This window comes from Nocardia sp. NPDC058480 (assembly GCF_042720495.1).
Taxonomy (GTDB): domain Bacteria; phylum Actinomycetota; class Actinomycetes; order Mycobacteriales; family Mycobacteriaceae; genus Nocardia.
The window spans coordinates 169,176-226,846 of sequence record NZ_JBHXMN010000007.1 but is presented as its reverse complement, the minus strand read 5'-3'; the positions used below and the strand labels follow the sequence as shown (position 1 = coordinate 226,846).

At 64.5% G+C, this 57,671-nt stretch carries 43 protein-coding genes and 1 pseudogene (2 of these 44 cut by a window edge); 24 read left to right on the top strand and 20 right to left on the bottom strand.

Translation table 11 applies throughout. The annotated features are described in order from the left end of the window. A protein-coding gene (locus ACFWO8_RS19275) for a TPM domain-containing protein (protein WP_378952672.1) crosses the window boundary here: on the bottom strand, window positions 1-929 show its beginning. It extends 1,087 nt beyond the left edge of the window; only the first 929 of its 2,016 coding nucleotides appear in the window; it begins with the start codon at window positions 927-929; the stop codon falls past the left edge of the window. A gap of 69 nt (window positions 930-998) precedes the next feature. On the opposite strand from ACFWO8_RS19275, the gene ACFWO8_RS19270 reads away from it, so the two are divergent. The 4 genes from ACFWO8_RS19270 to dnaG all read left to right on the top strand — a co-directional run bounded on the left by ACFWO8_RS19270 (window position 999) and on the right by dnaG (window position 5,660). Beyond that, window positions 999-1,676: an MBL fold metallo-hydrolase gene (locus ACFWO8_RS19270; protein WP_378952669.1), complete on the top strand. Its 678-nt coding sequence runs from the start codon at window positions 999-1,001 to the stop codon at window positions 1,674-1,676. 199 nt (window positions 1,677-1,875) lie between these two features. After that, the gene (locus ACFWO8_RS19265; RefSeq protein WP_378952958.1) at window positions 1,876-2,454 is read left to right on the top strand and encodes a YdcF family protein; all 579 of its coding nucleotides are present in this window, start codon (window positions 1,876-1,878) and stop codon (window positions 2,452-2,454) included. A 1-nt stretch (window position 2,455) separates the two neighbouring features. Next, window positions 2,456-3,709, top strand: coding sequence for a deoxyguanosinetriphosphate triphosphohydrolase (locus tag ACFWO8_RS19260; RefSeq protein WP_378952665.1), 1,254 nt, complete (start codon window positions 2,456-2,458; stop codon window positions 3,707-3,709). 25 nt (window positions 3,710-3,734) lie between these two features. Next, a complete protein-coding gene (gene dnaG, locus ACFWO8_RS19255) occupies window positions 3,735-5,660 on the top strand; it encodes a DNA primase (RefSeq protein ID WP_378952662.1) in 1,926 nt (641 codons plus the stop codon). A gap of 152 nt (window positions 5,661-5,812) precedes the next feature. Here dnaG and ACFWO8_RS19250 read toward each other — a convergent pair whose 3' ends face one another. The 3 genes from ACFWO8_RS19250 to ACFWO8_RS19240 all read right to left on the bottom strand — a co-directional run bounded on the left by ACFWO8_RS19250 (window position 5,813) and on the right by ACFWO8_RS19240 (window position 9,598). Continuing rightward, complete coding sequence (locus ACFWO8_RS19250) at window positions 5,813-7,054, bottom strand: cytochrome P450 (RefSeq protein WP_378952659.1); 1,242 nt, start codon at window positions 7,052-7,054, stop codon at window positions 5,813-5,815. Continuing rightward, on the bottom strand, window positions 7,051-8,373 hold the full coding sequence (locus tag ACFWO8_RS19245; protein ID WP_378952656.1) for a pyridoxal phosphate-dependent decarboxylase family protein: 1,323 nt from the start codon (window positions 8,371-8,373) through the stop codon (window positions 7,051-7,053). Before ACFWO8_RS19245 ends, ACFWO8_RS19250 begins: the two co-directional genes overlap by 4 nt. A gap of 193 nt (window positions 8,374-8,566) precedes the next feature. After that, window positions 8,567-9,598 (bottom strand): cytochrome P450, encoded by a 1,032-nt coding sequence (locus ACFWO8_RS19240; RefSeq protein WP_378952653.1) that lies wholly within the window; start codon window positions 9,596-9,598, stop codon window positions 8,567-8,569. An 824-nt stretch (window positions 9,599-10,422) separates the two neighbouring features. Between ACFWO8_RS19240 and ACFWO8_RS19235 the strand changes: the two genes are divergently transcribed. Together ACFWO8_RS19235 and ACFWO8_RS19230 are read left to right on the top strand one after the other, a co-directional pair. Next, on the top strand, window positions 10,423-11,298 hold the full coding sequence (locus ACFWO8_RS19235) for a dienelactone hydrolase family protein (RefSeq protein ID WP_378952650.1): 876 nt from the start codon (window positions 10,423-10,425) through the stop codon (window positions 11,296-11,298). A gap of 179 nt (window positions 11,299-11,477) precedes the next feature. Next, window positions 11,478-12,041 (top strand): PadR family transcriptional regulator, encoded by a 564-nt coding sequence (locus ACFWO8_RS19230; protein WP_378952647.1) that lies wholly within the window; start codon window positions 11,478-11,480, stop codon window positions 12,039-12,041. Window positions 12,042-12,056: 15 nt separating this feature from the next. Here ACFWO8_RS19230 and ACFWO8_RS19225 read toward each other — a convergent pair whose 3' ends face one another. Next, the gene (locus ACFWO8_RS19225) at window positions 12,057-12,653 is read right to left on the bottom strand and encodes a QsdR family transcriptional regulator (RefSeq protein ID WP_378952645.1); all 597 of its coding nucleotides are present in this window, start codon (window positions 12,651-12,653) and stop codon (window positions 12,057-12,059) included. A gap of 107 nt (window positions 12,654-12,760) precedes the next feature. On the opposite strand from ACFWO8_RS19225, the gene ACFWO8_RS19220 reads away from it, so the two are divergent. Both ACFWO8_RS19220 and ACFWO8_RS19215 read left to right on the top strand, forming a co-directional pair. After that, entirely contained in the window at window positions 12,761-13,909 is a 1,149-nt protein-coding gene (locus ACFWO8_RS19220) for a zinc-binding dehydrogenase (protein WP_378952955.1), read from the top strand. After that, on the top strand, window positions 13,906-15,363 hold the full coding sequence (locus ACFWO8_RS19215; RefSeq protein WP_378952643.1) for an NAD-dependent succinate-semialdehyde dehydrogenase: 1,458 nt from the start codon (window positions 13,906-13,908) through the stop codon (window positions 15,361-15,363). The genes ACFWO8_RS19220 and ACFWO8_RS19215 overlap by 4 nt, the downstream gene beginning before the upstream one ends. Window positions 15,364-15,430: 67 nt before the next feature. Here ACFWO8_RS19215 and ACFWO8_RS19210 read toward each other — a convergent pair whose 3' ends face one another. Beyond that, window positions 15,431-17,410 carry an FAD-dependent oxidoreductase gene (locus ACFWO8_RS19210; protein ID WP_378952639.1) on the bottom strand — a complete coding sequence of 660 codons (1,980 nt, stop codon included), beginning with the start codon at window positions 17,408-17,410 and terminating at the stop codon, window positions 15,431-15,433. 231 nt (window positions 17,411-17,641) lie between these two features. Between ACFWO8_RS19210 and ACFWO8_RS19205 the strand changes: the two genes are divergently transcribed. Both ACFWO8_RS19205 and ACFWO8_RS19200 read left to right on the top strand, forming a co-directional pair. Next, window positions 17,642-18,073, top strand: a complete 432-nt coding sequence (locus tag ACFWO8_RS19205) for a nuclear transport factor 2 family protein (protein WP_378952635.1) — start codon at window positions 17,642-17,644, stop codon at window positions 18,071-18,073. Further along, window positions 18,070-19,902 (top strand): acyl-CoA dehydrogenase, encoded by a 1,833-nt coding sequence (locus ACFWO8_RS19200; protein WP_378952632.1) that lies wholly within the window; start codon window positions 18,070-18,072, stop codon window positions 19,900-19,902. Before ACFWO8_RS19205 ends, ACFWO8_RS19200 begins: the two co-directional genes overlap by 4 nt. 88 nt (window positions 19,903-19,990) lie before the next feature. Here the strand turns inward: ACFWO8_RS19200 and ACFWO8_RS19195 are convergent, their stop codons facing one another. From ACFWO8_RS19195 to ACFWO8_RS19185, 3 genes are all read right to left on the bottom strand, one after another. Continuing rightward, entirely contained in the window at window positions 19,991-21,544 is a 1,554-nt protein-coding gene (locus ACFWO8_RS19195; RefSeq protein WP_378952629.1) for a long-chain fatty acid--CoA ligase, read from the bottom strand. Between the two features lie 232 nt (window positions 21,545-21,776). Continuing rightward, window positions 21,777-22,976 (bottom strand): PucR family transcriptional regulator, encoded by a 1,200-nt coding sequence (locus ACFWO8_RS19190; RefSeq protein WP_378952626.1) that lies wholly within the window; start codon window positions 22,974-22,976, stop codon window positions 21,777-21,779. A gap of 162 nt (window positions 22,977-23,138) precedes the next feature. Further along, a complete protein-coding gene (locus ACFWO8_RS19185; protein WP_378952623.1) occupies window positions 23,139-24,362 on the bottom strand; it encodes a PucR family transcriptional regulator in 1,224 nt (407 codons plus the stop codon). Between the two features lie 184 nt (window positions 24,363-24,546). Between ACFWO8_RS19185 and ACFWO8_RS19180 the strand changes: the two genes are divergently transcribed. Then, a complete protein-coding gene (locus ACFWO8_RS19180; protein WP_378952620.1) occupies window positions 24,547-25,722 on the top strand; it encodes a PucR family transcriptional regulator in 1,176 nt (391 codons plus the stop codon). Window positions 25,723-25,955: 233 nt separating this feature from the next. On the opposite strand, the gene fadD8 is transcribed toward ACFWO8_RS19180, so the two are convergent. The 4 genes and pseudogenes from fadD8 to ACFWO8_RS19160 all read right to left on the bottom strand — a co-directional run bounded on the left by fadD8 (window position 25,956) and on the right by ACFWO8_RS19160 (window position 31,058). Then, window positions 25,956-27,563, bottom strand: coding sequence for a fatty-acid--CoA ligase FadD8 (gene fadD8 / locus ACFWO8_RS19175; protein ID WP_378952617.1), 1,608 nt, complete (start codon window positions 27,561-27,563; stop codon window positions 25,956-25,958). A 143-nt stretch (window positions 27,564-27,706) separates the two neighbouring features. Further along, window positions 27,707-27,784 (bottom strand): annotated as a pseudogene (locus ACFWO8_RS19170) (hypothetical protein); the annotation flags it as partial. Between the two features lie 60 nt (window positions 27,785-27,844). Further along, window positions 27,845-29,344, bottom strand: coding sequence for a phytoene desaturase family protein (locus tag ACFWO8_RS19165; protein ID WP_378952614.1), 1,500 nt, complete (start codon window positions 29,342-29,344; stop codon window positions 27,845-27,847). Between the two features lies 1 nt (window position 29,345). After that, on the bottom strand, window positions 29,346-31,058 hold the full coding sequence (locus ACFWO8_RS19160) for a DUF3556 domain-containing protein (protein WP_378952611.1): 1,713 nt from the start codon (window positions 31,056-31,058) through the stop codon (window positions 29,346-29,348). Between the two features lie 166 nt (window positions 31,059-31,224). Here ACFWO8_RS19160 and ACFWO8_RS19155 point away from each other — a divergent pair, with 166 nt between their 5' ends. The 4 genes from ACFWO8_RS19155 (at window position 31,225) to ACFWO8_RS19140 (ending at window position 34,931) form a co-directional block, all read left to right on the top strand. Further along, on the top strand, window positions 31,225-31,815 hold the full coding sequence (locus ACFWO8_RS19155) for a TetR/AcrR family transcriptional regulator (RefSeq protein ID WP_378952608.1): 591 nt from the start codon (window positions 31,225-31,227) through the stop codon (window positions 31,813-31,815). Window positions 31,816-32,984: 1,169 nt separating this feature from the next. Continuing rightward, a complete protein-coding gene (locus ACFWO8_RS19150) occupies window positions 32,985-33,368 on the top strand; it encodes a type II toxin-antitoxin system RelE/ParE family toxin (protein ID WP_378952605.1) in 384 nt (127 codons plus the stop codon). Further along, window positions 33,365-33,706 carry a helix-turn-helix domain-containing protein gene (locus ACFWO8_RS19145; protein WP_378952602.1) on the top strand — a complete coding sequence of 114 codons (342 nt, stop codon included), beginning with the start codon at window positions 33,365-33,367 and terminating at the stop codon, window positions 33,704-33,706. The genes ACFWO8_RS19150 and ACFWO8_RS19145 overlap by 4 nt, the downstream gene beginning before the upstream one ends. Window positions 33,707-34,400: 694 nt before the next feature. Next, a complete protein-coding gene (locus ACFWO8_RS19140; protein WP_378952599.1) occupies window positions 34,401-34,931 on the top strand; it encodes a hypothetical protein in 531 nt (176 codons plus the stop codon). A 193-nt stretch (window positions 34,932-35,124) separates the two neighbouring features. On the opposite strand, the gene ACFWO8_RS19135 is transcribed toward ACFWO8_RS19140, so the two are convergent. Continuing rightward, the gene (locus ACFWO8_RS19135) at window positions 35,125-35,523 is read right to left on the bottom strand and encodes a DUF4870 domain-containing protein (RefSeq protein ID WP_378952596.1); all 399 of its coding nucleotides are present in this window, start codon (window positions 35,521-35,523) and stop codon (window positions 35,125-35,127) included. A 152-nt stretch (window positions 35,524-35,675) separates the two neighbouring features. On the opposite strand from ACFWO8_RS19135, the gene ACFWO8_RS19130 reads away from it, so the two are divergent. Then, window positions 35,676-35,909: a DUF433 domain-containing protein gene (locus tag ACFWO8_RS19130; protein ID WP_378952593.1), complete on the top strand. Its 234-nt coding sequence runs from the start codon at window positions 35,676-35,678 to the stop codon at window positions 35,907-35,909. Window positions 35,910-36,724: 815 nt separating this feature from the next. Here ACFWO8_RS19130 and ACFWO8_RS19125 read toward each other — a convergent pair. Next, on the bottom strand, window positions 36,725-37,567 hold the full coding sequence (locus tag ACFWO8_RS19125; RefSeq protein WP_378952590.1) for a restriction endonuclease: 843 nt from the start codon (window positions 37,565-37,567) through the stop codon (window positions 36,725-36,727). Window positions 37,568-38,269: 702 nt separating this feature from the next. Between ACFWO8_RS19125 and ACFWO8_RS19120 the strand changes: the two genes are divergently transcribed. Beyond that, a complete protein-coding gene (locus tag ACFWO8_RS19120; RefSeq protein WP_378952587.1) occupies window positions 38,270-40,702 on the top strand; it encodes a cytochrome P450 in 2,433 nt (810 codons plus the stop codon). A gap of 318 nt (window positions 40,703-41,020) precedes the next feature. Here ACFWO8_RS19120 and ACFWO8_RS19115 read toward each other — a convergent pair whose 3' ends face one another. After that, entirely contained in the window at window positions 41,021-41,197 is a 177-nt protein-coding gene (locus ACFWO8_RS19115; RefSeq protein WP_378952584.1) for a hypothetical protein, read from the bottom strand. A 268-nt stretch (window positions 41,198-41,465) separates the two neighbouring features. Here ACFWO8_RS19115 and ACFWO8_RS19110 point away from each other — a divergent pair, with 268 nt between their 5' ends. Beyond that, the gene (locus ACFWO8_RS19110; RefSeq protein WP_378952581.1) at window positions 41,466-42,218 is read left to right on the top strand and encodes a hypothetical protein; all 753 of its coding nucleotides are present in this window, start codon (window positions 41,466-41,468) and stop codon (window positions 42,216-42,218) included. A 378-nt stretch (window positions 42,219-42,596) separates the two neighbouring features. Further along, window positions 42,597-42,791 carry a hypothetical protein gene (locus ACFWO8_RS19105; RefSeq protein WP_378952578.1) on the top strand — a complete coding sequence of 65 codons (195 nt, stop codon included), beginning with the start codon at window positions 42,597-42,599 and terminating at the stop codon, window positions 42,789-42,791. A gap of 127 nt (window positions 42,792-42,918) precedes the next feature. On the opposite strand, the gene ACFWO8_RS19100 is transcribed toward ACFWO8_RS19105, so the two are convergent. Genes ACFWO8_RS19100 through ACFWO8_RS19090 form a run of 3 tightly spaced genes read right to left on the bottom strand, consistent with a single transcriptional unit; the run spans window position 42,919 to window position 46,573 of the window. After that, complete coding sequence (locus tag ACFWO8_RS19100) at window positions 42,919-44,880, bottom strand: DUF3732 domain-containing protein (RefSeq protein WP_378952575.1); 1,962 nt, start codon at window positions 44,878-44,880, stop codon at window positions 42,919-42,921. Continuing rightward, window positions 44,877-45,359: a three component ABC system middle component gene (locus tag ACFWO8_RS19095; RefSeq protein ID WP_378952572.1), complete on the bottom strand. Its 483-nt coding sequence runs from the start codon at window positions 45,357-45,359 to the stop codon at window positions 44,877-44,879. Before ACFWO8_RS19095 ends, ACFWO8_RS19100 begins: the two co-directional genes overlap by 4 nt. Next, window positions 45,359-46,573, bottom strand: a complete 1,215-nt coding sequence (locus tag ACFWO8_RS19090) for an ABC-three component system protein (RefSeq protein WP_266298752.1) — start codon at window positions 46,571-46,573, stop codon at window positions 45,359-45,361. Before ACFWO8_RS19090 ends, ACFWO8_RS19095 begins: the two co-directional genes overlap by 1 nt. Before the next feature lie 686 nt (window positions 46,574-47,259). Here ACFWO8_RS19090 and ACFWO8_RS19085 point away from each other — a divergent pair. From ACFWO8_RS19085 to ACFWO8_RS19065, 5 genes are all read left to right on the top strand, one after another. Further along, window positions 47,260-48,741 (top strand): DUF2130 domain-containing protein, encoded by a 1,482-nt coding sequence (locus ACFWO8_RS19085; protein ID WP_378952568.1) that lies wholly within the window; start codon window positions 47,260-47,262, stop codon window positions 48,739-48,741. 330 nt (window positions 48,742-49,071) lie between these two features. Continuing rightward, window positions 49,072-51,429 (top strand): ATP-binding protein, encoded by a 2,358-nt coding sequence (locus tag ACFWO8_RS19080; protein WP_378952565.1) that lies wholly within the window; start codon window positions 49,072-49,074, stop codon window positions 51,427-51,429. Then, window positions 51,426-52,550 carry an aminotransferase class V-fold PLP-dependent enzyme gene (locus tag ACFWO8_RS19075; protein ID WP_378952562.1) on the top strand — a complete coding sequence of 375 codons (1,125 nt, stop codon included), beginning with the start codon at window positions 51,426-51,428 and terminating at the stop codon, window positions 52,548-52,550. Before ACFWO8_RS19080 ends, ACFWO8_RS19075 begins: the two co-directional genes overlap by 4 nt. Then, window positions 52,547-53,470 carry an aminoglycoside phosphotransferase family protein gene (locus tag ACFWO8_RS19070; RefSeq protein WP_378952559.1) on the top strand — a complete coding sequence of 308 codons (924 nt, stop codon included), beginning with the start codon at window positions 52,547-52,549 and terminating at the stop codon, window positions 53,468-53,470. Before ACFWO8_RS19075 ends, ACFWO8_RS19070 begins: the two co-directional genes overlap by 4 nt. 59 nt (window positions 53,471-53,529) lie before the next feature. Next, entirely contained in the window at window positions 53,530-54,714 is a 1,185-nt protein-coding gene (locus tag ACFWO8_RS19065) for a hypothetical protein (protein ID WP_378952556.1), read from the top strand. A gap of 454 nt (window positions 54,715-55,168) precedes the next feature. Here the strand turns inward: ACFWO8_RS19065 and ACFWO8_RS19060 are convergent, their stop codons facing one another. Next, window positions 55,169-57,671: the 3' portion of a DEAD/DEAH box helicase gene (locus tag ACFWO8_RS19060; protein WP_378952553.1), read on the bottom strand. 149 nt of this gene lie beyond the right edge of the window; only the last 2,503 of its 2,652 coding nucleotides appear in the window; the start codon falls outside the window, past its right edge; its stop codon occupies window positions 55,169-55,171.

Sequence of the window (57,671 nt, the reverse complement as noted above, 5' to 3'; positions counted from 1 at the left end):
TCGAGTTCGCGATCGGCCTTGCCCGCGGTCGCGATCAGCTCGATGAGCATGGCGCGCTGCTGATCCGGTGTCTCCGGGACAGCGTCGTCGAGTTGCTGACGAATCGTGAACGCCTTCGCGGTGGCGGCGCGGGCGGCATCGAGTGCGGAGCGGAACGGGGTCACCGCGGTCTCACCGAATTCGCTGGTCGCCAAGGTCAGTTCCTCGCCGCTGGTTCGCACGGCATCGTCGATCTCGACCAACCGCTCGCGGGAGAGCGCGTGCAGGGTCGGCAGCGACAATTTCGCCAGGGCCGCCGAATCGGTCGGGTCGAGTTCTCGCGCGTTCGTCAGTTCGGCCCGGTCCCTGTTGCCACGGCGCTTGCGCGAGAACAACATCAGACCGCCTGCCACCACGACCACGCCCAGGCCGATGAGGGCCAGGACGCCCCATGGCACGCTCGTGCCCTGCAGCGCCGAACCGATCCCCTCAGCCGTGTCGACCGCGGCCTGCGCCCACTTCTGGTCCCGCAGATCGGGTTCCACCGAACTCGCGAGCAGCGAATCCAGTTCGGCGTCGGTCACACCATCGGGAAGGGTGCCGTCGAGCCAGTAGCCGCGATCGTCGACGGCCACCGCCAGCAGTAGATCGCGATCGCTGAAACCGGAGAGGTCGACGGTGCGGGCGGCCCAGTCCCGCGCCGCCAACGACCCGAACGTGCGCACATAGATCACCCACAGCTTGACCTGGTGATCGCGGTAGAGGGCGTCGACCGCGTCGAGCACACGCCCTTCGTCGCCCGCGCTGAGCACGTTCGCGGTATCGACCACCTGCGGACCCATCCGCTCGGGCGGTTCGGCGACAACGCTGGGCGCGCACAACAGACTCAGCACGGCGAACACCGCGCAGAGCACGGAAACCGATCGTGGGGCCGAACTCGACAGCGGCATGTGTCGAATCTAACCGCCGCGACCGACACGAGCACGACATCGCAGCGCGTGGCTTCTACGATCGGACCCATGGTCACAGTCGCTCGCCAGTACACCGGTCACGTCACCGCGGGCGATCACGCCCAGCAGCGCGACGTACCCGGCGCCCGCATCGTGAAGATGTCCGTCGGTCCGATGGACAACAACACCTACCTGATCCAGAGCACCGGCACGGGCGCTGCCGTGCTGATCGACGCCGCCAACGACGCCGAGCGCATCATCGAACTGACCGCGCTCGAGACACCCGGCCAGGTCGAACAGCTCGTCACCACCCACCGCCACCCCGATCACTGGCAGGCACTGACCGAGGTCACCAAGTCCCTCGCCGTCCCCACCGCCGCCCACACCCTCGACGCCGACCACCTCCCGGTCCACCCCGACCGCCTGCTGGAGGACGGCGACACCATCGAAATCGGCGACCTCGCCCTACAAGTCATCCACCTGCGCGGCCACACCCCCGGCTCGATCGCCCTCGCCCTCACCGACAACGCAGGCCACACCCACCTCTTCACCGGCGACTCCCTTTTCCCAGGTGGAGTGGGCAAAACCCACTCGCCCGCGGACTTCGACACCCTTCTCACCGACGTCACCACCAAACTCTTCGACCGCTACCCCGACGACACCGTCGTCTACCCGGGCCACGGCGACGACACCACCCTCGGCGCCGACCGCCCACACCTCACGCAATGGCGTGACCGAGGCTGGTGACGCTGACCGCTCGTTCACCGGAACGGAATCCGGTGGTGACCGCTGGCCACACGAGGCGTCGGACCGACCTGGCAGACTGACGAAGGTGAAATCGGGATACTCGCGAACGTCAGCGCCCGCCCCGGATGTCAGGCATCCGCGCGGTCTGTTGTCGACGGTCTCGGTGTGGTTCGTCCGGTTGATCGCCGGGGCGGTGCTGATGGGGTTGGTGCTGGTCGCCGGGACGGCGTTCCGGGTCTGGCAGGTCGCGCGGATCGACGACTACACCCCCGCGAACGCGATCGTGGTGCTCGGCGCGGCGCAGTATTCGGGAACGCCGTCGTCGGTTTTCGAGGCGCGGTTGTATCAGGCGTGGCGACTCTACGAAGCCGGTGTGGCGCCCACGGTGATCACCGTCGGCGGCAAGCAGGAGGGTGACCTGTATACCGAAGCCGCATCGGGCAAAGCGTATTTGGAAGACAAGGGTGTGCCCAGCGAGAGCATCCTCGCCGTGGAAACAGGTTCCGACACGTTACGCAGCATCGAGGCGGTGGCGTCGGCGATGGGGGAGCGCGACATGTCATCGGCCGTACTCGTGAGCGACCCGTGGCATTCACTGCGAACCAGGACGATGGCTCGTGACGCGGGCTTGGCAGCGTGGACCGCACCCACCCGCACCGGACCGGCCGTCTACACGAGGGAGTCGCAATTCCACGGCATCGCCCGCGAAACCGGCGCGCTGCTCTGGTATCAGCTCACTCATTTCTCGGCAGACTTCCCTTACGAGGCGGGACAGTGAGATGACAGGCACCTATACCCCGCACGACCAGGAACGCATGGTCCACGAGCCGGGCAAGACCGCGTGGCCCGGTGCCGCGGGCAAGGGGCATCGCAGTGAGTTCTCCCGCGATCGTGCCCGCGTGCTGCACTCCGCCGCGCTGCGTCGCCTCGCCGACAAGACCCAGGTCATGGGCCCGCGCGAGGGCGATACCCCGCGCACCCGCCTGACCCACTCCCTCGAAGTAGCCCAGATCGGGCGCAGCATCGCCGACGGTGTCGGTGCCGACCCCGACCTCGTCGACCTGGCGGGCCTGGCCCACGACATCGGCCACCCGCCCTACGGCCACAACGGCGAACGCGCGCTCGACGAATTCGCCGACGAATACGGCGGTTTCGAAGGCAATGCGCAGAACCTGCGCATCCTGACCCGCCTCGAGCCCAAGATCCTCGACGCCGACGGAGAAAGCTTCGGGCTCAACCTGACTCGGGCGGCCCTGGACGCGACCCTCAAATACCCATGGGGCAGAAGCGGTTCCGGCACCAAATTCGGCGCCTACGACGACGACCTCGAGCGCCTGGCCTGGGTGCGCAAAGACGCGCCCGACCGCAAACAGAGCCTCGAATGCCAGATCATGGACTGGTCCGACGACGTCGCCTACTCGGTGCACGACGTGGAGGACGGCGTGATCGTCGGCCGCATCGACCTGCGCGCCCTCGCCGATCCGGCCGAGCAGGCCGCGCTCGCCGAACAGGGACACGGCCAGCACCCCGACCAGTCGATCGAAGCGCTCGCCGCCGCCGCGCAACGGCTCTCCGAGCTCGATATCGTGGCCGACGCCGCGACCTACGACGGCAGCTTCGGCGCCTCGGTGGCCCTGAAACGACTCACCAGCGAACTGGTCGGCCGCTTCGCCACCGCCGCGATCTCGGCCACCCACGAGCGCTACGGCGAAGGCCCACTCAGCCGCTACGAGGCCGACCTGATCGTGCCGCCGATCGTGGCCGCCGAGGTCGCCGTCCTCAAGACCGTGGCGCTGCGCTACGTGCGCTCCGACCCCGGCCACCTCGCCCGCCAGCAGACCCAGCGCGACCGCGTGCAGGCCGTCGCCGACCGCCTGCTCACCACCGCGCCCGCCCACCTCGACGACCAGATGCTGCCCTGGTTCAACGCCGCGACCACCGAGGCCGCCCGGGTGCGGGTGGTGATCGACCAGATCGCCTCCTACACCGAGAGCCGCTTCGAACGCGTCGCCGCCTCGCTGGACTGCCGCTGACCAGACCCGACTAGACTCGCTCACCGTGGCCGGACGAATCCCAGATCGCGATATCGCGGCGATCCGTGAACGTGTCCGGATCGAAGATGTAGTCGGTGAGTACGTGGCGCTCAAGCGCGCGGGCGCCGACTCGATCAAAGGTCTGTGCCCGTTCCACGACGAGAAGTCGCCGTCGTTCCATGTGCGACCCAACCATGGACTGTTCCACTGCTTCGGCTGTGGTGAGGGCGGCGACGTCTACAAGTTCCTGCAGCAGATGGAACACATCGGTTTCGTCGAGGCCGTCGAGCAGATGGCCGATCGTATCGGCTACCAGATCAACTACGAGGGTGGCGGCACCTCGGTGCAGCGCGATCGCGGCACGCGCTCCCGTCTGGTCGCCGCGAATGCGGCCGCACACGAGTACTACATGGCCCTGCTGCACGAACCCGAGGCCGAGGCCGCTCGCAAGTATTTGACGGACCGCAATTTCGACAAGGCGTCCTGGCAGCAGTTCGGTTGCGGTTACGCGCCCGCTGGCTGGGACGGGCTCACGAAGCACTTGCAGCGCTTGGGTTTCGAGTTCAAGGAGCTGGAAGCGGCCGGACTGTCCAAGCAGGGCAAGCGCGGTCCGATCGACCGGTTCCATCGGCGCCTGCTGTGGCCGATCCGCAATCTCGGCGGTGAGGTGATCGGGTTCGGCGCGCGCAAGCTGTTCGACGACGACACCATGCCCGGCAAGTACGTGAACACGCCGGAAACGTTGCTGTACAAGAAGTCTCAGGTGCTGTTCGGTCTCGACCATGCCAAACGCGACATCTCCAAGGGTCACCAGGCCGTGGTCGTCGAGGGCTACACCGATGTCATGGCCATGCACCTGGCCGGGGTGAAAACCGCGGTCGCCTCCTGTGGCACCGCTTTCGGCGAAGAGCACCTGCAGGTGTTGCGCAGGCTGCTGATGGACGACAACTTCTGGCGCGGCGAGATCATCTACACCTTCGACGGTGACGCGGCCGGGCAGGCCGCGGCGTTGAAGGCGTTCAGCGGCGATCAGCGGCTGGCCGGACAGACCTACATCGCGGTCGCGCCCGACGGGCAGGATCCGTGTGAGTTGCGTCAGCACTCCGGTGACAGTGCCGTGCGTGACCTGGTGGCGCGGCGAACTCCGCTGTACGAGTTCGTGATTCGTGGTCTGCTGGCCGAACACAATCTCGACGATGTCGAGGGCCGGGTCGAGGCGTTGCGCCGGACGGTGCCCGTGGTGGCTCAGATCAAGGACAACGCCACCCGTAAGGGGTATGCGACCAAACTGGCCGGCTGGGTCGGCTGGGATGACATCCAGCTGGTCGTGCGCCGGGTCGGCGAAGAGGCGAAGAAGAACCGGATGGGCGGCAATGCCGCGCCCGCGCTGAAAACGGGCGCCGAGGCGATTCCCGCGCCTCGCGTCGAGGAGAGCTCCTCGGTGCGGCCTGCCCCGAACGATCCGGTGCTGTTCGCCCAACGTCAAAGCCTCAGTGCCGCACTGCAATACCCCGGAATCGCCGGTGTGGCCTTCGACGCGATCGACGTCGCCGCCTTCACCCACCCCGCCTACGTGGCGTTGCGCATCATGATCGCCCAAGCGGGCGGCACGGCGGCCGGGCTCAGCGGCGCCGAATGGGTCGCCGCCGTCGCCGACCACACCGACGACCTGATGATCCGCGCCCTGGTCTCCGAACTGGCCAACGAGCAACTCCCGGTCCGCACCCAGAACGACACCCCACGCTTCATCACCGGCATCCTGGCCCGCACCCAGGAAGCCTGGGTAGGCCGCCAGATCGCCGAGCTCAAATCCAAGCTGCAGCGCCTTTCCGCCAGCGAGGAGCCCGACACCTACATGGCACTGTTCGGCGACCTGGTGGCGCTGGAGCAGTATCGCAAGAGCCTCGCGGCCCAGGCGATGGGCAACGAGGGCTACGCGGCCGGGGCCTGAAATCGCTGTCTATCAGCGCCTTTCCGTCATGTCGGAGGAGGACGTGTCCCGACTACCCCCGAGGACAGGCGGCGTAACGTGCTATGCCGCAGGAGCAGCTTGCCGGGACGTTGCCTGACGCCGGTCCGCAACGCCGACGGGGGCCCTGTCACCTACGGCGGGCCGAATGTCAGGGGAAGCGTTTCGGGGCCGCAAACCCCTATGGGCGGCCGCCAGGTGATGGGTCCGGTGATTCGGGGCGGGCCGTGGTGGGTGGTGAGAGCGGTGAGGGATTCAGTCAGTTCGGAACGGGATAGGGCGGTGCCGGGGCAGAAGTGAGCGCCGCCGCCGAACGTCAGTAGTGGTGCATTACGTGCGGTTGCGATATCGAAAGTGTCCCCGTCGGGGAAGGCCATCGGGTCGCGGTGGGCGGAGTACACGACCAGGTGAACGAGAGTATGAGCGGGGATGTGCAGGCCCTGGTAATCGAGGTCCGTGGCCGCACGCCGCCAGATTGTCGCGGTGGTGGGGCAGTAGCGCAGAATCTCGTCGACTGCCTGTTCGGCGAGTTCGGGTCGCTCTCGCAGCATGAACCATTGTTCGGGGTGCTGAGCGAAAGCGACCATGGCCAGGGAGAGCTGGTGGCTTACGGTGTTGAACCCGGCCGTGAGTAGGTCGACGACGAGCCCTCCCAGCTCGCGCTCGTCCACGTTGTCGTCCTGGGTGGCGCGCAGGAGGTGGGAGAGCAGACCGTCGCTGCCGGGCTCCGCCACCCGCCCGCGGATCAAGGTCTCGACGTAATCGGTCAGGGCGACGATGCCGGCCTCGACCAGTGGCAGCAGGTCGGGGTTGTAGTCGAGGGCAAGCAGCAGCCCGGCACCCTTGGCGGGGTGGTGAATGAGGTCGCGGTCCCCGGGCGGGATCCCCAAAAGGTGGCATATCACGGTGAGCGGCAGTGGTTCAGCGAACGCGTTCACGAAGTCACATGGCCCGACGGTGGCCAGTTGCTCGGCCAGAGTGTGCGCGGTGGCACGGATGAACGGCCGCATCTTCGCGACGTGGGCCGCCGAGAAATGCCGCGCGACCAGCCCGCCTCGCCTCCGGCGGTGGTCGGTGCCTGCGCGGCTCTGCAGCGACAGCGTGGCCTGATCGTGCAGCGGTCCGCTCACGGCCCCAGCGCGCTCCACGAGGGAACCCAGGTCCTGCACGAGCCGTGGATCGTGCAGCAGTTCGGCCGCCTCGGCAAATCGCAGCACCAGCAGCCCGACAGGAGACCGGGCGGCCCAGTGCTTCTGGCGCGCCGCTGCCACCTCCGGCCCCTCCCAGGTGAAGCCGGGGGTCGTGATATCCAGGAGCGGCAGATCCTGCACGGACAGTGACGTCTCGGTCGAGGTCGGCATCTCGTGACTGGTCATAAGTTCTCCCTGATGGCAGCTAGGGCATCGTGGATATGTTCACGGTGGACTCGGTGTGAGAGGACGCAGAGGCGAAGAGCGATTCTTCCGTCTATCCGCGCGCTGGACAGCGACACGCGTCCGGTCGCTTGGACGCGTTGAAGGAAGTCTTGGTGGTCTGCGTCGTCACCGTCGGTCAATCGAAATGCCACGATCGACAGGTCCGGAGGCCATGGCAGGTCCAAGCGCGGGTCGGAGCGCAGTTCCTGGTACATCATCCGCGCAAGATCGAGTTTCTCCTCGAGGGTCCCGCGGAATGCCGCGACACCATGCAGGTGGAGGGGAAGCCACAATGGCAACCCGCGGAAGCTGCGGGTCAGTTCGGGACCTAGTTCGGCGTAGTCGGGCAGTGCGGGGATCTCGTCGATGCCCTCCCCTGCGAGGCAAGGATTGTCGCCGATTGCGTAGGCGTTACGGAGAATGTCGTAATCGCGGACCAAAAGGATCCCGATACCCGAGGGAAGGAAGAGACTTTTGTGAGGATCCAAGGAGATGGAGTCGGCTTCGTGGATACCGGCCATGATCTTTCGACCGTGGGCGGTCAAATGAAAGAAGCCACCATAGGCGGCATCGACGTGGAACCACAGGCCTTGTTCGTGCGCCAGATCGGATATGTCGCGCAGTGGGTCGACGGTTCCGGTGTCGGTCGAGCCTGCTGTGCCGACGATCAGGAAAGGTGAAAGGCCCGCCGCTCGGTCCGCTTCGATCAGGGTGCGAGCAGCCTGGATGTCCATGCGGAGCGCCGGGGTGCTTGGCACGACGCGAACGTGTGCGGGATCCAAGCCGGCGATCATGGCGGCTTTGCGGATGGATCGGTGGGTTGCGTCGGTGAGATACACCGTACCGTGTCGAAAGTCTTGTCCCAGATGGTGACTGCGGGCCGCGACGATGGCCGACAGTGCGGCCATCGAGGTCCCGGACGTGGTGACGCCGACAGCCGTATCGGGCAGCTGAAGCAGGCCGCACAGCCAACGCATCAGTCCGTGTTCCAGCGCGACCGCTGCCGGTGCATGAGCGCTTCGTGCGGTGTAGCGGTTGGTCGCCGCAGCGAGGAACTCTGCCAACGCTGCCGAGACAATCCCACCACCAGGGACGTGGGCCATCATGCGCGGTCCGGACGACTCGACGCCCGACCTGACCGCCCGTGCGTAGATGTCCAGCAAATAAGTGAACTCCGCTGGATCCTCACCTGGTGGGGCTTGGAGGCTATCGAGGACTCCCACCGGATCCGCATCATAGATAATGGGTGCGTCCTGCAACCCGTCGATGAACTCTGTCACGTAGGCGACCGACTCAGTTGCCCACCGAGTCAATCGCGTTCCCGCTGGCTCTAATTCGAACGCACCGCCAGTAGCCGGAGACTGTTTCATCGGTACCTTCCGAGAGTGATCGACGTATTTCCTGCCATTGACTGTGCCGGTCGATCAGTGTTGCGGATCATGTTCTCGCGCAAGGGCGGTGATTGTCCGATGATCAGCGAGTGGGGTGAGTAGTGCCGTCGCGCTGGTGTGGTGCGGCATGTTCGCGTAGGTGCAGGCGGGCGGCTCTGATCCGGGGTGCGCGCAGGACGGAGTGCTGGGTGTCGGTGTGGTCGTGGTCGATGAGTTCGATGTCGTAGTCGCGGGCCAGATGTGCGGCGGTGATGGTCAGTTGCAGCAGCCCGAGGCGGGAGCCAAGGCATGCGCGGGGACCGCCGCCGAAAGGCAGATAGGCGTGGCGGTGGGTGTGCGCAGCGGCGGTGTGCAGCCAGCGTTCTGGTGCGAAGTGGTGTGGTTCGGTCCACCAGCGGGGGTCGTGGTGGATCAGGTAGGGGCTGGCCAGGACCCGTTCCCCGGCGGTGATCGTCCAGCGGTCTAGGTGGGTGGTGTGTGCCGTGATGCGACCGAGCAACCAGATCGGGGGGTGCACGCGCAGGATTTCTTTGACCGCGGCGTGGGTGTAGGGCATGTGATGCGGATCGCCGGAGGCCACAACCTGTGCCAGTTGGGCCGACTCGCTACGGATGCGATCGCGTAGCAGGTGGTTGTCGGCGATCTCGGCGATGATCCAGGCCAGCGCCGCGCCCGGGATGCCCCGGGCAGCGGTGAGTATCGTCTTCAATACCCGCGCGCCGTATTCCACCGATACCGGCTGGTCCGGCCGGGTTGTCGTGAGCACATCGATCAGGTCGCGGGGTGATCCGGTGTAGCTCTGGACGCGCCGCTCGCGCAGCAGCTCAGCGAGCAGGTCCAGGCATGCCTGTTCGGCCTCGTGGAGGCGGGTGTGATGCCGGGCTGTCTTTGCCGAAAGGCTGCCAACCCCAGCCATATCGGCCAAGGTCAGCTGGCTGAACGTCGCCGTCAGCCGCGCTGCTTGCCCGGCGTCGGAGGTGGCCACACAGTAGGCGGCGGCGACCCGCCCGCAGATGTCCTGGGCGGTGTCCAGCAACGGGAACTGCCTGCCGGTCGATTCCGATAACTGCAGCGCCACAGCCTGATCGATGCGGGGAGTGTGCGCGGCAAGCATCGTCGGCCCGAATCCTGTTCCTGCGCACCGGCGCCCGTGCATCCAAGGACGGGTATGATCTTGGGCGCTGGCGACATCCAACCCGGGTTTCATCATCAGCAGATATTCGACATTTGTCGCGGCCAGCACCGCATGAACGAGGTCAGGGTGGCAGGCCACCACACTGCGGCGGCCGATCCGGAACACCTCACCGTAACGGCGCTGGCACCGGGTCAGGAACCCATCCCGGTCGCGTTCGTAATCCCAGGTATTGCCCACGAATAGACGCCCGCGCGGACCTGGGACCCGCGCCGTGTGCACCGATGCCATCACCGACGGTGACCGCCCGGGAGACCGGAGACGCGGCCTCCCGAACGGCTGAGGTGATCAGATGTGGTGGTAGTACGGATGCACACCCTGCGCTTCGGCATCCGCACCCCCAATGATCTTCTCGATCAGAACCTTCACATAAGCGGTCATGACAACCTCCTCGAACGAAACACCGACCCATCTACGGTACCAGCGACAGCTGCGAAATCGCTTGAGTTCCAGCAGTTTTCGCAGATCGAGGGCGATATTCAGGCACCCGACTCCGGAAACCAGCTGCCGATTTCCTGGCCGCCGCAGTCGAACTCGTGCACTACGAAATTCACCGCCCGCCGACGACTGCACCCTGCTCGGCGCTCACCGCGATGACTGGCCGTGTACCCGTGGGCGCACCGCGGTGACACTGTTGTTCGGCGATGCGCGTCCAGGCTGGAAAAGATCGTCGCCCGCTGCGCAGATTCTCGGTTCGGCACCGCGCAGTATTTCCCTCGCACCACTCAAAGGCGAGAGGAAATTCCTTGTCCAGCAAGACTATTCAGTGGCTCCGGATCGCACCCTTCGTCGCGGCCATCGCCGTGTCGCTCGGAGTTGTCACGCCATCCCATGCCGCCGACAACCCCTATGAAAAGGGCCCGAATCCCACCGAGGCGAGCGTGACCGCCGAGAAGGGGTCATTCGCCATCGCGCAGGCCCCGGCGCCTTCGGGAGCCAGCAACAAATTCAACAAGGGAACCGTCTACTACCCGACGGCCACCGACCAGGGCACTTTCGGCGCCGTCGCGGTGGCCCCTGGCTTCACCAATCCCGAGTCCATCATCAGCTGGCTCGGTCCACGCCTGGCCTCGCAGGGGTTCGTCGTGATCACCCTCGAGACGAACACCACGCTGGATCTTCCTGAATCCCGCGGTGAGCAGCTGCTCGGCGCCATCGACTGGCTGACCACGCAGAGTCAGTACAAGGACCGCATCGATCCCACCCGGACCGCCGTGGTCGGGTTCTCCATGGGTGGTGGTGGCGCGCTGCGTGCCGCCGAGGACAGGCCGGCGCTGAAAGCCGCCGTCGGTCTCGCGCCCTGGGAGCCCTACTCCGCATTGCAGAAGGTGACCACACCGACGCTGCTGATCGGCGCCGCCGACGACGTCATCGCACCGACCGGCGCACATGCCGAGCCCTTCTACGACCACCTGACCAAGGCCAGGGACAAGGCGTACCTGGAGTACAACAGCGGCAACCACTTCAAGCCGGTGGAGGCCAACGCCACCAACACGAAGTTCACCCTGTCCTGGCTGAAGCGGTTCGTCGACAACGACACTCGCTACGACCAGTTCCTCTGCCCCGGCCCGTCGAAGTCGGCAGAATTTCAGGAGTATCGCAATACCTGCCCGCTGGGCTGAGCGACATCGGGAAGGGTCGGCTGATGCCGGCCCTTCCCGATGGCAACCACCGCCGCGAGATCCCTCCGGATTCAGCAAACTAGTTGTCCAGATGGCTGCGAAATGATCCAGCTATATGGCCAGTAAGGCGACGCAATGTGGGCATCGAATTGATTAGTATCGGGTGCTACGATGCAATGATGGCACTACGCAACGCGATCCTCGCCGCCCTGCTGGACGGTGAGGCTTCCGGCTACGACCTCGCGAAGGGGTTCGACGCATCGGTCGCCAATTTCTGGATGGCCACGCCCCAGCAGCTCTACCGGGAGCTGGAGCGGATGACTACCGACGGCCTCATCGATACGCGGGTCGTCCTGCAGGAACGCAGGCCGAACAAGCGATTGCACTCCATTACCGAAGCCGGATACGCCGCACTCCACGAGTTCGCCGCCAGCGACTACAAACCGCCCGCGATCCGCGACGAGCTGATGGTCAGAGTGCAGAGCATGCAGACCCAGGACGCGCCTGCCGTGCGCGCCGCGGTCGCCGAAAAGCGGGAGTGGTCGGTCGGTAAACTCGCCCGCTACGAACGGCTCCGTACCCGACTGCTCGCCGGTCGCACCGAACAGGCCTATCTCGAGGAAGCTGAACGTGTCGGCCCCTACCTGACCTTGATGCGGGGAATCTCCTTCGAGCAGGAGAACATTCGCTGGGCCGAGTTCGCACTGGCGGTCATCGACCGTCGCATCGTCGCTCAGGTTTGAGCGGCATCTGCGAGATCAACAGTTCGGATGCGCACGCAACAGCGCTGTTTGGACTGTCTGTAGCCGCTCCACGTCGCCACGGAAGCCGGCCACCGCGTCGTTGTAGAGGAACGCTTCCCACAAGCGCACCAGTGCGTAGGCCAGCGTCGCCGAGTCGATCGGTGGGCGATAGCCGTGCGCTTGGGCCTGTTCGATCAGTTTCTCGACGGTAGCCACGGCCGCCTGGTGTACCTGCCCGTCACCGCGGGTGATCAGTCGCAAGGCCGCGGTCGACTCGTTGTCGAAATAGGCACGGAGCGAATCGTCTTCGACGAGCAGGTGGATGGTGCGGTCGAGCACCTCGCTCAGCCGCTCGCTGCCGGTGGCCCGAGTGAGCCGGTCGGCGTAGGCCACGGTGCGTTCGAGCTGGCGGACGATGGCCGCCCCGAGCAACCCGTCGCGAGACCCGAACCATCGATAGATGCTGGCACGAGCGACGCCGAGCTCGGTGGCGATGGCATTCACGTCGAGCCGCTTGCCTGCCAGGAACGTGCGGGCGGCGGCCTTCAGTACGTCCTCCGGGCTCGCTGATGCCGGTCGCCCCGGCGCCCTTGACCCCTCTGCGCGTATCACCCGGAAAGCATAGGAGCCCGCGCCGATGACGCCGGTCAACGCTCGGGCGCAGCCACCCGAAAAGGCTATTTGAGACACACAGTGCTCTGTGTATCATATTCGGCATGATGCGCATTCGAGGAGCGGTGCTCGAGGAAACCGGCAGATCTCGCCCCTACGGGGAGACTCGCCCGATCACTGTGTGCGACCTCGATCTCGACGGTCCCGGCCCCACTGAGGTGCTGGTCGCGATCAAGGCGGCCGGGGTGTGCCACTCCGATTTGAGCGTGGTGGACGGCAACCGCCCCCGGCCACTGCCCATGCTGCTCGGGCACGAGGCGGCAGGCACCGTACTGGCAGTCGGCGAGGCGGTGACCGATGTCGCCGTCGGTCGTCAGGTGGTCATGACGTTTCTGCCCCGCTGCGGGACCTGCGACGCCTGCGGTCACAGCGATCTCGACTGGAGTCGTGACGGCCGACTGCCGTGTACCGAAGGCACCCGCGCCAATGCGGCCGGGGAACTGCTGCACCATCCAGGGCATCTGGCCCGCGACGGCGGGCGGGTGCGCCACCACCTCGGGGTGTCGGGGTTCGCCACCCACGCGGTGGTGGATCGCGCATCGCTGGTGGTGGTCGGCGACGACGTGCCCGCCGAAGTCGCGGCGTTGTTCGGATGCGCGGTGCTGACGGGCGGGGGAGCGGTGATCAACGTCGCGCGGCCGCAACCGTCGGACAGTCTGATGGTGGTCGGGCTCGGCGGTGTCGGGATGGCGGCACTGTTGGTGGCCAAGGCGATCGGCGTCGAACGGGTCGTCGCGGTGGACCGCGTCACCGACAAACTCGACACGGCGATGTCGCTCGGCGCCACCGAAGCCATGACACCGGACGAGGTCCTCGCCTCGGGTATCCGCTGCGAGTACGTCATCGAGTGCGCGGGACATCCCGCGGCGCTGGAAACCGCCTACGCCGCAACCCGACCCGGCGGTACGACCGTCACGGTGGGGCTTCCGTCGCCGGACGCCACGATCACGCTGCCACCACTGAGCCTCACCGCCGAGGCTCGCACCCTGGTCGGCAGCTATCTGGGCTCGGCGATTCCGGCACGCGATATTCCGCGCTACGAACAGCTGTGGCGGGCGGGGAAGTTGCCGGTGGAACGGCTGATCTCGGCCCGCATCGAGCTCACCGCCATCAACGACGCGATGGACGCTCTCGCCGACGGCACGGCCATCCGCCAGATCATCGTCATCGACCAGCAAGATCAGGAGCTCCCATGACCCGCACTCTCGACAAGCTGTGTGACGGGCTGCCGAACGGTCAGTTCATCGGCGGCGAATGGCACACCGGCGACGCGCACCTGCCGGTGGAAGACCCCGCCACCGGTGCAGTGATCGCCACGGTCGCCGATGGCGGCCCCGACATCGCCGCGGCCGCGCTGGATGCCGCCGCCGCTGCCGCGAACAGCTGGGCCGCGACAGATCCTCGCACCCGATCCGACATCCTCATGAAGGCCTTCCACCTGCTGCACGAGCGGGCGCAACGGATCGCGCAGATACTGACGCTGGAGATGGGCAAGCCGTATGCCGAAGCGCGCGGCGAGGTCGTCTACGGTGCCGAGTTCCTGCGGTGGTTCGCCGAGCAGGGTGTGCAGGCGGGCGGCGAGTACTTCCGGGCACCCACCGGCGGACAACGAATTCTGGTGACGAAGCAGCCGGTCGGTCCGGTGCTCGCCATCACGCCGTGGAACTTCCCGTTGGCCATGGTGACTCGCAAAGTAGCGCCCGCGCTGGCCGCCGGGTGCACCATCGTGCTCAAGCCCGCCTCCCAAACACCGCTCACCGCATTGGAATTGATGCGCGTGTTCCAGGACGCCGGTGTACCCGCCGGCGTGGTCAACTGCGTCACCACGAGTCGATCCGCCGCGGTCGCGACCACCATCCTCACCGATGAGCGCCTGCGCAAGCTCACTTTCACCGGTTCCACCGGGGTGGGCCGCAAGCTGCTGGCCCAGGCATCCGAGCGCATTCTGCGCACCTCGATGGAACTGGGTGGGAACGCGCCGTTCGTCGTGTTGGCCTCCGCCGACCTGGACAAGGCCGTCGCCGGTGCGTTGACGGCCAAGATGCGCAACGGCGGCCAAGCGTGTGTGGCGGCCAATCGCTTTCTCGTGCACGAATCCCTGGCCGCGGAGTTCACCGAGCGGCTGGCCACGGGGATGTCGGCGCTGCGGATCGGCGACGGCATGGATCCGGCGACCGCGCTCGGGCCACTGATCGATCGGGCCGCGGTCGATCAGATGCACTGGCTGATCGAAGACGCGGTGGCAAGCGGTGCCCGAGTCCACATGACCGCCGAACTGCCCGACAGTCCAGGCTATTTCGCGCGTCCGGTAGTCCTCACCGAGGTGGATCCCGCGGCGCAGGTGTGGCGCGAGGAGATCTTCGGCCCCATTGCTCCGGTCCGCAGCTTCACCGATGTCGACGAAGCGCTCGCTCTCGCCCACGACACCGAATCCGGTTTGGCCGCCTATGTATTCGGCGAGAATCTCGGTGAGACGATGACCTTCGCCGAAGGTCTGCAATCGGGCATGGTCGGCATCAACACCGGGATCATCTCCGACCCGGCGGCGCCGTTCGGTGGTGTCAAAGCCTCCGGGCTCGGTCGCGAGGGTGGCAGCACCGGTCTCGACGAGTACCTCGAGGCCAAGTACCTCGCGCTGCGCCTGTCCTAACCGGGAACCGAACCAGCCGGTCGGCGCGATGCCGACCGGCTGCTTCGGTGGTAGCCGGGGGAGCGGATCAGATCGCCGCGGCCAGACGGGTTCCCTGATCGATAGCCCGTTTGGCGTCGAGCTCGGCGGCAACGTCGGCGCCGCCGATGACATGAACACTCATGCCCTGGCTGATCAGCTCCGAGTGCAGCTCTCGGTTGGGCTCTTGGCCGGTGCACAGCACGATGTTGTCGACCTCGAGTACGTGCGCGGTGTCGTCGAGCCGGTAGTGCAGCCCGAGGTCGTCGATGCGTTCATACTGTGCCCCGGCGACCATGGTGACGCCACGGTGTTTGAGTTCGGTGCGATGGATCCACCCGGTCGTCTTGCCGAGTCCGGCACCGACTTTGCTCGACTTACGCTGCAGCAGAGTGACTTCCCGCGCCGACGCCGTCCGCACGACGCCGGTGAGGCCACCGCGTTCACGGTGTTCGGCGTCCACGCCCCATTCGGCGAGGAAAGTGGCGATATCAGGTTCCGAGGCGGGGTCGGGCGCGGTGAGGAATTCGGCGACATCGAAGCCGATACCGCCTGCACCGAGCACCGCCACCCGATTCCCGACGACCGCCTTGTCACGCAGCACGTCCAAGTAGCTCAACACCATGGCGAGGACGATCTCGTCGAAGGACCCATCGGTGAGCCATCGCGCGGTGGCCGGAATGTCGAGGAGCAGCCGAACTCCGGTCTCGGCGAGACGATGCCGGTAGTAGCGCAGCGTTTCGTCGAACTCGCTCTTGCCCGGAACCTGGCGGGCGATATTGAGCTGTCCGCCGATCTCTGCGGCACGGTCGAAGAGCGTGACCGTATGGCCACGTTCAGCCGCGGTGGTGGCGAAAGCCAGGCCTGCGGGGCCCGCGCCGACCACGGCGAGACGCTTACGTCTGCGGGTGGGAGCGAGAACGAGCTCGGTTTCGTGGCAGGCACGCGGATTCACCAGGCACGAGGTGATTTTCATGCTGAAGGTGTGGTCCAGGCAGGCTTGGTTGCAGCCGATGCAGGTGTTGATGCGTTCGGGCGTGCCCGCCGCGGCCTTGTTCACGAATTCGGGGTCGGCGAGGAAGGGCCGGGCCAGCGACACCATGTCGGCGTAGCCGTCGGCGAGGAGTTCTTCGGCCTTGTCCGGGGTGTTGATGCGATTGCTCGTTACCAGCGGTATCGAGACCGCACCCATCAGCTTCTTGGTCACCCACGCGTACGCACCGCGCGGCACCGAGGTGGCGATGGTGGGGATCCGCGCCTCGTGCCAGCCGATTCCGGTGTTGATGATCGTGGCGCCCGCGGCTTCGATCCGCTGGGCGAGATCGACGACCTCGTCGAAGGTGGAACCGTCGGGAACGAGGTCGAGCATCGACAGCCGGTAGATGACGATGAAGTCGTCGCCGACCGCGGCCCTGACCTTGCGGACGATCTCGACCGGGAATCGGACTCGGTTCTCATAGCCGCCGCCCCAGCGGTCGGTGCGCTTGTTGGTGTTGGCGGCGATGAACTCGTTGATCAGGTAGCCCTCCGATCCCATGATCTCCACCCCGTCGTATCCGGCGAGCTTGGCGAGCGTGGCACAGCGCGCGAAGTCCTCGATGGTCTGTTCGACCTCGGCGTCGGTGAGTCCGCGCGGCGGGAACGCGCTGATCGGGGCCTGCAACGAGCTCGGTGCGACCAGGTCGGGGTGGTGGGCGTAGCGCCCGAAATGCAGGATCTGCATGGCGATCTTGCCGCCGGCGGTATGCACGGCGTCGGTGACGATGCGATGGCGGTCCGCCTCGGACTCCTCGGTCAGCATCGCCCCGCCCGGATAGGGGCGGGCTTGCTCGTTGGGCGCGATACCGCCGGTGACGATCAGGCCGACGCCGCCGCGTGCGCGTTCGGCGTAGAAGGCGGCCATCCGGTCGAAGCCCTGGGGTGCTTCTTCGAGCCCGACATGCATCGACCCCATCAGCACGCGGTTGCGCAGCGTGGTGAAGCCCAGGTCGAGCGGTTCGAGCAGGTGCGGATAGTGCGTCGTGTTCATCGAGTGACCTACCGATCATTTCCAGGAAGTTGGCTTCGCTGACAAGCGTTCAGATACTCAAATTGGTTACTAGGTTGGCAGGATAGCGTTTGTAGTGAATCGGTGTCCACAACGTGCGGCAAGGCGGGGTGTATCCGAGATGCGGTCGGTTGTCCCAGCTTGTTGACCAAACCTTCGAGGGCTGGGTACTGTTCGAATGGTTTACTCAACAATTTGAATACGAGGTGTGCGATGCATCCATTCCGTGCGGCCGTCGAGGCCGAAGACATGGTCGCGCTCGAGGCGCTACTCGCCGACGATGTGGTCTTCCGTAGCCCGGTGGCGTTCAATCCGTATCCCGGCAAGCCGATCACCGCGGCGATCCTGCGTGGTGTGACGCGAGTGTTCGAGGGATTCCACTACGTCCGTGAGATCGAGGATGCCGGCGGCCGCGATCACGCTTTCCTGTTCGAGGCCACCGTCGATGGCAAACAGGTGTCCGGCTGCGACTTCCTGCATCTCGATGAAGACGGCAAGATCGATGAGTTCACCGTGATGGTGCGTCCGCTCTCGGCGGCCAAGGCGCTGAGCGAGGCGATGGCCGCGCAGTACCCGCGCATCCAGGCCGAAGCGGCCGAGCAAGTGCAACGCGAGGCCGTCGATGCCGGGGCCGAGCAGCAGTGACGCACTACAAGAGCAATATCCGGGACCTGACGTTCAATCTGTTCGAGGTCCTCGGCCTCGGCGAGTTGCTCGACGCCGGCGTGTTCGGCGACCTCGACACCGATTCGGTGCTGGACATGCTGGAGGAACTGCGACGCCTCGCCGAAGGTCGGCTCGGTGCCTCGTTCGCCGATGCCGATCGCAACCCGCCGGTGTTCGACGCCGAGACACACTCCGTCACCTTGCCCGAGTCTTTCAAGGACAGCTTCCGGGCATTGCGCGAGATGGGCTGGGAACGGTTGGGCTTACCGTCCGATCTCGGCGGGATGCCCCTGCCGCGCGCGGTGTACTGGGCGCTGAGCGAATTGGTTCTCGGGGCCAATCCCGCCGCCTATATCTACGCGCTGGGACCCGGGACATCGTCGGTGTTCGCGCACGGCAGCGACCTGCAGCGTGCGATCGTGCGGACCGCCGTCGAGCAGGGCTGGGGTGGCACCATGGTGCTGACCGAGGCCGAGGCGGGCTCCGACGTCGGAGCATTGCGTACCAAGGCGATTCGCCAACCCGACGGCACTTGGCACGTCGAGGGTGTGAAGCGGTTCATCAGTTCGGCCGATTCCGACGATCTGTTCGACAACATCGTGCACCTGGTCCTGGCGCGCGCCGAGGGATCCGGGCCCGGGACGAAGGGGCTGTCACTGTTCTTCGTTCCGAAGTTCCGTTTCGACCCCGACACCGGCGAGCTGGGCGAGCGCAACGGCGCGTTCGTCACCAACGTCGAGCACAAGATGGGTCTGAAGGTCTCGGCGACCTGCGAGTTGAGCTTCGGCGTGCACGGCGTCCCCGCTGCCGGGTGGCTGGTCGGTGAACTCGACAACGGCATCGCGCAGATGTTCCACATCATCGAGCACGCGCGAATGATGGTCGGCACCAAAGCGATCGCGACTCTTTCCAGCGGATATCTGCACGCGCTCACCTATGCGCGGTCCCGGGTACAAGGCGCGGATCTGACCCGAGCCGCCGACAAGAACGCCCCTCGCGTGCCGATCATCGCTCACCCAGATGTGCGGCGTTCGCTGATGCTGCAGAAGGCGTATGCCGAGGGCCTGCGGGCGATATACCTCTACACCGCCGCACACCAGGATCCAGAACTGGCACACCATGTTTCGGGTGCTGATCCGGAGCTGGCCGCGCGTGTCAACGACCTGCTGCTCCCGGTGGTGAAGGGAGTCGGTTCGGAGCGGGCCTACCGCTACCTCGCCGAGTCGCTGCAGACGTTGGGCGGTTCGGGCTATCTGCAGGACTACCCGATCGAGCAGTATCTGCGCGACTCGAAGATCGACTCGATCTACGAGGGCACGACCGCGATTCAGGCGCAGGACTTCTTCTTCCGCAAGATCGTTCGTGACCGCGGTGTGGCGTTGACACACCTTTCGCAGCAGATCGTGAAGTTCGCCGAGGACCCGGCCGGTGCCGCGGAGTTGAAGCACGAGCGGGTGCTGCTCGCCGCGGCGCTCGACGACGTGCAGTCGATGACAGCGACCCTGACCGCGCATGTCCTGGCTGCCGGTGCGGAACCGCGCGGTCTGTATACGGTCGGGCTCGCGTCGGTACGGTATCTGCTGGCCGTCGGGGATCTACTGGTCGGCTGGCGGCTGCTGCAGCACGCCGAGATCGCGCTCGGGGTCCTGCGTGATCCCGCGCCCGGCACCGACACGGGGTTCTATCTCGGCAAAGTCACGGTCGCGCAGTACTTCGCCCGAAATGTGCTACCCGACCTGCACGCACTGCGTTCGATTCTGTCCGACCTGGACAACGACATCATGCGGGTCGACGAAGCCGTGTTCTGAAGGCGCGGCGTGACGACGAATGCTGTGCGCCGTTGGGCGCGAGACGCCGATGCCCGGGCAATGATTTGCCCGGGCATCGGCGATCCTGCTAACTACTCAATTCCAGCTTCTTGATCTTCCCGGTCGAGGTCATCGGGAGCTCGGTGCGAAACTCGACGATTCGCGGGTACTTGTAGGCAGCGAATTGCTCCTTGCCCCAGTCGATCAGCTCCTGTTCGGAGGTCGTGTCACCCAGGATCTTGAGTACAACCGCTTTGATCTCCTCACCGAGAGTCGCGTGCGTGACACCGATAACCGCTACCAGCGACACCGCGGGGTGGGTCATCAGCACCTCTTCGATCTCGCGGGGATAGACGTTGTAACCGCCGCGGATGATGACGTCCTTGGCGCGATCGACGATGAAGTAATAACCGTCGGCATCGCGACGGGCGAGGTCACCGGTCCGGAACCAGCCATCGCGCAGGACCTCTTCCGTGGCTTCGGTCCGGTTGTAGTAGCCCTTCATGATCGGGTGACCCTTGATCGCGATCTCGCCGATCGCTGCGGGTTCGTCCGGAATTTCCGCCCAATCGGCATCGATCAGTTTCATCTGCACTCCCCAGATCGGCTTGCCGATGGATCCGGGCCGGTTCGGTCCGTCCAGTGGTGAAAAGCAAGCCGCAGGCGACGTCTCCGACAATCCGTAGCCCTCGAGCACTCGAACGCCGAGCCGTTCGGTGATCTGCCGGAGCAATTCGACCGGAATCGCGGCGCCGCCCGAGATCGCGAATTGCAGGGTCTTGGTGAATGTTTCGGGTGCATCGACGTCGACCAGCGCACCCAGCAGGGCGTGATACATCGTCGGGACACCAGCGAAGTGGGTCACCGACTCGTCGCGCATGAGCTGCAACGCCTCTTGCGGCGCGAATCGGGGCATCAGCACCACGGTCGCGGCCGAGGCGAACGCGGTGTGCAATTGCAGCGTTTGGCCGAAGGCGTGGAACAGGGGAAGTGCGATCAGGTGAACCTCGGCACCGTCGGGTGCGCTGACCAGCCGCTGGGAGGTCATCGCGTTGAGCACGAGATTCGCGTGGGTCAGCTCGGCGCCTTTGGGTTGGCCGGTGGTGCCGGAGGTGTAGAGCACGACGGCGGAATCCGTCGATTCCGTTGCGGCGGATTCGAAACTCGTCGAACGACCCGCGAGAGCCTGTGCCAAGGTTTCGATCCCCGGCAGTGGTGACGGAGCGGACGAATCGGTGGTGATGACGAACAGGTGTTCGCAGCCGTCGGCCTCGTCGAACCCGGCCCGACCCTCGGTACCCATCGGCAGATCGATCGTGCCCTGGAAACAGAAGTAGGCCACCGCGTCGCTATCGCGCAGGTGGTAGCCGATCTCCCTGGCTTTGAGCAGCACGTTCAACGGAACCACGACGCCACCGGCTTTGAGGATGCCGTAGTAGACGATCGGGAACCATGGGGTGTTCGGGCACGACAGCGCGACTTTGTCGCCTGGCCGGACGCCACGCTCGACCAGAAGCCCAGCCACTTGGTTGGCGGCGGCATCGATCTCGGCGTAGGTGCGGCGAACATCGCCGAGCACCAGGGCGTCTCGCGCTGGGTGGTTGCGTGCGGCGTCTTCCAGGAGAACTGCGAGATTGAGCATGTCAGGCGTCCTGTCCTCGGTCGGCGTGCCGCGGTGCTGAGACCGTCGGCGAAGAGCTACGTCGGTGACGACTTCTGTACATCCTGACTCCAATACTCACTTATTTTAGTAGGTGCGAATGCGATAGTATGGCATGGGTAACACTGGTGTCCACGAAACAGGATTAGGCAAATAGTTCAGTATGTGAAGTCGGCTGATCACGGAGACGGCCGGCAGCGCATTCGCCGAACCGTCACAGTCCGCGGTGGTAGCTGCGCGCGACCATTGCCGAGCGCAGTTGCCACAGACCGGAGGATTTGACCGGGTCGACGCCGGTGAGGTGAGCGATACGGCGCATGCGGTAGTCGACGGTGTTGGTGTGGATGTGCATCACGCGCGCCGTAAGTTGACGGTTCATGTTGTTGGCTACGTGCACCCGCAGGGTTTCGAACAATTCGGGGTACTGGTCCAGCGGCTCCAGAATCTCGCCGAGCCTTGCCCGGCCCGGCCCCGGCCGAGTCAGCTGGTACTCCAGCGCCAGATCATCGAATCGGTAGAGCCCCGGCAGGCAATCCAGGCGTTCCACGATGTCGAGCAGTTCGTGGGCCCGCTTCGCCGCGTCCGGGATGTCTGCTGCCTCCGCACTGATCAGCGCCGCCATGATCTCGGCGCGAGCCGCCTGCGCGAGCTCGGCGATCAGCGTGTCGAGGGCGTCCTCGTCGGCCAACTCGGAGGGGATCAGCAATGTGCCGCCGTTGACCGACAACAACGACAGGATCGGCTCGCCGTAGCGTTGCGCGAGCACGGATTGCACCCGCCGTAGTTTGCGTCGAGCCACGACGCCGGCGTCGAGCCGCTTGTCGTGTTCGTCGGGGTGTGCCCGGATCGACAGGGCCACAACGCGATAGGCGCTGGCGACGCTGAATCCGCATTCGCGCGACATTGTCGCGGTCGGCTGTCCGGCCAGCAGCGCGGAGGTCAAAGTGTGCACCGCGGTGTGATGCTGGGCCGCTACTACGCGGTGCTCCTTGACGTAGGCGCGCGCCACTGTCGTGCACAGCAGATCCGAAATCGCCATGGCCGTATTGAATCCGTCGATCAGCGTTTCTCGGTCGAGGTCGGCGCCCTGGTCGTGCGCCAAGTCCAGACTCAGGCGCAGGCCTTCGTAGAAGGCGTGCAGGATGGCGTCGATCGGCACGCCTTCGTGCGCCCACCCCGCCGCGGCGACCGCGAGCCGGTTCATCTTCACGCTCACGTCGTTGCCGTCGATGACCCCGCCCACGATCTCCACACACATTCGAGTGACGGTGGTGATGTCGCCGGAGATCGCGTCGCCCGGCATAGTCGCGCAGGCCGCGACGTTGTCGACGAAGTGGGCGACGAGCCGAGCGGTGAGGTTTCGCACGTCGCGCAACGGTCGCCACGTCGGCGCGCTGTCCAGCGGGATCGTCATCATGACTTCCTCTCGCACCACGAACCGGTGCCGGTGGTGCGAGAGAAATCCTTGCGCGGCTAGGGCTTCGGGTTCTTCACCATGGACGGCGGAGTTTCGAGCCCCGATTACTCACCGCGGAGCAAGGCTGTCATCGTCGAGATACCTCGGAGCTCAGGATTGTCACCGAGATGCGCGAAGAACGTCGGGATTGTCGGGCCCATGAGTCATGAGCCAATGCCGGACCGCGATCTGCAGAGTCATCTGGCGATCGGGCAGATGCAAGTCCTCGCCGAAGAGCTCGTTGAGTCGGCGGATGCGATGCCGCACCGTCTGGGCATGGACGCCTAGCCGCCGTGCTGCGGCTGGGGCGTTGAATCGACATTCGAGGCAGGCGAGCAGGGTCTCGGCGAGACGGTACGGTTCGGGGCCGTCACCCGTCAACGGAGCCAAGTGTTCGGCGGCCAACTCGGCCACGAGGTTGCCGTTGCGCGAGATCAGCAGGTCGGGGACGTGGTCGAGTGCGCGAACGGGTCCCTCGGATCGAATTCGTCTGTCCCGCACCAGATTCAGTGTGTGCAGCGCCCAGTTCAGCGAGTCTGCGACCCCGCTCGGGTCGACGGTCGGACCGATGGCGCCGATCCGGCCGTGCAGCAGGGTGCGCAGTGCCTCGGCAGTTTCCGGGCTGCCGGGGTCGGTCACGATGAAACATTGCTGCTCGAGGTGCAGGCCGGACACCCAGCTGCTCGGGAGATCGATATCGGATCGTCGATAGGGATCGCGGGTCCACTCGTCGACCGCGACGGCCGCGATAGCTTCCGGCAGTGGCCAATCGGCCGCGGCCGCCGCGGCACGGATGGCGGGTAGGTCCGGGGCCGGGTCGATGAGCAGTTCGAGCAACCGACTGCGCAACCGGGTCCGTTCGCCGCCTGCGCCGACATCGGCGTAGCCCTCACGGAGCGCCGCCATGACTGTGTTCTGGAAGATCAGGACCTGCTGGGCCACCTGCCCGATCGTCGCCGCCGTCACTGCCGGCAAAGTCATCGAGAGTTCGGCGAAGCGCGCGATGGCTACCCCGGTGCCGATCCGGAAAGCCGTCTGTCGCAGCTCGGGGGCGAAGCCCTCCGCCGCATCCGTGCGGCCCACTTCGCGCAGGAACGCTCGCAAGTCGGTCAGCGGAGTCTCGTCGTCTTCGAGCAGGTCGAGAAACTTTGTGTTGCACCACTGGACGATCAACGCGCCGATCTCGTGGTCGCGGCGGCCGAGGGGCCGTAGCTGATCGGCCAGCTGGGTTTCGATCGCTTCGATAGCGGCTAGCGAGACCTCGGCGTTGTGCGCCCGCAACAACGCGATGACCTCGGCGGACTCGGATTCGGTGAGTTCGTGATCGATCAGGTTGTACCGCACTGGGACCTCCGGGACATCCGCACCGGTGAGCTGTGTCGGTCTCGGCTCGGCCGAAAATGTCACGAAGAGGTTACGGACGAGATAGATTGAATACTCAACTTGTCAACTAGTACCGAGATTACCTGTCCGGGCGACGACGCCGTGTGGGAAACCGGACGCGCCGTCGTGATGGTGGGAGGGCGCGATGACCGCACAACTCGACCGACAGCTGCCGGATCTGCTCCGGTCACACACCGCTGACGTGATCGACGAGATCGAGCGGGATTTCCGGCTCCGAGCTCCGGGCATCGCCGACACCTGGGAAGCCGCGACCAGCTGGTCGCTACACGCGATCATCGACGAGACGATCACCGGCTTCCTCGACGAGCTCACCTGCGAACCGCCGATCTGGTCGGCGGCGACCTCGCTCTACCGGCGACTCGGCGCGGAACTGAGCAATCAGGAACGTGATCTGGAACCGCTGCAGACCGCATTGCAGGTCGGCGGGCACGTCGCCTGCCGCAGATTCATCAGTGCCGCCTATCGCCATGGCTGGACAGAGGAGGTCCTCGCCACCCTCACCGACCGCCTTTTCGCGCTGATCGCCACGGCCATGGAGGCTGCCAGCCAGGGGTACCTCCGGCAACAGGGACAGGTGGTGACCGACCGCGACCGGCATCGAATGAGCTTGCGAAATCTACTGATTCGCGATCGGGAGCCCGAACTGGAGGAGATCCACGAGGCGGCGCGAGCAGCGTCGTGGCCGGTTCCGAAACGGATCGCGGTGATGGCTCTCGCCCGAAACGGCGGGCGGTGCCACGCCATCCTGCCCCCCGACGTGTTGGTCGATTGGGAGGCATCGACGCCCTATTTGATCGTGCCCGATCCGGGTCGGCCGCATCTGATCCGGCAGCTCGTCAACCTCACCCGGCCGCGACACGTGGCAATCGGGCCGACCGCGACGGTCACCCAGGGCGCACATTCGCTGCAGTGGGCGAGCTATGCCATCACTCTGATCGAGCGCGGGATTCTCCCCGCCGGTCACGGCCTGCGCTGCGTCGAGCACGCGGCCACGATCTCCGCCTCGATGGCCGAGGATCTGATGGACGCCTCAGCACGGGAACTGCTGGGTCAGCTGGCAGCGTTGCCGCCTCAGCGAGCCCAACCGCTGCTGGAAACACTGTTGGCCTACCTCGAATGCGGCGGCAACGCCCTCGTCGCCGGCGAGCGACTGGGCATCCACAGCCAAACCGTCCGCTATCGGCTGCGCCGTATCACCGAGCTGATGGGCCGACCCATCGACGATCCCGACCGTCGACTCGACCTGATGAGCATCGTGAATTGGCAATGCCGCACCATTGCTTTGACCGAGGCCGCATGACGAGGACTAGGTCATGTCTCCCAATCGGGTTTCCGGTTCTATGCGCTCCCACCGCTTTCCGCGCGTTGAGCAGATCTGACGTCGCAACTGGGTGGCGAGATCACGACGACCCTTCGGGTCGGATTGTCGGCGTGGGGCAAAATGGTGGACGCTAAATCGTGGTGAGTGTTCGCTGGGGCACTCGGCAGCTGCGATCCTTGCGGATGTCGCCGCCGACCGCCGATCAAGCGTGACTAGGCGAGGCCGAGGCGTTCGGCCGCGAGTACTCGAATGACCTTCTTATCGGGTTTGCCGAGGCCGGTGAGCGGCAGCTCGTCAACCAGCAGCACATGCTTGGGGACCTGCACGGAACCCTTGCGTCGCTTGACCGCTGCCTGAATCTCGGCGGTCACGGTCTCCACGGCCGCGGGATCGGCGGCGGTGTCCTTGTCGAGCACGAGCACCGCGGTGACTGCCTCGCCCCAGTGCGGGTCGGGGACGCCCACCACGGCCACGTTGCGCACCCGGGGGTGTTCGGAGACAATGTCTTCCACCTCGCGGGGGAAGACATTGAAGCCGCCGGTGACAACCATGTCCTTGCTGCGCCCGACGATGAACAGGAACCCGTCCTCGTCTTCGCGGGCCAGGTCGCCGGTGCGGAGCCAGCCGTCGTGGAAGGTTTCCGCGGTGACCTCGGGCAGATTCAGGTATCCGCCCGCCAATAACGGTCCGGAGACACAGATTTCGCCGACCTCGCCCGGAGCGACGACATTGTCCTTGTCATCGAGCAGGGCCACCCGGATCGCATTGGACGGGCGACCGCACGAGGTGAGTCGTGCCTCGTCGTGCTCGTCCTTGCCCAAGTAGCTGATGGCCATGGGTGCTTCGGACTGGCCGAAGTACTGGGCGAAGATCGGCCCGAAGCGATCGATGGCTTCCTGCAGGCGATTCGGATCGATCGCGGCCGCACCGTAGTACACGGTTTCGAGCGAGGACAGGTCGCGGGTGTGCGAATCCGGGTGGTCCAGTAGCGCGTACAGCATGGACGGCACCAGCATCGTCGAGTTGATCTTGTGCTCTTCGATCGCCGCGAGCACCTCACCCGGCTCGAAACGCGGCAGTACGATCGCCTGACCGCCGAGCAGCACGACCGGCAGGAAGAACGCCGCGCCCGCGTGCGAGAGTGGGGTGCAGATGAGGAACTTGGGGTTCTTCGGCCACTCCCACTCCGAGAGCTGGATCTGCGTCATGGTCGCCATGGCCTGCGACGTACCGATGACGCCCTTGGGCTTTCCGGTGGTACCGCCGGTATAGGCGATGGAAATGACATCCTCGGGCCGCAATTCGACGGCCTGCACCGGGCGCGGGGAGAACTTATCAGCGGTAGCCAGGAGGTCGATGCCCACATCGGACAGCGCCTCGGGCACCGGGCCGAGCACCAGGACCCGGTTCAGTCCCGGCACCATGTCGACCAGCGCGCGGGCGCGCTCGACGAACGCCGGAACCGGATCGAGGATCAGCGTGGTGATGCCCGCGTCGGCGAGCACATACGCGTGGTCGTCCAGGCCGCCGATGGGGTGCAGCGCGGTCCGGCGGTGACCGGCGATCTGACCAGCACCGATGGTGAACAGTACTTCGGGTCGATTCAGTGCGAGGACGCCGATCGGAGTACCGCACACCACGCCGTGCTCGGCGAAGGCGTCGATATAGCAGCTGATGGCGTCCAGGACGTCACCGCCGGTGAGCACGGCGTCACCGAGGGTCAGCACCGGCTTGTGCTTGTTCCGGCGCAACCCGGCCACCAGTGCGTGCCCGTTGTGCACGGGCATGCGGAGCCGGGTATCGGGATCGATGCTGGTCATTTTGGTTACTCCACTCCGAGGGTAATGGGTTATGCGTTGTAGCCGCGGTAGAGGGTGACGACCACCGCTCCACCGAGACCTAGATTGTGCGCGAGGGCCGTGCGGGCACCCTGGACCTGGCGTTCGCCCGCGAGACCGCGCAGCTACCAAGACAATTCGGTGGCCTGGGCGAGGCCGGTCGCGCCGAGCGGGTGACCCTTGGAGATGAGGCCGCCGGACGGGTTGACGACGACCGAGCCGCCGTAGGTGGTTGCGGATTCGGCGAATGCACCGGACTCACCTCACCGCACAGGCCAAGGGCCTCGTAGGTGATGAGTTCGTTGCGGGTAAATCAGTCGGCGTCCGATCTGCTGCACGTCGATGCCCAGACTTCGCAACGCGCTGGCGGCGGCGCCTGCCCCGCACATGCCGTGCACGCCGGCACCAGGAGGGGTGGAGGCCGAGCACAGGAACATGCCGTCGACCCCGGTCGCGTACGGGTCGAGCCCGAACCCCGGTCGGCCGACCATCTGGAGCGGCGTGTTCGCCCCGCCCCCGATATCGCCTCCGACGTAGTTCAAGTTGTAATTCTCGTACTCCGCCGGCGAGGTGGCATGCACCGCGGCGATCCGGCGGCGGAAACCGGGCGCGTACGCCTCGATCTGGTCCAGCACAACCTCCGTCGCGTCCCCGTCGTAGCCGGACGGGACATGCGCATACGCCCAGACCGGATGGACTCCCTCGACCGATCGGGTCGAATCGGCCAGGTACTGCTGCCCGACGAGCACCAACGGTCGCTCCGGCATCCTGCCCGCGACGACGGCGGCCTCCGCGGCCGCCACCTCGCCAGCGGTGCCACCCAGGTGGACCGTGCCGGCCCGACGCGCGGATTCATTGGTCCACGGGATTCCCTCGCGCACAGCCAGGTCCACCTTGAAGGCGGCCGGGCCGAACTTGTAGGACCGGTATCGGCGTCGGCGTCGGCTGCCTAGCCGCTCACCGAGGATCTCGGCGGCCGCCTGCGGAGTCGTGTCGAACAGCGTCACGTCGGCGGGTGGCAGATCCGCGAACGACCTGACCGGAGTGTTGAACTCGATCGTTCCGCCGCGCTCCCGCAGGAGGGAGACCAGCGCCGAGGTGATTGCCTGCGAACCGCCCTCCGCTACCGGCCAGCCGTGACGATGCCCGGCCGCTATCAACATAACGCCGACCGACGCCGACAGCGGACGGTTCAGCGGCTGAAACAGATGCGCCGCGCACCCCATGAGCAGGGCTCGGGCCTGAGGTGTGCGGAATGCCTTGGCCAGGACGGTAGCCGGGAGTCCGGCCCGGAGTCCGAACCTGGCCAGGGCGACCGGATGCCTGGGCACGCGAAGGAGCGGTCCGAGCACCTCGGGGGCGAGGGTATCGAAGGTGCGCGCGAGGGGCCCGAAGACCCGACGCCAGGCGTCCGCGTCGGCACCCATTCCGGCGGCCGTGCGGTCGACGTCGCCGACCAGCACGCCGGCCGATCCGTCCGCCAGGGGATGGACGAGGTCGATCTCGGGCCACCGCCACCGCAGGCCGTGTTCGGCGAGCGGCAGGGTCGCCAGGTACGGGGAGGCGACCCCGAACGGGTGCACCGCGGAACAGACATCGTGCAGCAATCCGGGCAGCGTCAGTTCACTCGTGCGCGCGCCTCCCCCCGGGTTCTCGGCAGCTTCGAGCACCGTCACCCGCACTCCGTGCCCGGCCAGCCGGACGGCGGCGGCCAGCCCATTGGGGCCGGAACCGACCACGACCGCGGTTCGCGCGTTCGCCATGTCAGCGCGCCCGAGCGTCGCTGGTGACCGTCACCGGCATGTCGTCGGCCCACGGTTGCCGGTTGACCATGTCCGCTACCCGCACCGTGCCCCGCTCGAACTCACCGGTCGCGGCGTCGAGCAACCGGTAGGCCTGGGTCTGCCGGTGGATCGGCTGGGCGTCCAAGACCAGCACCCGCAGTTCACCCGGTTCGAAGGCACACAGGTCCTGGAGCGTCTCGACGAGTTGCTCCGAGTGCAGGTGACCGTCGCCGAAGTTCCAACCGAGCACGACGCCGGCCACCGTCTCGCCGTCGAGTTCGACGTACTCCGGCGCGGGCCGGTCCGCTAGGAGTCGGGGCAGCAAGGCCGCGTGCGCGCGACCGTGGGTGTGGATCGCGCGGAACGCGAAACCGGTGAGCCGCGTGGCCCGGGCCTCGTCCTCACTGCCGTAGACCTTCGCCAACTGGCGGTGCGGCAGCATCGCGAAGCGGATCGTGCCGTCGGCCAGCTTCTGCTCGCCGCTGGGTGAGAGGCACCAGACGGTGGTGTCCCAGTTCCCGGCGTAGTAACGCATCCCGACCAGGAAGGAGATCCGTTCCGGGAACAGGTTGCCCAGGATCATGAGCAGGAAGCTGACCGCCGGAATCAACAGGACCGCGGGATGAGCGAGGTCGTCGAGCCCCAGGGACGCCTTGTCCACGAACACCGTCAGCACGGCGAAGATCATGAAGACGTTCCACTCGAGGGGTGTCCCCATCGGGATCGTCACGATGATGTGCAGGTGGAACAGGATCATCGCGGTCGCGGCGAACGTCGTGAGGGTGCCGCCGCCGGAGAGGATCAGCACGAGCGGGACGACGAATTCGATCGCGGTTCCGCTGTGGGCGAGCAACTTCGAGAGCCCGGACGGGCGCAGGTCATTGGGGTGCGACTTGGTGACGAGATGCTTGACGCGCTTGGTTCGCCACAGCGGGCTGTTCGCCTCCATCGCCTGCACCACCGACGGGAAGTGCACGTTGAGCTTCGAGACCGCCGCACCCCACCAGATGCACAGCAGGACGAACTCGGCGGCCACGAGGGAGTCGGGGAACGGCACGAGGAAGGTCACGGCGATCGCGCCGTAGACCTCCGCTCGGGCTGCCAGGAAGATGGTCCGGTCACGCAGTCCGATGACCGCGAGCAGTCCCAGGACCACGGCCACCGGCTGCCACGGCAGCTGAACCGTCCCGGCGGCGGGTGCGGAGACCAACGCTCCTAGCAGCGCGACGAGCAATGCGGCGTACATGATGATGTCGACGACGCCGCGCCGGTGCCCGGAGGTGAGCGGGACCCGTCCGGGCCACGGCGGCATCCGGACGGTTCCGCGGCGGAACCAGTAGAGAAACGAACCCAGCGGAGGCAGGAAGCGAAGGTTCAGTGGCCCGAATCCGCAGCCAAGGCCGGTGACCTCGAAGAGGATGCACCAGAGCACAACCTTCTGCCACACGACCGGCAGGGTCCACCACTGGCCGATGTCGAGCAGGCCGTCCACGCCGGGTGTGGTCAACGCGAAAAGTGCTGCGCCGAGGATGAATAGCGCGATCTTCACGAGATAGCCGACGTACACCACATCGGGTGTCCCGAAACCTTGCGAGAGGTAGTTCTCCGAGAGGATGCGCATCTGGGTGGGTCGGGGGCTGCGGCGCAACTCGTCCGCATCGATGTCCGGTTCCACCGGTAGCAGGAATCCCATATGTCCTCCGTAGCGCTCACCGTCCCGACGCAACGTTGCCTCGGTCGGCCGACCGGGACGCCGTGCGGCCGGTCATGGTGGACAAGGTAGCGCCTTGTAGACACTTTGGTATAAGTGTCTACAAAAAAAGTTCTCCGAACTTTTCGACGCCTATGATCGAGCGGCCATGAAACCCGACTCCAGCGTCGTGCGCGACCGCATTCTGAACGCCGCCGAACTCTGTCTGGCACGCGACGGGATCCGCCGCACCACCGTGCGCGCCGTGGCCCAGGAAGCCGATGTCAGCCGCGCCTACCTGTACCGGTTCTTCACCGACAAGGCGACACTGCTCTCGGCAGCGCTGATCCGCCGGGGCGCGGACTTCTGGGAGGATGCGGCCGATCGGATCGCGCGACAGGACAGCGTGTCCGGCATGCTGACCGAGGCGGTCGTGCTGTCGAAGCAGAATCCCTTGGGGCCGTTGGCCGTTGAACTGGCCGCCCGGGAACCACACGAGTACGCCGAGATCATGGGCACGTACTCCCAGGACGTGGTCGCGCAGCTGTCCGGCTTCTGGGTGGACCGGCTGCGTGACGCCCAGCGACGCGGACTGGCCCGCGCGGACCTCGACCTGCCCGGGGCAGCGGAATGGCTGGTCCGGATACTCGTCTCCCTGGTAGGGACGCCGGGATCGGCAGTCGACGTGAACGATCGAGAGGCCCTGACGGCCTACCTGCAAACGTTTCTCGGTCCGGTATTCAGCCCATCGTCACGCTGAACACCTACTGCCACCCCACCATCGCGACCGACGAACAGGGACTCCGCCATCTCGCCTGCGCTTCCGGTGGCTCTTGGGGTGCTTGCGCTTCCGCTGGCGCCGGACCGCGGCGGCTTCCGTTAACGCCGCCGGTACCAGTAGGCAGAACTCGATCAGCGAAATGGCATCGATCGGTTCGAACCCGTTCGGCGGCAGATAATCCTGCATACCGCCGGGGCACGTCTGTCAGGGGCGCATCGGCTGCCCGGCGATCATCCGCGACGAAATCAAACAGGGCATTGACATACGAAGTCGCCGCGAGACTCGAGATCCCACCAAAGATGCTGGCTACCTGGCTTACCCCACGTTCCCGGTGATTGCAGTGAGCTCGAGGGCGGCATTGAAGCAGAGCCCACTGACGCCGGCGGGTCCCGAATAGAACCCCGGGAGTGCGGGACCGAATCCGACATAACCGCCGGGGTGGGTGACAACGCCCAATCCCGGCGGTACGACGGCGGTCCCTATCCCCGCTGTCGCGAACACCGCGCTCGTCCAAGCGGGGTCCCTGGCATCGTCGAGGTACAGGGAGCCCTGGACTCCGGGGGCCGGGTCGCCGCTTATCAACACCGGGTTGGCTGACGCGAGCCCCGACGAGACCGCGATCGCTTGCTGCAAAGCCGACGGAAAAACCGGCGGCTCGCCACGCGCTGTTCATGGTTCGACCCCTCCTGATTTCAGCCCACGAGGCTGGCTGCGCACCGTTGGCACATCCCGCCGAACCCTATGGGCGCGTGCGATCTGAAGGGTGGTCCTGAGACCGCCGGGGTTTAGGGATGCAATCTTACCGAGCCGAGGCGGTTTCAACTTTGACTGAAACGGTGACAGATGTTGTTTCCTGTAGCGAGGGTTCGCCCTGGTAAATGCTCCCCCATCTGGACTCGAACCAGCAACCTGCCATTGAATTCTGTTGCACCCCAATGTTTCTCATCGATTCCCAAAAGAACCTATCACTTGCGGATTCGCCATTGAAGGTGTTCCCGTTGTATCCCAACCGATCCCGCTACTTCCCGCTGAATCCGTGTTGTTTCCGTGTTGTAGGTCGAGCGGCGTGTGCTGGACGGCCATGTCGAGTTGGCGTAACCTTCGCCACCCGCTTGCGATATGCTGTTGACGACATATAGCATGAGGTCATGGGTGAACTGTTCACCATCGAGATCGAGCCCGAAGTGCGCGACTGGCTACAAGCACTACCAGCCAAGCACTTCCTCGAGGTCGACGAATACGTCGGCCTCCTCGCCGAACGCGCAGAGACCCTCGGCGAACCCTTCGCTCGATACCTCGGCGACGGAGTCCGCGAGTTACGTCCAACGTTGGACGGCGCCGCGATCCGCATCACCTACTGGCTCGCACCAGGACGTCGCGTCGTCCTGTTGACCGTGTTCCGCAAGACCAAGATGCGCGAAGACATCGAAGTCAAACGAGCGAAACTGGCACAACAAACCTGCCAGGCCGAACACGAACCCGCCCATCAAGAATTCGTCCGCACGATCGAGAGGGGAGAACTGGACCGATGAGCCATACCCGCCGGAAGTCCCTCCGGGAACGTCAACTCACCGAGGGCTACACCGAACCCGCCGACGTTGCCGAGGCCCGCCGTGAGATCCAACTCTCCATGGCACTTGCTCGAGCCGTCTTCGACCGCCGGACTGAACTCGGTCTCACGCAAGCCGAGCTCGGCGAACGTGCGGGCCTGACCCAAGCGAAGATCTCGCGCATCGAAGGCTCCGACACCGTCCCTACCCTGCCACTGCTTGCAAAACTCGCCGATGCCCTCGACGCCACCCTCAACATCGCCCTCGATGCCGACGAAACCCAGGTGAGCTTCACCAGTCACCACACCGACGCCGCCTGAGCCCACCACAGCCACGCTAGGTTCATCGGTCGGTGAGCTCTACCGAGCGAACACCAGGATTGGGGCGCACCCGCGCGGGCGACTGGTCCTTGCCGTGCCGACGGTCATCGCATCCCGATACCCGGGGCTCAGCGAACGGGAGCCGGTGCCGCGGCTGGCGAGTTCTGCAGGCGGCTGCCGATTTCCGGGATCGTGTCGGCATACCCGCCTGCCCGGCGATACTCGCCGAGTAAGCGGGTCGCAGCGTCGTCGTCAGTGGGGGTCAACTTCGGAAGTCCTTCGTGGTGTGTTTGATCTTGCCCTGGTTCACGAGATCTTGTAACTCCTGGGTGAGGCGGGTGTAGGTTCGCGATCGACGACAACGCTGAAACACGCCGGATTCGCTTCTGGCGCATGGATACTGGACGCGAAGGGGCAATCCGTCGGCCCTGTGGTCGACCCGGATAGTCCCGCAGCATCTTCGCGATAGATGTGCTTTGGAGCTACTGCGAGACAACGCCTCTGGCGAAGATCGGCCGTGCTCGACAGCGTGACTCGTCGTCCGAACCCGAGCAGCCTTTGAAAATTGACTCGCCCGCCCCTGCGTGACCTGCCACCCTGAAATACCGCGACCCGCACCCGCGCTGCGCTCGATATCGCCCAACCGACAGGACCTGCTGTGGCCACGACAACCACCGCCGAGCTCGAACAAACAGTGGCTGGCCTGCGCGGACAACGCCTCACCGGCGTCACCTACTACACCCTGCCCGTGCTAATCGACGACGACACCTACCAACCCGAAGAATGGGACTACGGCGACTGGCACGAACCCTGCATGGGCGTTGAACTGGCCACCGACACCGGGCAGCTCTACTCCGCGATCTGGAACAGCAGCTTCACCCAATACCACCTCGAAATCTTTACTCGCCCTATCTCCGAATTCATCCGAATCGCCGAAGACGGCCCGGCTCCAGCACCCATGGCCACCCATCCACGCTGGGCCCCACTGATCGGCGAACCGATCTCCCACGCCGACCTCTGCTGGTTTCGCGACTTCGACCCCGGACTTCACGTCCCAGCCGCAGTCCGAATGACCGTTGGCGCCCACACCATTTGGATCGCTTCGGGCCGGTCAGAACCCGCTGGCACGCCGAGCTTCTACAACCTCACCGACGACATCATGGTCGTCTTCACCGCCGACATCGCCCAACGAAAAGGAATTCCCGAACCCATGACATGCCCATGACGGTGCTCTACATCGCGACCTGCGCCTGCTCGCTGAAACTCCGCTGACACCAAACTCTGCGGACCCGCCTAGCGCGGTCAGGAAGGCCGCCGGTACGGCGTTTCGTGCGGACGTCAACGGCCCGAGATAGCCTCGGGCCGTTGATCTTCGGAGTCTTGCGTCCGGCTGCCGTGCGGGGACTTCGAATACGCCGCTACTTGACCGAACTGGCCAATTTATCGGCATACGGGGCAGTGAATTTTCCGACAATGGGAAGCTCCGCGCGGACACCGCCGCTGTTGTTCGCCTGGACCATGGCCATGATCCAGACAACGACGGCGAAGACCGCGAGTGCGAGTCCGGCGAGGCTGAGGATGATCCCCAGGGCTCCGAGGAGCGAGCCGACGACGCTCAGAACAATATTGAGCACCGAGACCGCCCCGAAGAAGACGACTGACTGCGCGGCATGGAATTTCACATCGGGATCGTTCTTTCCCACAAAGAGGAAGGTGATTCCGGTGAGCCAGCCCAGCGCGTACGACAGGATCGCGCTGGTCTTTTTGTTCAAGCCAGCGGGCTGTGGTTGGTTCGAGGGAAGCTGAGAAGATGTCATGGGGTAAGTGGATGCCAGACTCGCCGCCTACCGATCCCAACTTTCAGCACGAAACCACAGACCGCGGACCAGCCGGAGCCCAGACCGGGCCGCGGCCCCTATCCGCGATGATTGCTGGCAGAGATCTCATCGCCAAGGCTACGGTGATCCCTATGTCCCGCCCCGATCGCATCACCTCTGATCCGCAGATCTGCCATGGTCAGCCGGTAGTGCGCGGCCTTCGGATCCCGGTGCGGAACATCCTGGAGATGATGGCTTCGGGCATGAGCACCGAGGAAATCCTCGACGACTACCCAGACCTGGAATCCGACGACCTGCTTGCCGCGCTGGAGTTCGGTGCTCTCGCAGCAGGCGGATACACCGTCGTCTCTGTCAGTGCAGCGTGACGTTCCTGGTCGACGCGCAACTCCCGGCACGGTTCGGTTCCTGCACGACGCTGGGCACGATGCGTGGCACACAACGCAGTTGCCCACAGGAAACCGCACCGCCGACGACCAGGTAGCCAAGGTCGCCGACACTGAGGAGTGGTCTCCAAGGACGCCGACTTCCGGATCTCACACCAACTACAGGGAGTGGCAACGCGCAATCCAAAACGTGTTGATTCCGTGTTGCCCTTCTCAGAAGACCTTTTACATTGTAGCGATTCCGCAGGACAGAGGCAGTTTCCTCAAGCGTCATCAGACTTGACCCCAAAACCGGGTGTAGGCGGGTCGACTCGCGCAAAAGGCCAGGTGAGAGCGTTGCGCCCTGAGTGGAACACAAAAGAGAGGTCCCAACACATGCGAACATTCGCAGGTCGGAACCTTCTTTTTGAGGTGCTCCCCCATCTGGACTCGAACCAGAAACCTGCCGTTGTTGGTTCAGGACGTTCCCGTGGTCACAGCTGATCACTGGCAGTCACCACGCGCGACCTACCTGTGGTTATAGCGCAACGTAATACATCGGCGTTCACTGTCGATCACGCGCAGTCATCCCGAAGTCTTGGGGTATTTTTGGGATGGGTCAAATGTGCCACGCACCGCTACACTTGCGTGTCCTGCTGAGCATCGTGTTCCTCGTTGGGCGCCAGACGCCCGGATGCATCCGAGCGGTCATGGTTTCACCCCGATTGGCGGGGCGTCTCGCTCTTCTCACGCGGACGACGAACCAAGTCGCCGCCGCCGTGTCGGGACACTCACCCGGCAACCTGCCTGTCGTATGGTCACACCCGCTCCTGCCGTTGTTCAGCTGGTTGATCGACAGCGGTCCCCGATGTAGTTTCCGATGGTTGAGGGGTTCGCGCAGGCCGACCTAGATCCTTAGCGCGGATCTGCAGTGCAACGCTCCGTCGGCGTACAACCTCGCGGAGGTCGTCTGGCTGGGATACGTTCCATAGCCAAATCGAGCAGGCGCATCCAAGCGTACTCAAGGTAGTCAGCACGATTGTGGTGGACGACCACCCGTCGACAGCCAAGCTGCCGAGCAAAAGCAGCAAAGAGGCAGAAACGCCCACTCCCGGCACAAAGGGTGAAATCGGATCCTGACCGGCGTCTGCGGTTACGGCCGGTTGGTCGGCTGGTCGCGCTGGCGATTGGTGGACAGACACATTCCGACCGATGCCTGCGGTTACGGTCGGCGTGTGGCCAACTGCTCGCGTCGGCGATTGTTGGGCGTGCCACGTTGTGTGGGGAACGGCTCGTCTGGTCCTTCCGATCAGGGCTTCGGCGCATGAATTTGCTGCATGATGTCGGCCGGCCGAGTCGTATACGAACAGTGCTGTTCCAAGGTCGTTCGCACATTCGACGGCGGCCTTGGTGAACCCCGCGTAGCTGAAGAAGAGCATCTCCTGGTCATGGTTGAGGCCTCTGGCCCCGTACAGCTTCTGGATGTCAGGGCGACCGGTCGGCTTTTGGTGGAATTTGACCTGCGCGACGGCTTTAGTGGACCAGACGTCGATCCCGCCGTCAGGACCAGGCGGTGTAACCCTCACCTGGTGGTACCCCATGCCCTCCATGATCCTCGCAGCCAATTGCTCCGCATCCTGCGGCGTTGCCACAAGCCTCATCCAGCCTCCCGACATCCCGGTGACGAAGATTATGTCATTCGTGGAGGACTCGGATTCCTACTCTGGATGTGGGAGAGGAGCTTCTCCTTCGGACTCGGAGGAGCCGGAGCTCGGCTTCATCGGCACCTGAGGCGACCTGCGACGGCGGGGCAGCCTAATCGATCTCGCTCTGCGCACGATGGCGCGAATCCGAAGTACCGCAACACAAGTGATTCGTCCGGCCGACGTTGCTGCGCCTGACCAGATCATCCGCGCCACCGTCAACGTCGTGACGGTGGCCGCGATGCGCACGAGAAGCGACACAACCCGTAGCGCGGCCGCGATGTCGTGATATCCGGCCAACGCGACGAGCAGGGCCGCTGCGTTCAGACCGTGCCCGACCAAGCGGGCAGCTTTACGCAGCATCACGCTGCGCCTCCGCGCGATCGTCGAGTCAGAGACGACTTGGGCGGTGCTCCCGTCAACGGGTCGCCGCTGCAGTCTGTCCGAATTGTTCGTTGTCACCGGAACTCCATTCCATCGTGTGAGCTCGAAGTTTGTTGTCACACAACGGATGTTCTCGCACGATTCTGGGCGTGCAGCACGATCGCAGACGCCGTCCTCCATTGCCCTCCACTCCCAGGACGGGGGTCAGTCAGAGCACGTACAGTTACCGACACCCGCAGACAAACACAGACAGATTCCGCACGGCAGGAGAGTCATTTGGCGCAGCTGCCGATGCCCAACATCCCGCAAGGGCCGCTGCGCGACCTCATCGCCGAACTGCATGTCCTGCACGCCAACGCCGCCTGGCCGAGCCTGCGCGCGATGGCCGAGGCCACTGGCGTCGGCAAGGACTCGGTACAGAAGCTATTCGCCACAGTCACCCTGCCTCACCCCGACCACTTGCTCAGGGTCACGGAAAACCTGGCCACAAAGGCCTGTGAGCGTCGTCCTCGCCAAGGAGAGACTGTCGACAAATGGTGCGACCGCATCGATGACTTGTTTCAGGCCGCCGTCCGGAGCGATTGCCTCGGAACATCGACTGGTGCTGATCTCACGGCATTGCCCGCTGGGACGACGATGGGCGCCTCACTGCCTGATCGCGCGACCTCCCGTGCGGTCATGGTCGGAATTTCGTCTTACACCAACCCGAAGCTAGACAATCTGCCCGGAACCTCCGAACAGGTCGCCGAACTTCGTTACCGGCTCACTGACCCCGACAATCCCACCTTCGACCCTGAACGTGTCACCTTTCTGTCCGCGCCGACCCGCGAAGAAGTACTGGCAGCGATCGCCAGCGCCACCAAGAATGCAGAGGACACCGTGCTGTTCTACTTTGCCGGACATGGCCTGGTCTCGCGCCACGGCGAACTTCTGCTGGCAGGCCCCGATACCGACCCCGACGCCGACTACACCGCGATCGCATACGACGAAATTCGTGAACTGGTTGCGGCCAGCAAAGCCCACCGCGCCTTGGTGATCATCGACGCCTGCTACTCCGGCCAAGCCGCCAACACCCTTGGTGCACTCGATGGTCTCAGCCGGATACCCACAAGTCTCGTGCTTACTGCGGCAGGCCCCTACCAAGCCGCACTCCGACACCCCGATGGCCCGATGTTCACCCGTGCCTTGATCGACGTGCTCTTCCGCGGAATCCCCAATGGGCCTGCACTTCTCGACATTCCCGCCATCTATATTGAGCTACGAAACCGTGCCCGTACCGAGAGATTCCCCCTCCCTCGCCTTGCTGGACAAATCGGCAGCCGCCCTCTGGCCATGGTCGTCAACCACCAGGCCCCGGCGGCCAACCGTGCTGGCATTGTCGCCAACCGAAATGCTGTGGCAGCCAACAGAAGCATCCTTGACGCCAAGAGAAGCACAATGGCCGCAGGTTCCGACACCACAACCTCTCACCGCAAGACCGTGACCACGGTTTCGAATCGGGTCGTAATGGATCCGACTGGGCAAGACATTCAGGGTGAGATCGTCGAGATCAGGGCGCACGGTCCCGCCACCAGGGTCGAGTTGCCGGGCGGGGTGCAGGCATGGTCGATCACCGATGCCGCGCTGCTGGAGAAACTGCTCGTCGATCCCCGCGTCTCCAAGGACGCCAGCCGGCACTGGCCCGCGTTCGTCGCCGGTGAGATCCCCCCGGATTGGCCGCTGTACCTGTGGGTTTCGGCGCCGAACATGTTCACCGCCTACGGCACCGATCACCGCAGGCTGCGCAAGCTAGTGGCACCCGCCTTCACCGCGCGGCGCACCGAGGCCATGCGCGAACAGGTCGAGCGCATCACCAACGAACTGCTCGACGAGCTGGCACGGACCCCGGCCGGTCAGACAGTGGACCTGCGCGCGCAGTTCGCCTACCCGCTGCCGATCCAGGTGATCTCGGAACTGATGGGCGTGCCCGAGTCTCTGAACCCAGGTCTGCGCACGTGCGTCGACGGCCTCTTCGACACCACGCTCACCCCGGAGCAGTCACAGGCCAATTACATGGAGATGTATCGGATCCTCGGTGAATTGGTGGCGCTGCGGCGCGAACAGCCAGGTGACGACATCACGAGCCTGCTGATCGTCCAGCGCGACGAGGAGGATGGCCGACTCAGCGAGGAAGAGTTGGTCGGCACGCTGCTGCTGGTGATTTCGGCGGGTCACGAGACCACCGTGAATCTGCTCGACCAGGCGATCACCGCGCTGCTCACCCGGCCCGATGTGCTCGCGGGCGTGCGCGCGGGCACGATCACGTGGCCCTCTCTGGTCGAGGAGACGCTGCGATTCGAATCGCCGGTCGCGCATCTGCCGTTGCGTTTCGCGGTGGACGACATCGATATCGACGGTGTGCAGATTGCCAAGGGCGAGCCGATTCTGGCGAGCTACGCCGGTGCCGCGCGCGATCCGAAGCTGCACGGCGATACCGCCGATGAGTTCGATCCCACGCGGGAGAAGCAGTCGCACATGGCTTTCGGCTACGGGGCACACCACTGCCTCGGCGCGCCGCTGGCCCGCCTCGAGGCGCTGGTGTCGCTGCCTGCTCTGTTCGAACGGTTCGCCGATCTGAAGCTGGCCGCTCCCGTGACCGAACTCGGCACGGTGCCCAGCTTCATCTCCAACGGTCACCGCCACCTGCCGGTCTACATCCACGGCGCGTAGTTCAGTCGCTCGTTGCGCGAGGTCGGCTTGGTCACGTTGACGGTCGGCTGGGGTTTCACCGTGGAAGCGGTAGCGGACGATGTCGGAGTGGTCCGTTGACCGGCCGCGATCCGGGTTGAGATTGCTGCACGGCAGGTCACGCTGTCACCAGATTGTGCACCAGTCCCCCCGCTTTGGCTGTGTGTCTGATTGATTCAGCTCGTCCGAACCCTGTCGTGGTTCCGATGCACTGCGACGGATCGACATTTGCACTGGTCGACACAAGATCTTTTCCGGAATTGGTCTGGCGTCAGCCTGACCGCTGCCGCTCGCTACGGGTTAGGCGCTACGTCGGCCGTGCCAAGCTCGAATCGCGATGGCTGTGGCAGCGCCCACGGCGGCAATAACCGCGGCATCGGCGTTGCCGAACACGACCAGGGCAACCAATGTGGTCAGTATCAGTGTCAGCGCGAGAAGATCGACGGCCGCGCCGGTCCACGACATCGAGACTGGCACAGGGGAACTCTGTGAACCCCTCTTGACGACGCTGGGCTTCGGCTGGACGGCCCGGGGGGAACGGTGTGGCACTGCTACCTCCTATTTTCATACTTTGAGTCTGTTTGTGATGCTGAGTGCCGGATATGCGTTCGGCTGTGGTGATGAAACAAGGTTGGCAGCAACGGTTTTTCCGGGCAAACTCTTCTCAGGTGGTCTGCTGAACTGGTGAGATACCACTGATGTGAAGTAGATGTCAGGTTGAAAAGATATTGCCAAGGGGTCGTCGATGGCGAAGCGCCGTCTCAGGAAGCCGAGTGTTCCCCCGGGTGCCCGGTTGTCGTTCTTCCTGTACTTACAGCGGTTGATAACCGAGTGTGGCGACAAGTCCACCACCGAGCTGGGGCGGATGGCCGGATACTCCCACCAGACCGTGTACAAGGCGCTGACCGGCCCACGGATGCCCGCGCGTGCGATGACCGTGGCGCTTGTCGGTGCACTCGCGTGCCAGTCCGAGGTGGACAAGGTCATGAGGCTGTGGAGCCTCGGTGTTCATGAAGAGCGCAACCTGCACGAAGAACCTGTCATGACCGAGGAGCAGCCCATCCGCGTGAGCAGTCCTCAGTCTGGGCTTCCCCTCCGCCAGCCGGCACGATCCACTAAGTTGGATCGGGCTCGCGCTGCTGCGGCGGCAAAGGGCGGTCCGGGCGGTGAGCCACCTCAGAAGCCCTACGACCACCTCATAGCCAGTCTTCACGGCACGGGTGTGTCTGCCGCCCGCTACAACATGCGTCTGCTACTCGCGCATCGCATTTGGTCGTGCGTGCACAGCGCGGGCGTTACCCCGGAGATGTTTGAATCTGAGTCGACACGCACCGGCCTGCCCGGTTGGATGGCTGCTGAGGCGATGCCAAATCGGCAGCAACTGCTGAACTTCGTCTATGAACTCCGACCGGAGGAGGAAGTACGAGATGCGCTGATGGCTGCATACACCAGCGCAGTTGCCGAACGGGAGGAATTCGGGAGGGCGAATGTTCCGTAGTCGAGCCTGGCCAGAGCCGCTGCTGATCCGGCGAGATAGCCAGTCTTGCGACGGCGCGCCAGTGAGCTGGCACACCTCCTCGAGCGAGAAGGTCTCGAATTCACCGCCCGAGCTCACATCGTTGCTGATGCCGCACCGCCCCTACATTGAAGTGTGCAAGTCGATCTCGTGCCGCTATCCCCGTGCAGGCGTACGTAACGGCCGTCATCTGATGCCAGAAGCGCTGGTCAGATTATATTCACGGTTTGGGTTCGGCGTGAGTAAACCAGGCAATGCCGGGGTATTCAAGGCTGTCGTGCCCGTCCGCGACCGGGGCACAGTCGCCGGCACGACGATCCCGTCCATCAGCTCTGCCAACCTCGGCAAGCTGCTCGTCCCTTGCCCTCGCTGGATGTGCAGAGACGCATCGGTGCCGAGGTGGCTGCCGCCGATGCGGACATCGCTGCGCTGCACAAACAGATGCAGACGGCGGAAGTGGAACGAACCGGCTCGGTGATCGCTCTCTTCGTGAACCCACCCGCATCCCTCTGCGACGGCGACGAAACTGCGGCTGGATCAGAACAGCCGACCTGACCTTTTACAGCGGCAACCGGCACTCGCCGTGACGAATCACCAAGGTTGAGACCTGAAACCGTGTGGCAACGAGACAAGAAGGCGCCGATCACCCGCGACCGTGCGTCCAGATTTTGCTGCGCTACGGTTACCCGTCTTCGTCGTCGATAGGTTCGGTAATCCACTCCGGAGGTACCAGGGCCCGGTTGTTGCTATAGCGCCAACGTTCAATGACGTGGTCACGGAATAGCGGGTCGGCCAAGTCAGCGTGTTCGACGACGATGACCTGAAGGGCGCCTTCGAGGGCTCTGGTGGTGTCGACGATGGCCTTGTAGACGTTCAGCAGGTGGCTGAGGTCGCGGGTGGGCTCGCCGTAGTCGGGCGGGAAATATACCTGGGACGGCTGGTCGAGGATCAGCGTCCGCGGGACGGGGCCGCCGTGCTCGCTGAACCACTCGTGCAGGCTCAGCAGCGTGGCGACGTGGTAGCCGAGGTGGTTCTCGGCGCTTCCCATGTCGGCGAGCCGGACTGGGCCATCATTTGTGTCGGCGACGACGGTCAGCCGGTTGACATCGAGACGGATGGGCGCATCCGAATGGTCGAGTCTCAGCGCGACTGCCTTGGTGCGGATGTTCTGGCTGATCACCGAGAGGTAGCTGGCGAGCCGGTCATCCTGGGTGTCGTCGCTGAGGAGGTTTTCCAGTCCGGCGATCTGCTGCCGAAGGCCTTCGCGGCGATCCTCGACGTGTGGGGCACTGACGAGTTGGGCGGTGGTATCGAGGTAGAGACTGATGCGGCCACGCACATGGGCGGCCCGCTCCACGTCGTCCGTCTCCTGCTGTGGTGACCGCAGCCCCGCGCTGATCTCGTTGATTTCGTCCTGGTTGCGGGCGAGAGCTGCGCGCGATCGCTGCAGTTGCTCTTCTTCCTGTGCCAGCTGCCGTTGCAGGGCAGGTGTATTGCTGCGAATGATCTGAAGGTCGCCGTCGAGGCGTTCGAGGTCGTGCATGAGGGCAGCCACCGTGTCGTTGGCCGAGGCGATCGGGCTCTCGCACACCGGGCAATGACCGGCCTGGGAGGCTTCGCGGTCCACCCGCATCAGTCCAAGGGATGCGAGGCGGGTGCGCTGCTCACGTGCTTCTCCGTCGAAGTCGTCGTTCTCCTCGAGCGAGCGTTTGAGGTCGGAGATGCGCGTCCGGGACTGCACCATCGCACGGCGCAATTGAGCGCGTTGTCCGATGGCATTGGCCAGCGGATCACTATCGCTGATGTCTGCTCTGGGTGAGAGCCGGGCCCTGCTTCTGCCTTCAAGGGCGAAGCGGAGCAGGGCAAAGACTTCCTCGGCGACTGGCTCGTGGTCGTTAGGTGGAATGAGCCCCGCCTCGGCCGCCTCGGTCAGCAGGGCTCGGGCCTGCCCTGCGGCCGGGCTGAGGTTGCGGCCCTGGGCGAGTTTGGCCTCGAGGTCGGAGAGGTCCCGGCGCAGTAGTCGCAACCTGTTGCGCCGCGCGGCCTGTTCGGGGTCGACGGCGCCGAGGAAGTATGGGATCACACCGCGGATGGTGTTCGGACGCCACTCCTCGCCCTGGGAGTGGAATAGCAGATCGGGGTTGGCGACCTCGTTCTGTGCCTGAAAGCAGAAATACAATCCGTGGCGGATCGAGGGTGCGACGGTCTTGGCTTGGCCGACGGCGGGAACCTTGACGGTCCGGTCGATGCCGGAGAAGTCGCTGAGGAGGTCCTTGGCGACCTCGAGAGGCGTCGTGAAGGACAGCTCCTCCAACAAGGGGGGCGGAGTGTTTGGTGCCTGCGACAGGATGCACAGCACCGTGCTGACGGCGGCTCCGCGCTCGGGGGCCCGCCGAGCGACAAAGAGCTGCTGGCCCGGTTTGACCAGGGTGACAGCGTAAGTGCTGACGTACTTACGGACTTCGCCGGCTTTGACGGGATAGTCGGAGCTGGCCAGGCAATAGTCGATGATTGTGAGCAGCGCGCTCTTCCCGCGCCGGGAGTCGCCTGTGACGATGTTGAGCGTGCCGACGTTGAAGGGGACCGTGCGCACCTGTCCGGGCTGCTTGCCGTAGACGGTGACCGCTTGGATCTGAAAGGTCACGCTCGAACTCCGAGTAGGGTCATGACGGTGCTGATGCTGCCGGTGCTGGGCAGCCAGCGCCCGAGTTGTTGGGCGGCCTTCTGAATCGCGGTGTGCTGCTGATGGCCGTATGCAAGGGCCTTTACTGACCGCGGCGGCACCGTCAGCCCGGATCCTTGCAGGCTGAGCACCCCGGTCTGCAGGGAAAACAGCAGCCCCGGCCGTACGACGGTGGCGAGGGCGGTGGCGTTAAGGCCCATTGCTATGCGTACGTCCTCATTCTCATCGAGCCAGCGCATCAGTCCCGTTCCAGTGGTGGCCGGTAGCGCCCCTCGGATGGACGGCTGGAGGGCCATGACCGCAGCGGTCACGGCGACTGGAAGCGGGCACGCGGAGCCGTACTTCTTTTCGTAGCCCTGCACGGCCCGGACGCACACGAGGCCGGTGAAAGCGGGATTGAACAGGGCTCGCTCTTCCCGACTGAGATCAAGATCGGCCATCAGCGGGCTCCGGTCGGTTCCAGCAGTGCTGCCAGGCGGGCGGTAAAGTCTGGGTGCCACCCGACCTGCAGCTCATCCGCGAGCATCTGGTATGACCCCTTGGTGACGAACACCTCGTCGCAGCCGGGACGGATGCGCATCCGGGCGTCGCGGTCGACCCATCTGTAGATCAACCTCGCTTGGCGTTTCATTTCGTCCTCGGTGGCCTCGTCGCCGAGCTCCTCGCGCATCTCCGCGAACTGCGATTCCCACTCCTCCCGGAGTCTGCGCTCGTAGGCGCCGATCTCCCCAGTACGTACCAGGTTCTCGTTGGCCCAACGGGAGCGCTGGGTGAAGGCTCGCATCCAGTCTCGCACCGCGAACCGGATTCTTTCCGCGCCCACGTCGATCAGCCGCAGCTGGTGGACGAAGACCTTGTCGGTGGCATCGAGGGCAGCCAGGTCCATCGCCGTTAGTTCGACGATGTCACGGTCGATAGGCAGGTTCTGTTCACCGATCTGGCTGCGCAGATCGGTGAACAGCTCGTCGAACTCGGCCCCCGTCACCGGATCCGATCCCGGGGTGCTCATCTGGACGGATGCCCGCTGGAAAAACCAACCTTCCAGGCGCTGCAGGAAGGCCTCGGCGAAGCGTCGCTCGACGGCCAGACTCGCGTAGCCCAGCAGATCATTCCTGATCTCGTCCATGCCGGGCGCATCACCAATGACTTCTATGCGGCTGATGAGCTCGGCGCGGCGTTGTTCGTCGACTGCGTCGAATGCTTCGAATGCCTTGGCGAGAGTCTTACTCTCCGACGACTGCCGAGCTTGGATGAGAAGGGCTTCGGCGGCCTGCTCGTCGCGATGCCCGCTGGTCTCGGGCTGCAGGAAGTATCCCGCGCTGCCGTCAGGCAGCTCTGCGGTGGTGACCAGGTAGAAGCTGGTCTCGGCAAGGTCGATCCGTCTCTCGGTGATGGCCTCTGACCAGACCCTGATTGTCTTCCATAGGTCGGTCGACAGGTCCGTCAGCCTCACGTTTTCCGCCCGCTTCTTCAGCTGGGTCAGCTCGGTGCGTGACCCGATGAGGGACTCGACATCGTCCGTCGCCTCAATCGCGACGCTCCACTCGATCCCGCCCCTGGAAAGCTCCACGCACCGCTGCAGAGCCACGCGGAGCTGGTAGAGGTAGCCAAGCGCCGATGCCGATGCCTCGAAGGGATTCACAGGGTTGTTCATCCACCCACCGCCTCCCACTGGTTACCGAGTACAGCGATCATTCCATGGGCTCGCCGAAGCTAGAGCGCCGATTGCCAAACTCTCCGACAGTTGTGTGTGTTGGCAACCCGTCTGTAGTCAGCGGAGCCATCCGTGACCGCGCGCAGGCATCGAATCAGCTTGAGGTGGTGTGGAATTGGGGTCGAAGCATTCTCGCTGCGCGAACCGTACTCCGTTCAACGGCACCGCCGTCGGAGAATCCCACTCCCTCGAGGGCTGCTGCCGGACCGGACTTCCAGGTGGCCGACCTCATCGGCGAGCGTGTGGGCGGCGCGACAGCTACATCGTCGAGTGACTCAATAGTTGCTGGCTTTCCAATCTTTGCTGTGTGCTGTTCGCGCACTCGTAGCGCTAGGGGCGCTGCCTTGCAAGGGAATTCGCACGAGATCGCATGATATTCGGGTGTGTGGTGCCACGTGGCATTCGTCATCGACCCCGTCCGACACAAAACACGCCAGTAGCTGCGTGGTCGCCCCTGGGTGGATCGCCGGTTGGGTGTGTCGGTGCCGTCGTGCAGACTGCCGCCGTTCCAATGATCTGACGAGAGAGAAACAATGGCGCGGCGAAGTAGTCCTGAAGTTGTTGATGGTGCGGTGGCGTGCCCGAAGTGTGGTTGCGACCTTGGGTCCGCGTTGATAGAGCAAGTGATGGCACCACAGATTGCCCAGATCCGGCAGAGTGAGCGTGCTCAGGCGACGTCGGAGAATCAGGCCCTTCTGGTGGCCAAAGACGCCGAGATCGCGCAGCGTGACAAGACGATCAAGCAGGCTGAGGCGTCGATGCAGAAGGTGGAGAAGAGCCTCGGGCAGTTGTCCGCCGAGAAGGTCGGTTTCGAGGTTCGGCTGTCGGAGGCGCGAATCCAGGGCGCGGCCGAAGCCCAGCAGAAGCTGGCGAAACAGACGCAGCAGCGGATTGTTCGGGCGGTCGAGAGCGCCCGTGCGCAAGCAGAGTTGGAGCTGCGATTGCAACATGATGCGCAGATGCAGGACAATGCCGCGATCATCGAGACGTTGAAGGCTGAGCGTCAGAGCCTGCAGAGCGCCGCAGCCGCGACGAGCCGTGAGCGTGCCGAGTTCGAGCGTGTCACAGCCGCGCAGGCGGCGGCACAGAGCGCGGAGCAGATCCGGGCGCTACACGCTGAGCTCGCCGATCAGGCTGCGCAGCGCCAGGTCACGCGCGACGAGCTGGCCAAAGTCAAGGACGCCAACGCCGCGATGCGGTTGGAGAAGGCCGCCATGCGCGCCGAGATCGACGACGAGATCCGTGACCGCGCTGAGAAAATGGCACTCACGACGGTCCAGAAAGCGGTGGTACGCGAGCAGCAGAAGCAGAAGGCCAAGATTGTGGATCTCGAGGGCAAGCTCGCCACAACGATGAACGAGCTGGACAAGGCGCACCAGACCGCGGCGGCTTTCGGGTCGCGACCTCAGCCAGAGGGCATCATCCGGCAGGAATTGTTCGCCGAGGAACTGAAGCGGCGCTACTGCGAGGACGACGTCAGGGTCGTGCCCCGCGGACAGCGCGGCGCGGATGTCGTCCAAACCGTGCGCGAGCACGGCCGCGACTGCGGGGTGATCGTGTGGGAGTGCAAGTGGACCAAGACGTTCAACAAGTCGTGGTTGAGGAAGCTGGCCAGTGACGGGCGCGCCGCAGGCGCGAAGTTCGCCATCCTGGTGACCGAGGCGATGCCACAGGGGATCGAAGGATCGGGCTACCTCGACGGGACGCCCGTGTGCGACTTCGAGCTCGCCCCGCATCTGGCCGGGTCGTTCCGGATGATGGTCATCGCGGCGCGCCGGATCGAACTGGCGAACGTTGCGCGCAGCGGCCGGGCAGAGGCGAGGATGTACAGCTACGTCACCAGCGACGAATTCATGAACTGCCTGGAGATAATCATGAAGCGGGCCAACAAGTTCAGCGGTGATCTCGCCGCATTCCGTAACCAGGTGAACCGTCTATACGCCAACGTTGAGGATGCGAACCGCGACATTATCGACGCGGTTTTCACCATCGCCGGACACATCGAATCGGGTGGTGCGAAACTGTCGGCGCCGTTGCGCGGCGAGCTCACCGCGATGGAACCGATGGCTCTGCCCGCCGGGGACGACGTAGCGACGTTGGCCGCGTAGAACTCTGCGGTGACACATCGAGTTGTGCTGTGGGATCTACGGGACAACTCGATGCCACAACATCTTTGTCGGGATTCCCTCGACCGACTCTTTGCGAGTAACGACAACTAGGTTTGCTGAAAAGTGACCGCGACCGGGGGTACGTGCCTGGCCGCGATCGGAACGCACGGCAGAGCGGTTCGTGCCCTGGTCGTTCCAATCCTCAAGCACCTCAACATATCCCGATGTCATCCTGGTACCCGCCTATAATTTGTGACTGGAACCGCGCGTGTAGCGCAAGGACCGTCGGGAGGGGTTTCTGTGTCGGGGACTGGTGCACCAGCGCCGTTGGTGGACAGGGTCGATGAGTTGGCGGCGCTGTTGGCGGCCGTTGACCGTTCGGTCGAGCGCCGTGAGGCGCGCGTCATCGTTCTCCGTGGCGAGGCAGGGGTCGGCAAGACCAGCCTGCTGACCCGATTCGCGCACGATGCTGCCGAGCGGCACAGCTCCGCCCATCTGCTGACCGGTTACGGGCAGGCGATGCTGAACTCGCTGGCGTCGGACTCGTTTCAGGCTGTGCGGGAGTGTTTGAGGTCGTTGGCTTCGTCGGCGCAGCGTTCTGGTTCGGCGTCGCGGTGGCAGCGAATCACGCAGTCGTTCAAGCAGAATGCCCCGGATTGGATCGAGTCGGTCCCGGTGTTGGGGCAGGTGCTGGCGGCTGGTGTCCGGACTGGTCAGTCGTACGCGGCGAGTGGTGGTGAGCGGACCGAGATGGACAGTCGGCTCGACCAGTTGCTTCGGCTTATTGAGGACATCGTCACGGACACTCCGTTGGTGATGGTGCTTGATGACCTGCATTGGGCTGACACCGCGACCATCGACCTTCTGACAGCGATCGCGTTGCGGATCCAAGGTCCGCTGGTCCTTGTTCTGGCCTACCGGTCCGATCAGCTGAAGTCCGCCGATCTGACACATCCGTTGCAGCGCACAGTGTTCAAACTGTGCCGGTATCGCCCTGAGACGCCGGTCATCGATCTGGTGCGCCTGTCGCCGAACGACACCGAGGAATTGGTGCGCCGCACGGTCGCGGGACCGAACATCTCGCCGGGTGCGGTGTCGCGGATCGTGCAGTTGAGCGCGGGCAACCCCCTGTTCGCTGAGTCGTTGGCCCGAGTCGGCGAGCGTAGTGGTCACCGCCCGCCCCAGCAGATCACCGCGGTGATCGAAGATCGGCTGTCGTACCTGACCTCCGAGGATCAGCGGTTGCTCGAAACCGCAGCCCTGATCGGCTACAACTTCGAGGTCGACTACCTGGCCCAGCTGACTCGGTCCGACGTCGATGACGTGTACGAGCGGCTGCATGTCCTCTTCGACGAACACGACCTCCTGCGTCCCGCCGAACGGCGAAACGACTACGACCGCTACCGCATTCACCACCCACTGTTCGCGCAGGTGCTGCGCGAACGCGGCGCCGCTAATGGGCCCCGGTGGCGGCGTCACCACGCGAAACTGCTCCAGATCCTCGAGGCCGAACAGAACTGGGATGACGAGTTGTTCGTGCGGGCGGCGGCAGTAGCTGTCGAAGCAGCCGATGGCGCGAAAGCGGGGCCGCTCGCGCTGCAGGCCGCCAGGCGCCAGTTCGCGCTGGGCGCTGTCTCCAAAGCCCGCGACCTCGCACGCATCGCGGTCGAACACACACCGAGTTTCGCCTCGCACGCACTGTTGGCCGAATGTCTGTCCGCCGGAGGCGATCACGCCGCCGGCATCGATGCTTGTGTGGAGGGACTCGCGCTAGCCATCGCGGACGCTGTGGCTTCTGCGGATGTGGCGCATCTGCGGCTGTTGTGGGCACGGAACCTGCGCATGACCTGCCGCTGGACGCAGGCGCGACAGGTGCTCGACCAGCTGGCGGTCGACTTCCCCGAACCCGGGGGATTGCTCGCCGAGACTCTGAACCTCTACGCCGAGGTCGCCCTGTGTGGGCCTGCCCAGGACTGCGTCCGGTGTATCGAGCTGTGCGACCAGGTAGCAGCGATGTCGACCGAGCCCGAAGTTCAATCTCGCGCGTTCGGTCACCGAGGGCTGGCGCACCTGGCCGCGGGCCAGCCGATGGAAGCCGAGCAGTGGCTGCAAAAGGCGATAGATGTCGCCCGCTCGGCTGGACACCCCTACGCCGAGTACGAGGCTGTCCACTGGCTCAGCAAGAAGACGATGGCGTGCATGGAGGTCGAACGCTCAGCCGAACTCCTCACCCAGCTGCGGGAGATGTCGCAGACATCCGGGGTGGCCAGTGAGAACCCACCGCATGTCCGTGATCTGAGCCGGGTCCTCGGGCTGAGAGGTGAATTCCCCAACGCAGCGAATGCTTTCGCGGTGTTTACCGACATCAGCCAGACGGCCGCCGCGGGAAGGATTTCGACCACTTTGGCGTGCCAGCTGGCGGAGATCGAATGGCGGTGGGGTCCGGTAGCGGCTGAGGGGTTCCTCGAGGAGGTGTTCCGCGCAGCGAATGAAGACTTCCTCCTAGTCGAATCCCGCGAGCTACTTCACGGTCTGATCGAACGGCTCCGTACTCGGACGCCGCAGTGGGATCCGGTCGCGTTCGCGGTCGCCGAATTGGGTGTGCCCCTTGATGCCGCGCAGGCAGCTGATGCGATCTTCCGGTTCGACGTGCCGGATCTGACGCAGCTGAGGGCCGGCCTGTCATGAACCTCGCGGCGGTTGAGGACTTTCCGCTCCGCGCCGGCCTCACCCAGTTCAATCACGCGTCTTACGGACTGAGTTCCCTGCGCGTAATCGCCGAGGGGGAGCGACTGCGGCGTCAGATCGAATCTGACCCGAACCTGCATCTCGGTGCGGAACTGACCCAGCGGCTCACCGCGCAGTCCGCATCGGTCGCCGAAGTCCTCGGTCTCGATAGTGCTCGAATGACGCTGTGCGCCAACGCCACCTCGGCCGCCGCGGCGATCATCGCCTCTGTTCCACTGGGCGCGAGTAGCACGGTGGTCGTGCTCGATGTCGAGTACTCCTCGATCCGCCGGGCGTGGGAGGTCGCTTGCGCGAAGGCCGGAGCACGACTGATCACAGTCAGTGTGCCGATCCCGTTGGAGTCGACGACGGCGCTGTTGGCACGGCTCGACCGGCAAGTCCCGGGCCCGGTCGACTACCTGCAGGTCAGTGCCATCACGTCCTCCACAGCGATTCAGATGCCCATCCCGGCGCTGAGTGTGTGGGTCGAGCAGCGTGGTGGCCACCTGATTCTCGACGCTGCGCACGTTCCCGGGCACCTGCCTTTGCCTCCCGGGCTGTGGGGTGCGGCGGCTGTATTCGGAACTCTTCACAAGTGGTTTCCGACCTTGCGACCGGTGGGCCTTCTCTGGCGCACTCCAGAATTCGACATCCGACCCGCTGAGGTATCGCTGACGTGGGACTCCCCAGACCTCGTCGAGAGGTTCTCGTGGCCGGGAACGTTTGATCCGGTCCCGCGGCTCTGCATGGATGCCGCGATCGGGCAGTGGCGCGAATGGCAGGCGGACGGGCGACTCGATGATTGCGAGGCGCTGGCCGATATGGCAGATCGGGCCATGGTCGATTTCGGCGCCCGGCGCACTGCCGCAACGGAATTCAGGCCGCCGCGGCTGAGATCGTTCATACTCGACGGAGTGACTCCACTCCAGGTCAAGGATGCGTTGCACGGGGCTGAGATCCGGGCGTGGGTGGGTCAGGGGGCGAGCGGAGAATGTCTGCTGCGGCTCTCGACGCACATCTACAACGACGAGAACGACCTCGACCGTGTCACCCACCGAATCCAGGAGGTGCTGTCTCGATGAACATCCCGACAATCCCTGAACGGCTGGAAGCGGCCATCATCTTCCTGCGCGGCGAGGACGACGGCCGTACTTGGCTCGGCGCGCTCCCGGCCCAGCTCGCACAGTATGCGCAGCGGTGGGGCTTGGAGTTGGAGAGCATCGCGGAGAACGGGGCGATGTCGTGCTGCGCCTACTGCACCGAGGTCGAAACCGGTCAAGCTGCGGTACTGAAGATCCCTGTCGACCTGGAGGCAGGCAACACCGAGATGCAGATGATCGACCGCTGGGCGGCAGGCAACGCTGCACCATCGGTCCTGCACCATGACGTCGACACCGGTGTCTTCCTGATGACCCGCATCATCCCCGGCACCGTGGCATGGCCGGGCGGCGATCCCGGCGAGTCAACGAGCTTCGCAACGCTTCTCAGCCGGCTCAACGCACCGGACCTGCCAGAACCACCCGCCTTGAAAGATCTCGGCGACGTGATCGAGATGCGAATGGGTTGGGCCAGAGAACGTTTCGACGATGCCCGGTTCACGGCCGCCATCGAGCGCATCGACGGCCACCGACACCTCGCGGACGCACAGGTGGTGATCGACAAGCTCCTGAGCACCACTGAACGGCCTCGAGTCCTCCACGCGGATCTGCAGGCCAAGAACATTTTGCAAGGACCTGACCTCTGGTACACGATCGACCCATTGGGCGCCGTCGGCGACGTCAACGCCGAAGCCGCGCTGTGGGTAGCGATTCAGGACGGGCCACGAACGATTGCCGAACGGCTCGACGACCTGGCCGACCATCCCTTGCTGATGCCGAACCGGCTGCTGGCTTGGGCCTACGTGTTCGCGGTCGCCGAGTATCGGCCGTATCTCCCGCCGTCAGGAGAACGGATCGTGCAGTTCATCGAGTCGATGGACCAGGGAATTGCCACATCGGTATAGCGAGAGTTCCGGTTTCCGAAGTCCTCATCGAGCACACGAAGGGCGGTGACTTCACCGAAATGATGCGGTTGAAGAACTCACGCGGGCTATTTTTCGATCGAACCAAAGAGCCAAGAATTAGTTACTGGGCAAATCCCAAACTTGTCGATTATGTCAAGGCTGCGGGCGGACGGGCGATTCCGAAGTACCTGACGGAATGGGACCCGTGCGCCGAGGATAGTCGGTCCAACTGTCCACATTTGCATGACATGCTTGTGAACATTGTGGAAATGGTACACCCGAAATGGCGCGATCGCGCGAGAAACATCTTCGCGGGTCGAACATTTTCGGACATTGATACAGCTACTGCAAATAGAAATCTGCGTGGTGGCATGATTTCGATGTCCGAAAACTTCACACAGGTCATATACGCGTACGCATCGATGCAAGGAACCTTCATTTACAGCGTCGACCTGGGCAAGAATATGACGGACTCCGAGGTCGAAGCGATGTGGCAGGGCATGCGGTCCGACTTCGACGAAGCTATCGCGTTGTACCGAGCTGGCGGGCTGCTCGCGATGAAAGGTTCGTTGCCGATGGTGTCTCCGAGCGAGGAATTTCGCCGAGCCGCAGAGAGCCTGGCGTCAGCTGCGGAATCCTGGATACTTGCACACGAACTCGGTCACCATCTGGCACGAGACATGTCAAGCAGGAAGGATCAAGATGTTGTCAAGGTCTTGCGCGAGGTCACTACGAACAGTCTGATTGCAGAGAAGCTCAGGACAATGTCCGAAGATCAGCGGTGTGAGGTTGAGGCGGACTTGTTGGCAACACTGATTTTGTGTGGCCATTTTGTTCCGGAAGAGCATTCGAAGAATTTAATTGAAACTGCTATTGGAGGAGCGGGTATAGCGCTCGTTTCGGTTGCTCATTTCCGTGATGAGTGGACTGCGGATCCTTCAGATTCGCACCCCGGTTGTTTGGAACGCCTATGGATTATCGCGGTGGTGATGAGCGAGCTGTACGGGACCATTGGTGTGGACGAGAATGACCCGGCTCGAGCTCATATCACAGTGTTCCGATTGGCGGCTTTGATAATGACGTTCGGTTCTTGGGTGCACAACGTGGAGACGATGCTGCAGGCGGCTGACGTGACCCGTCAACAGACAGGCAGGCGCTACCCGGTAGCCGCTGTGACATTTGCGAAGTATGCGGCGTGGTTCGGCATCCTCGCTGAGGATGCCGAGTCCCTTCGCGAGGGTTGATGTCGGGTGCGCAGTTCGGCAGTGTCGAGCATCCGGGTCGGGTGCGTTCACGACATCGGGATGCGTACAGAACAAGAGCCTGCCCAGGCCTGATCGCAGATCAGGTCTGTTCCACCGTGCCGGATGCGTGATCAGCGGCACGTCAGTTGCGAGCGGTCGAACCAGCTACCCGCTGATCGCCGCCGAACGCGATGTTGGCGGCCGAGCCTGCGCAAGGCAGGTTCCGAAACGTGGACCTGTCTTGATCAGCCCGCCGACAGGGATGAGCCGCCGCCCACGCGGCTCACCCGGACCGCTCCGCCAGCGGGACCGCTGCCACAGGGCCCGGCGGCCACCGACCTTCCCCACCGGTGCGTGGATCAACCAACCGACTCCGGAAACGAGCGAGAAAGACCGGGCCCAAGCTGCGGCTGAACACTTACTGGACTCAAACTCCTTGAATTCCGACAGGGCGTCAGAGGCGTTCCATACGGCCGAGGAAGTCGGATGATATGAATCCGCCTTCCAAGGGCTGCACCCCGTCCTGGAAGACCATGTAGTAGCGATACATCCCACCCGCAGCCTTCGCCCATTTCTCGCCGAGCTTGATCTTGGATCGAGAGTCATCATTCCTGAGCATCTCGCCCTTGGACTCGACCAGGACGATCCTGCCGCTCTTGGTGCAGACGATGAAGTCCGGATAGTGGTTTATGTGGCCATTGATGCAGAATGCATCAGGTGCTCGTTCGACGACCCGGTGCCACCAGGCCACGTTGTCCAATGCGGCGACCTTCATGATGAGATCGCGCTCCTCGCCGTTCATGCCGCCTTCGGCATCGTACAGCGATCCACCCACGGAGGTGGAAGGGTCGGTGAGCGAGATGCGTTCCGGGAGTTGATAAGTTGAGCGGACATTGATCGATTCGTCGTCGAGCCCTGCTTCGAATTCGACCAGACGGTGCTCGACCAGGAATCCATCGATCTTCGCGCGGATGCGGTTAGCTATCGCGTGCGGAGACGTCTGAAGGACTGTGAGCTGAGGTCCATCGAGATTCCCCACGACCCGATGGACATAGTTCCTGAGGTCCGCTGAGGAGATCGCGTTGTAGGTCTTCTTGTCCAAGAGAGCGAAGATCATGTCGCGGCACTCCCGCGCTCGGCTCTCCATCGGCAGTGAGTCGAAGTGCTTGCGGAACTCCTGCTGCTGCCGCGCGTTCATGCTGAAAGCCTTAGGCCTGTCACCGCTGTCTGTGCGGACGTCCACGGTGACGATCTGCTCGACAGCGTGCGCGACATCCACGTTGGAGTCTCGGCCCTTGAGAGTGAACCCTTCCGTCAAGCGGGCTGGCGACAGCAACACCCCGGACTCGCCGTCGATGGAGGTGAACAGGTCGCTGGTCTCGACGTAGAACTTCGGCAGTCGCAGCGCGAGGGCCTGGTCCGAATGGGCTGGGCTCATCGCGTAGTGGGGCACCTTGTCCTCCAAGTCCGCAGGCAGTGCGTTCTCTGACGCCGTCGCCAGCGCGTCTTCTGCCTTGCGTTCGTAGTCGTCGCCAGCTTGCTCGGCGACGCGCACCATGTCCTCAACCGATGTCGGCACCTCGTCTGCTTCGTCGGTCCCGATTCGTTCCGAGACGGCCTCGACGTCGAACTCGAGGAATTCCTCGTTCGCCTTGTCCGGCTCTCCTGCGGGAGCGTCCCCGGCGGTCGATGTGGGCGATGTGGCCGCCGCGGGCTGAGCCGACTCGTCCGTCGGCAACTGGTTCGCCACGCGGTAGTCGCGCGCGGTGAATCCTGCTGCGTTCAACCCGTCGACCACGTTGTCAATGGTGGATCGGAAGTCGTTCGATGAGGTCAGGACGTAGGAAGTGTTGAGCAGGCCGTTCGCGTGGTGCTTGGTATGGGGCTGACGAAGGATGCGTCCGAGGATCTGCTCCACATCGATCTGGCTGGTCTTGTTCGCCAGGGACGCAAGCACGTACGCGAATGGGCAGTCCCAGCCCTCCTTGAGGGCGTTGACGGTGATGATGTACCGGATCGGACATAACTCGCTGAGGAGATTGACGCTCTTCAGTTCGTCGACGCTGGCCGTCTTGATGGCGATCTGATCACGGGGAACCCCGGCATCGATCAGCTTCGCACGGAGCTTCTCAAAGGACGTGGCATCCTCCGAAGTCTTCGGCTGCGCCTGGAACAGCACTATGGGGCGGATGTACTCACCGCCGGCTTCAAACTCGGCAGTAGCCGCGCGCTCCAGGACTCGTCGGATGTCGATGGAGTCGGTGATGACCTCTGTCTGCGACGCCTTGTTGTAGACGACGACAGGCAGCTTAACCATGTGTTCGGCCTTGAGAGCCAGCGCGTCCACATAGGCGATGATGTTGGACTCGCTCTTCGGGGTCGCCGTCAGGTCGAGCACGAACGAAGGGTTGAAATTGCGCAGCATCTCCTTGGAGAGGTCGCTGCGTGCATGGTGCGACTCGTCCACAATGACCAGAGGCTCAAGCTGGTTGATAACCTGGAACAACGCTGTCTCATCAGCGTCGTCGATGGTCAGCTCAGCAGGGCCGAGAGCGGTTCGGAAGGGCTCCAGCGCACCGTTGGCCTGGAAGGCCTTGCGCCCCTCCCTGTTCGCCGAGCGGAACGAATCGTACGAAAGCACCATCACCGTCAGCTGCTCAGCGACCGTCGCCGGGTTGAAGTTCTGCCCCGCCAACAGTTCCTTCTTCGAGTACACCTCGACGCGAGAGCCGAAGTCCAGATTGAGCTGCTGACGGTACAAGTGGCTGGGGTCGCTGAGCGCAGCGAGGGTCTGGGTGAGGATCGCGTCGGAGGGCACCAGCCAGACCACGGCCTTCGTCTTGCGGATCGGCAGCGCCTCAAAAATCGGCCGCACGGACGCGCACGCCAGCAGGGTCTTGCCCCCTCCGGTGGGCACCTTGTAGCAGACGTGGGGCACCCCATCAACGATGTTCTGA

Excerpts from the sequence above, each read along its gene's own strand:
- ACFWO8_RS19085 (WP_378952568.1), top strand. The coding sequence starts at position 47,260 with ATGGCACCACAGATTGCCCAGATCCGGCAGAGTGAGCGTGCTCAGGCG.
- ACFWO8_RS19260 (WP_378952665.1), top strand. The coding sequence starts at position 2,456 with ATGACAGGCACCTATACCCCGCACGACCAGGAACGCATGGTCCACGAG.
- ACFWO8_RS19240 (WP_378952653.1), bottom strand. The coding sequence starts at position 9,598 with ATGCTTGCCGCGCACACTCCCCGCATCGATCAGGCTGTGGCGCTGCAG.
- ACFWO8_RS19110 (WP_378952581.1), top strand. The coding sequence starts at position 41,466 with ATGGCGAAGCGCCGTCTCAGGAAGCCGAGTGTTCCCCCGGGTGCCCGG.
- ACFWO8_RS19155 (WP_378952608.1), top strand. The coding sequence starts at position 31,225 with ATGAAACCCGACTCCAGCGTCGTGCGCGACCGCATTCTGAACGCCGCC.
- ACFWO8_RS19195 (WP_378952629.1), bottom strand. The coding sequence starts at position 21,544 with ATGCTCAATCTCGCAGTTCTCCTGGAAGACGCCGCACGCAACCACCCA.
- fadD8 (WP_378952617.1), bottom strand. The coding sequence starts at position 27,563 with ATGACCAGCATCGATCCCGATACCCGGCTCCGCATGCCCGTGCACAAC.
- ACFWO8_RS19220 (WP_378952955.1), top strand. The coding sequence starts at position 12,761 with ATGCGCATTCGAGGAGCGGTGCTCGAGGAAACCGGCAGATCTCGCCCC.
- ACFWO8_RS19230 (WP_378952647.1), top strand. The coding sequence starts at position 11,478 with ATGGCACTACGCAACGCGATCCTCGCCGCCCTGCTGGACGGTGAGGCT.
- ACFWO8_RS19160 (WP_378952611.1), bottom strand. The coding sequence starts at position 31,058 with ATGGGATTCCTGCTACCGGTGGAACCGGACATCGATGCGGACGAGTTG.
- ACFWO8_RS19070 (WP_378952559.1), top strand. The coding sequence starts at position 52,547 with ATGAACATCCCGACAATCCCTGAACGGCTGGAAGCGGCCATCATCTTC.
- ACFWO8_RS19150 (WP_378952605.1), top strand. The coding sequence starts at position 32,985 with ATGGGTGAACTGTTCACCATCGAGATCGAGCCCGAAGTGCGCGACTGG.
- ACFWO8_RS19065 (WP_378952556.1), top strand. The coding sequence starts at position 53,530 with ATGATGCGGTTGAAGAACTCACGCGGGCTATTTTTCGATCGAACCAAA.
- ACFWO8_RS19270 (WP_378952669.1), top strand. The coding sequence starts at position 999 with ATGGTCACAGTCGCTCGCCAGTACACCGGTCACGTCACCGCGGGCGAT.
- ACFWO8_RS19095 (WP_378952572.1), bottom strand. The coding sequence starts at position 45,359 with ATGGCCGATCTTGATCTCAGTCGGGAAGAGCGAGCCCTGTTCAATCCC.
- ACFWO8_RS19215 (WP_378952643.1), top strand. The coding sequence starts at position 13,906 with ATGACCCGCACTCTCGACAAGCTGTGTGACGGGCTGCCGAACGGTCAG.
- ACFWO8_RS19180 (WP_378952620.1), top strand. The coding sequence starts at position 24,547 with ATGACCGCACAACTCGACCGACAGCTGCCGGATCTGCTCCGGTCACAC.
- ACFWO8_RS19205 (WP_378952635.1), top strand. The coding sequence starts at position 17,642 with ATGCATCCATTCCGTGCGGCCGTCGAGGCCGAAGACATGGTCGCGCTC.
- ACFWO8_RS19210 (WP_378952639.1), bottom strand. The coding sequence starts at position 17,410 with ATGAACACGACGCACTATCCGCACCTGCTCGAACCGCTCGACCTGGGC.
- ACFWO8_RS19090 (WP_266298752.1), bottom strand. The coding sequence starts at position 46,573 with ATGAACAACCCTGTGAATCCCTTCGAGGCATCGGCATCGGCGCTTGGC.
- ACFWO8_RS19250 (WP_378952659.1), bottom strand. The coding sequence starts at position 7,054 with ATGACCAGTCACGAGATGCCGACCTCGACCGAGACGTCACTGTCCGTG.
- ACFWO8_RS19265 (WP_378952958.1), top strand. The coding sequence starts at position 1,876 with ATGGGGTTGGTGCTGGTCGCCGGGACGGCGTTCCGGGTCTGGCAGGTC.
- ACFWO8_RS19135 (WP_378952596.1), bottom strand. The coding sequence starts at position 35,523 with ATGACATCTTCTCAGCTTCCCTCGAACCAACCACAGCCCGCTGGCTTG.
- ACFWO8_RS19145 (WP_378952602.1), top strand. The coding sequence starts at position 33,365 with ATGAGCCATACCCGCCGGAAGTCCCTCCGGGAACGTCAACTCACCGAG.
- ACFWO8_RS19075 (WP_378952562.1), top strand. The coding sequence starts at position 51,426 with ATGAACCTCGCGGCGGTTGAGGACTTTCCGCTCCGCGCCGGCCTCACC.
- ACFWO8_RS19190 (WP_378952626.1), bottom strand. The coding sequence starts at position 22,976 with ATGACGATCCCGCTGGACAGCGCGCCGACGTGGCGACCGTTGCGCGAC.
- ACFWO8_RS19130 (WP_378952593.1), top strand. The coding sequence starts at position 35,676 with ATGTCCCGCCCCGATCGCATCACCTCTGATCCGCAGATCTGCCATGGT.
- ACFWO8_RS19165 (WP_378952614.1), bottom strand. The coding sequence starts at position 29,344 with ATGGCGAACGCGCGAACCGCGGTCGTGGTCGGTTCCGGCCCCAATGGG.
- ACFWO8_RS19125 (WP_378952590.1), bottom strand. The coding sequence starts at position 37,567 with ATGAGGCTTGTGGCAACGCCGCAGGATGCGGAGCAATTGGCTGCGAGG.